Below are 57,671 nucleotides of genomic sequence, written 5' to 3' on the forward strand. Positions count from 1 at the left end.
TGCCCCCGCTCCGCTGCAGCCGCAGCACGCTCGACAGCAAAGTCTGCGTCGATCAGTTTTGCCTGTTGCAACGCCGCTATGATGCGAGAATACAACGCTTCATGCACTACCCGAGTTTGTTTTGCTTCAGCGGGTTGTGCAGTGATCTCCGGATATTGCTTCTCTGCTTCCCCGCGCTCGCTTTCTGTCCCTTTTGTCTGGTTTTGTGCAACTTTCTGATCGTCACTCCGGCGCGCCGGCAAGACTGAGTGTTCCGTGGCATCCGCATGTGGATTCCGTGCATAGACATCTTCCATGGTCAGTAATGCGTCATGCAGCAAGCTGCCGGTTTTCCCTGCTTTACGAAACTGCGCGGCAAATTGGCGGATTCTTTTCAGCAGGGAGAGCGATTCTCGCGCTTGCGGCGGCGCAATTTCCCGCACCAACCGGTCCAGCAAAGTCACCCAGCCATCGGCAGGCTGGCCGGGTTGCAGCAGCGTCGCCAAGAGCTTTTCCCAGGCGGCATTAACCGCCTGTGTTTGGGCGGATGGCATGGTATCCGTGTCTGACATTGCCCGTTGATATAGCCGCAGGAAATCCAGCAGCGGAAGCGCATGATCCGGCGTGATGCGGCTTAAAACATCCTCCAATGTATGTCGTGGAAACTGCGAAACCAAGCGGTTAATCACTACCATTCTTTCCGCCGGCGGCAAGCGTTTGAGCAAATGCACCCAAGCTGCGCTGGCGCTGTGCTCCAGCAGTATTTGCTGTAGCATTTTTTCGTGCGCATGCCGGTCCGCGGTGTCCATAGGCCAGGGCATCCGGCCCGTCAGCAAAAAATCCTGTATTTCTTCCAAATCCGTTTGGATCTTAATCAACCGCTGGACCGGCAATTGCGCTGGCAACGTCTTGATCGGCATCGATCCGGATTGCACAAAATTGCTTTGCATCGCGCGCAGCTGGTCACTCAATTCCTCCTGCACGCGCTGAATCAGTCCGGTATAAAAATCCGCACCGGTAATATCGCCCAGGTCAATTTCCACCCGATCCAAGCGCCAGACCGCATCGGTTTCATCGAATGCATCCAGGATTGAATCGATGGCGGGCAGCAGCTCCGCTGTCAGGAAAGCAGTCATTTCCGGCTCGTGCTCATTGGCTAACGAGAGAGAATCAAACGAACAGTCAAAAATAAATTCATCAATGCGGTGCGCTCTCGACATAGTATTAAAGCCAGCATTCACAATCCGCTTCTCCTCTGTTCTTCAGCAGAAAAGAGACTATTCGTTCCGATGCTCTGTTTAATGGCTTGAAATCATCCTGCTGATTGAGGTTCGCCTGCTGCAGACAAAACAACCAGGTTTTATAGCGTTGCTCGAAATCCTGCATAGGGACAAAGTCGAACCAGTAAAACTCGGGGAGAATATGCGCGGGAAGATTCTTGATCACCGTTTCCTCGGCAAATTTGCGGAATGCCGTATTTGCAAACCTTGCCGTCCAGGATGGAAAAATCACGCTCACGCGGAAATCAAAAAAATCTTCAGTGCCGGGGATACCGTTAGCAGCATCTCCCCCCCGGGGCCGCAGCAGCACATGCTCGATCATATGAAAACTCTCGCACGCGATATTCAACTGTGTAATCGCGCTGCAGAACTCATGCGCGTATCGCACCGCTTCATCTCGGTTGCGTTTGCGGCTCAACGGCCACAAGCGGGCATTTTGTCCGGACTTCAAACACACTGCGGTATATTCCCTGGTGCTGATCAGCCGGAAATTTTTTATCTCGACAGCATCCTTAAAAACACCGTAACCAAACGATGGGAGCTTTGCGGGAATGGCAATTTGTGCAAATTTTTCTGCCTCGAATACGACCGGAATCGCGCGGCCTTCGATTTCCTCCGGTAAGAATTGCACACTGTCCGCCAGAATCTGATCGGGAATCAGGCGGCTGCTTCTTCCGGTGAGAACATCGGTAATCAACGTAATGCGATCGAATGTCTTCAGTCCCAGCAGAATACTGATGCGTTTATGCGCACCGGCGAGATTTTCTTCCAGCTCACCATGGTGTGCGTGCCATACCGGCTTCAGGTAGTTAAAACCCTTCGCCCGGTCGCGCGTGATTTCCCTGATGCATTTCAGATAATTGATTTTGTTCTCGATCACCCACTTGCCTTGATCGGCGCGCCGGTAACAATCGAATTGCTGCAATGAGCGTTGCGGATATTGCTCGCCGTACATCGCCAATACCGTATCCAGCGCGCGATTCCTGCGTTCGGTAAAGCGATCGTAATGCGCCAGAATCTTGGACAGCGTAGTCCGGCTATGTTGATTGCCATCCGCATACAGCGATTCGATGCCGGAAATATTCCGGTTATCGAGAAATTGGGAAAAATAGGACTGCTGCAGCCCCGAATCGAGCGAAAATAAACGGGGCATTTCTTGCAGATGCTTCAAGTAATCCGCCATCAATTGCTCGTACGGAAACAGGTATGCTTTGAGCTGCTTTGCCTTTGCTTTCACTTCGGGCGATTCCGACTGCGGAATACCGTAGCGGTTAATTCCGTAAACGGCGGGGAAATGATTCTGAATCGAATAATAATCGGGCGAAACCCGCCGCTCCCCTTTGGGCAGCGGAATTAAATGCGCAAACGACGGGCGGTTATTTCTAAATGCGTGGTATGCAAAAATTAATTTTTTCAGTTCCAGACGCGTTTCTTCCAGCAATGCTTCGTCTTGCGCATTCTCGTAGGGTGTAAAGCCCTGCGCCTTGCCGTCATGATTCTTGCGGCTCACATCCTGGGGAAGCACCAGCCGCAATAATTGTTTCGGCTTGCCGGATTTAGGAAAACACAAATCGGGGAAAACGTAGCGCGATGAGTCATAGGAAATACTGGTGTACTTCTTGTTTTCCTGGTCAATCAGGTACAGATCGTGCACCTTGCTCACACCATCGATTTGACTGATCAAGGTAATCAAATCGACTACGCTGAGAATCTCCTCCGCGCCTTCAAAGCACCGGTCGCTGATAAAACCGTGCTTTGTCAGCGGGCCGGAAAAAACCTGCTCGTAATTGCCTGTCTGGCTCAGAATCGATTCATAGCGGTCAATCTGAATGCCGGAAGAAATGTAGTGGGCGCATTGCAGGAAAATTTCGGCATAAATTTTGGCGCTATTGTGGGCCGGTTGTATTTCGATCTCACCCGCCAGAAAATAGGGCACCGTATGGATAATCTCGACGCGATGAATATCTTCGCAAAGATTGCGATGCGCGGCAAAAACAGAGTGGATCTTTTGTATGACCGCCTTTTCATCGAGTTTCCCGGCACTTTGATCCGGCGTATCAATTTCCGAAAACAAGCCGTCGCCGATTCCCGCTAATATTTTATCCAGTCTGGATAACACACTCCCGAAGCGCGACAACGGAATGACCAGCTTTGTCAGCAACTCGCCGCCATTGGCTATCCAATCGTCCGGGTTTGATTCGATCGCAGCCAGAATATTTTTTAACGCATCGTTGAGTTTCGCGTAATGAAATACCGCATCCAGTTTGAATAACACTTCGTTCAACCGTACACTCAAATCCGTGCTGAGCGATGAGTCCATCATGACCGACCAGATCGAGCCGACCTTGCTCCAGATAGCGTCGACATTCGATAAACTCGAATCCAGCTGATGCAGAATACCGCTTATTTGCTCAGCCAATTGCTCGGATGCCGGTAACGGCAGATCAATATCCGCCGCGAAATCGTGCCCTCGTTTCAAGTTCTCGTGACAAGCATCCAGTTGATGGCCGAGTTGATCCAGAAGCGAGCGAACTTGCTCCGAGGCGGCATTGATCCGTTCCAGCTTACCGGACAGTTCGCTCAGACTCTCGCTTTGCTTGGATGTATCCGCCCGGCTTTGAATCAGCTCATCGTCAAGCTTCACAAATACGGTGTAAAGACCGTTGGCTAACGCATTCTCTTCCGTCGCGCCGGGTTCGAGCCAGACATAATCGATTTCCGGAATGGCGTCGTAGAGAATTTTTTGATAATCGATTCCGGTAACTGCGGCGCTGGGAAGAATTTCTTCCGGCGAGTAGAGTGCTTGCTGCTGATAATCGATCGTTCCTTTTTCACCGGTCAAATAATCCGGAACGGTAAATCCGGAACAGTAAGACAGATCGGTCAACCCATAGCAGAGCTGTTCCAGAATCGTGACGCCGGGATCATGCAGGTTATAGTCGGTCCAAATGTCACCGGATAATTCCTGCACCTTACCGATGGCTTCCTTGCGTAACGTTTCAAAATCCAATCCATCGGGATCGATCCGGATACGCGGTATTTGCTCAGAGGCCGGCATACTCTTGCGAAGCTGCGAATGAATGCGGGTTGCTCAGTTGAGCCTGGATTTGCTGATTTAAACCGGTCAACAATGCATGGACGCGATGATAAGGCAAATTCCCCAATGCCTTGATCGCCAGTGACAGTTCCGCTTCGGCAAACACAAAGCGCTGCGGTTCCTGCGGCGCGATACCCGGAGCAAACAATTCATTGGCTTGCTGATTTAACTTGCCGATCAGTTCGAATACGGATTTGAACGGCAGCTCGGCCAGCGCTTCCAGCAGCAGATTACCTTCCTGCAGATTCAAATGAATGACTAACATGCGCGCGGACATTTACTTGTCTTCCTGTCTTTTGCGTAGGACCTTGGGATACGCCGATTCCGGCTCTTTTTCGCTTTCATACATCACCGGGTCATACCATAACCGGGTAATGTAATAATTCACCCAGATCTTGTCACCGTATGACGATTCCACCCGAAGCTGCAGCGTGTATTCAAAGTTCTCGATATTCGCGCCGCGTTCCCAGCGTAATTCCAGGCGATTGCACTTGGCGCCATAGTGCGCCTGATGATAGGTGATGTGGCTCTTGTCGTTATAGGCGTTGAGCGCAAAAGCATGCATCAAGGCATACTTGCCGTCGGCATCCTTACCGCCGACACCGGCCATCACCTCAAACGCCTGACAGCCCGTCAGCGTTTCAGTGATATCGTGCCAGTTTCCATCGGCGGGTACCGGCAGTTCTCCGCGCCGTCCGACTCTGCCATGCGAAGCGATCGTACCGGCGACATCCAATTCAAAGCGGGGATTGTCGGTATTGATACCGACACCGGCTTTTACCGCATCGCCGGACTCGGCGCTGCTGCCATCGGTGCTTCGCAATGTCAGAATATGCGGGTTATTATTATTGCCGAAGCTCAAATTTCCCGTTGCTTTATCGATACCTGCAGACCATATGGCGCTGAGCGTCGCCATGTTCTGATAAAAACTCATCAGCTTGCCGTCGCCCAACTGAAAAATTTTCAACCCTTCTTCGGCTGTTTTCTCGAATCCATCATCAATCAGATTCAGCGTCGAATCGATTAAATCGGCAAATGCCACTTCAGAAGGCATCCTGCCATTCTTGAATTTGGCTTCTAGTGTTTTTCTATCTTTTCGCGCCATTTTTCGTCAGAAATTATAAAAGTACTGCCAATTTCGAGTTCGCCGATGCCAGTCATTTCCGGCTCGATTAAATCGTAGCGATCGTCCATCTCGATAAAATGCTGTTTGATTGCCGCCACGATACTCCAGGGGTATACCGGAATAATATCTTTCACTTCCGAATCCTCCGGTTTATCCGCGCTGTCAAACAGATCGAAATAGTCTTCGCCCGCCGGTGCAATGCGCAACATCGAAAGATTGGTGACACGATCGACATAATCGAGGCCCTGGATAAAAGACTGAATATCATGTTTACTGATCATCCAGCCAAAGTGACGTGTATACCCCACAGTCTCGTTCCACGGCGACAGAAAATCTGTTATCGCCTGATTCAATCGCTCCAGATACATACCGGCCAGTAAGGGATTTTTCAGTTTGACCGTGCAGCGCACCTGGATGACTTCGTACACCGGGTTGATGATATGCGCGGTCACAAAAGGCGGCACATACTGGTTGATAAAATCCTGTATTTCTTCAATCAGGTGACCATTCAGCAGCGGTTTCTGCGTGACGCTTTCATTCTGCGCAAGATAAGGCACCACTACAATCAGCACATGTCCGGGACTGAAGCGCTGCTTGATAACAAAATCAGGATTCATGCCGGGAAAACACTTCACCTTATAAATTTGCGGAAACTGCTCCAGTATCAGCAGCTCATAATCGGCCGGCAGCAATGCGCGCTTTTTATGCCTCAACCGCTCGCTGACACGAATGCGCAGATGAGCGCGGTCTTCCGCCAAACGGCCGCCAAAAGAGGGTTGAATTTGCTTGACGGCGCCTACGCCCGGAATTGATTTGCGCGCACGCAACACCGCACCGGCAGGCAAGCGGATGGAATTGCCCGGCACGGTATCCTGCTCCAGATGCCGGCTGGCTCTTAACGCCTGCGCATGAATCGAATACAAACTGCAAAATTTTTCCAGATCGTGATCGGACGACACCCGCAACCAGGATAATCCGGCCGGTAATACGGTATTGTCCTGGGAAACATCCGCCGGAATATTCAACGTGATGATTCCCGATCGCATGAACCGCTGCGTGGAGTCGGATACGATTTCTTTAGCGCTGAGCGGAAACCATTGGTTATCCGCCAGATAAAACCACTGCATTTCCTTCAGCGAATCAGCCTCTACCGGCAATGAGTTCTCACGCAAATAAAAATAAAGCGTAATCGCACCGCCGCCGGTCAACCCTTTCAAGCCAATCAGCAGATTCCCGGAATGGAGAAATTGCGGCAATAAATAATTGGCTAGATCGGCTCGCACAGTGACATTCTTCCACCCCAGCGGATGCAAATAAATCATTCTTTCCCGCAGCGCTGCAACGCAGTTGGCTTCTTCCTTGCCCATGATCATTTGCGCAGAAGCTTTATAGTTGACTGCGATGGATGTAATCATCGGTGTGTACGGCGGATTTGGCACGCGTTTAAGAAACTTGGCATGTTTCTGCTTAGCGTTGAAAGTCAGTACATTAGCCAATGCCGTGGGATAATCGCGATGACCGAATGCTTGCCCCGGCCCCGTCAGGGTGAATTTGAAGAAACCGCGATGGGTGGAGGGCGTGTAGCCGAATTCTGTCAAAGCATTGCGATATTCAAAAGGACTCCAATAGGAAATGACCGGTGCGCACGACAATTTACGGTACGCGCTAACTTCACTGCCGCCATCCAAACCGGCTTTAATTTGAAAAAGGGAACTGACAACCGCCGCTTTGGCATTCTCCGGCAGCCATTTGCCATTGGACAATACCGTTGTGCTGACGCGGAAGTCGGTATCGTCGAATGTTTCATAACCCTGGTAATGGGTTTTAAAACCGCCGATACCGGCAGGTAAACCGCCCCACTGGATCTCGACGTTGAAATCCGATAGTTGCTTTCCAGCTGCTTCCGGGCATCCCACGATCAGATACGAACCAACCTCCGGCAACGGGCCAAACGGCGCAAACGGCGCGAGCGGGGATAATTGTCCGATGTTATTGTGCAATTGCACCATGCGGCATCCTTCCACCGCAACATCGATGCGGATCCGGTCCAATTCGAGCTTGCTCAGAATCCCATAGGGATATAAGTAGCTCTTGGGATTCAAAACCAATCGCACCACAGGCAATCCGGTTTCATAACCTTCGCCGTGAATTTTGCAGTCGTAGGGAACGACCGCCGGAAAGTTTTCCGGCAGGAAAAAAGTAAGCGTCAGGCTGTTTTCTACTTGTTGCTGCTCAATACCTGAATAGGATGGCAGATATTCCGCGATCTCCCGCCACCCGTCTCCGGTCGACAAGCTAATGATGAAGATATCCCGGAATGTTTTAAAAAAAGCTTGCTGTTCGAGAATCGGCGTTATTTCACCGGCACTGCCGGACGGCTGCATGGTTGCCGCGATTTTCTGGATCCATTGTTCCAGGGTGATTGTATTATCATCTCCCTGTCCAGCGGCGTATTTCATGTGAATAGAGACCGTCCGGCGTCCTTCTTGCAGCCACAGCGCCTTGCTGGCCAGCGCGAATCCGATGCGGGCATGCTGCACCAGAGCGGTTTCTTCACCTTCTTTCGGCGCCCCGAATAAGGGGTATGCCGGGAGATTTTCGCCGTTGAGCACACTATCGCCGCTTAAAACCGGCACGTCATTTAACCAGCCGCCGGTAGGGATCTGCCGGGTGATCTCACCCGCTTGATCATTCAACACGACCGATTCGTTCAAACCATTCTCGGGAAAATTCAACGGATCGCGCTTAAAAAATAACGTATGAATAGCGCTCACCGAGGCATCGTTTATCAAGACATCGTCGTCAGCGGTATAAACAATGTCCTGCTTGTTTTCATCCTTGCCCGCGAGAAATTCCGTTCCTTTCGGTATCAATACGGTGTGATTCTTTTTGTTCGGAACGAGCGCCAAATAAACATGATCGGGTGTGAAACCGCGCGGCTGAACTTTGAGCACCTGGTCGTAATAAAAATCGACATAGTTCAAGGTGAAGCGATTAATTTTATTGTGCAGTTTCTGAAACAGCTGCAAGAAGGCAAGCAGCAACCCCGCAGCGGGTTCGTGATCCTTGCTGGTTAACGAAACGGACAATAATTTTTCCGCACTGCCTTGCACCATTTCAATGGCTTTGACGAACGCATAGAAACTGGACCGGATCGGAACGGCATCGGCCACATCGACCACCGCATTGGCGTGACTGAGCGTGGTTTCTTCCGTCACCTGCAACAATGCCATCAAATCGCGGGAGAAAATCATTTCGAGTGTGTGATGCGAAACATACTCAACCAAATACTGCCCAAGCACATCGATATCTTTCCTGAGTCCGGTAATTACGCTTTCCAGCACCTTGCGCAATTCGACACCAATAGAATTTTTTGTCCGCGCCAGCAATTGCAGCCACCGGTCCAGCAACCTGAGCGCGGTATAAGACGACATCATATGCTGGCCGATTTCTTTTGCGGATAATGCACGCAATGCCTTTGTCAATTCATCGTCAGCCGTAATGCTCTGAGCGGCAGCGCCGGTCATCAGCTTATCCAGATCGACAGCCAGAATGGTGGCAATCACAACCGTCTCGTCCAGCGAGAAAAAATGCGTCCAGGTTCCGTCTTCCCGATTATTCAGATTATAAAACTTCATCACTTGCGCATATTCAACCAGCAGCGCCAATAAGGTGTGAAAACGCATATCGGCGACGTTGAAATAATCCTTCTCCAACGCCGGCAATAATCTTTTTTCCTGATTCTTACCGTCGCTGATGTGCAAAAGATAATGTGTTGACCAATCGGTGCGCAGCTTCATTCACCCAGAAACTTTATAATTTAACATTCGTACCTTCAGTGAAATAAAACGGGTACACGATATTGTGACGGTTATTCGTGGTCCGCACGATGTAGGTAATATCGATCTTGATCAGACCATTCAAGATGTCTTCACTGTTACCGGAGTCCACCCGGATATTTTCCACCACAACCCGAGGTTCAAAAAAAAGGATGGCGCGCTTGATCAGATCGACCATGACGGTTACTGCGGTTTCGTTGATCTCCTCGAAGACCTGACTTTTCAAACCGCAGCCGTACGTGGGTTGCATCACGCGTTCACCGGGATTGGTCGACAAGAGAACATACAGGCTTTCATGGATATCCTCTTCAGCCGACACCGTACGCATCGATCCATAATGCCCGAACTCGGGCGGAAATCCCCAGCCGGTACCCAGAAAAGATTTATCGGTACTCATCGTCTCGTTTCCCTGTCAACCGCCGATCATCACCGTCGGAAAACCCAGCACGATGGTGCCGCCATGCGCCGTCGTGTCGCCGATTCTGGCAGCCGGACGGTTGCTGATCATGACCGTCGCCGAGCCTTTCACAATACTGTCGGGCGGCCCGACGCAAACGCACATATCGCCCACCACCGCTGCCGGCATGTTGCCGATCAGCACATTGGGCACGCAGGGCCCGCTAATGGGGCCGCCGACATGGGGAATGGGCGGAACACCCGGTGTTTGCATCGGACAAGTATGCATGTCGGTAATTCGTGCTGCCGGTGGCATGGCTAAACTCCTGTCAAAAAAAGATTAAAATTCTGAGTGTTCAGCGCCGCTTAATTGATCATCACAATAGCGCCTTTTACCGTGGTCTGGCCGCTGGCCGACAACTCGGCCGTGGCGTTGCCTTTGGCGCTGAAACCAACATTGGCTTGATGATTGATATTCAGTCCCTGATTCTTAATATCCGCTTGCGCCGTCAATTCGATATTGCTCACCGCATCGATGGTTACCTTGCCCTTGGCGCTGATCTTGATGTCTTTCGGGCTGTCGATAGTAATTCCGCTGGAATTGAGCTCGATCTTGTTGGAATTCTGGTCTTGCAGCAGAATCGATTTCTGGTCATCGCTGATGACGATCTTGTTATTGCCGGGTGTGGTCAGGGTAATGACCTTTTTGTCGTCGTCGTATTCGAGTTTCAGCTTACTGCGCGTCACCACGGCCTTGGTGAAATTATCGGCAGTCAATTCGTAAGGCATTTTCTGTTTGCTGCTGTACAAACTGCCGAGAATGACCGGATGCGAAGGATCGTCGTTGAAGTAACCCAGCACCACTTCGTCGCCGATTTCCGGAATAAAGAAAGCGCCGATGCCGTTGGAACCGTAAAAACTGGCCAACCGTGCCCAGACACCGTCGGTTTCCGCCTGCAAAACCGGAACGGATACCTGGATCTTGTATTGCCCTTCCGGATCGGCATCGAGCTTCTTCACTACGCCGACTTGTAAACCGTTCACTCCGGGCACAAAACCGGAAGTGAGCGGCGCTTCGGTTTTATACTGCTCGGTAAACCATTGCGACGGCATGCCGAACTCGATCTCCGTCACCCAATTGCCCTGTTTGATGTCCTGTTTTACTGCCGTGACCAGCACATTGCCGTTAAAGCGAGCGCCCACGCCTTTCAGTTCGACCAGATCGCCGATTTTCACCTTGGCGCTGCCCTGAAACGCCGCATAACCTCTAATGCGCGCCAAACCCGACTTTATTTGCTGCCCCTTGGCCCAATCCGTTAGCACGGCATTTTCCAGCGGTGCATCGGTTTGCAAGCGGAAATAATCCGGTGCGGCCACACTGGCCAAATCCGCAGCCTTGAGATTGCCTTGGCCGGTCAATTCTTCAGGACTCGCTTGCGCTTCGAGCACGGCCTGACTGGTTAGGTCCCAGGCAATCCCTTTGACCACAGAGAATTGCGAGGCTGCATCCAGATCCGCGCTAAACGCCATCAAGTCGATGCCATAGGTCAATGTCAAAACGGCGCTACTATCTGTTTGCGGCGCTTTGACGCTGACTTTGCCGCTGTCGACAGTCACCAGAAAACCATTAACCTCCGCGCGGCTCAGCAGGTAATCCCAGTCGGTACAGTAGTATTGCACCAGTTCCTTATAGCTGGTCGTTGTGGCGGTAACATCGGAACTCAGACCGCTGTATGCGCCGATCAGCTTGCTGATAATGTCGCTATCCTTCGAATCGACGAAATTGGCATTCTTGCGGCCGACAGTCATGGCAACCGCGCTGTCCTTACACTGCACGATCAAACGGGAAAAATTATCACCGTCTATTTTTATGCCATGCTTGATGACAACGCCTTTGAAAACGGCGCTCATTTGATTGGCATAACCGGCGTTGATGGTGATTACCGCGCCGGGTTTAAAATCATCGGCGTCGCTGACCGGAAAATTGTTGTCCGGCATATCCCCATCCAGCAAGACGATCCTGGCGCTGGGAATTTTATTGACCCCGTACATGATCTCCACCGAAACGACTTGAATGGTATCGGCTATGGCATTGCCATCACTCTGAATAGTCACCGATACGACACCGGTGCTGCCCGTTAAGGGGGAATCCGCCATGGTCAACCTTAGTTCAATGGAGGGAACCGAAGCTTGGTTCCCGGTTTTAGATTACGAAAATCCGTCAGATGATTAATCTTGGCAATGTCGAGATAGTAGTTACAATCCTGATAGATCCGGTAACACAGCAGCGGCAAAGTATCCCCCGCTTTCACTTCGAGCAAATGCGTCAAATCCGGGGATTCTTGCGCTGCTTCCTTGGATATCTCCTCTTTGCTTTGATATTCGACAAAGGTCAGTGTCACTTTGGCGCGCAATGGCACGCCACTAGGCTTGAACAAGGTGTAGTCGAATTTCAGTGATTCCACCCGCCCGTAGAAAAGCAACTCCCCCCACTTCACCTGCACAATCGGGGTTTCGTGTTTGGTACCCCGGTAGCGGTACACCACATCCTTCAATAATTCAATCTGATCCTTGACCGGAACAGGATCGCTGAGCACGGAGAGTGGATTGGCCGAGACAGCCCCGGTGGCATCCAGTACCAGCTCCTTGAGCACAAATTTTTCCGGATGGCTTGCGTCAAACTTGGTTTCGGTTCCCGGTTGCCCCAGCACCTTGTTTTTTGAGTAGCTCAACTTAAACGTTTGCTCATAACCGGCGGGATTGATCATGGCTTCAAATTTTTGCTGCGAGCTATCGACACTGATTTTGCCGTTATTCACGGCGCAGGGCGAAATCGTCAAAAGCGCCTTGGCGCCGCCCAGGGGCATTTAGCGTTCCCCCTGTTCGCGCAGCAAATCCGCGATCATGCGGCGGCATTCCTCCAGCACGTCTTCTTTCAACAACCGGTGCTCTTCGGATAAATCGAGATCCTCGTTCCCGGTGCGCTGCACGATATTGGACTTGATCAGCAGTTGTTTAATCTCTATCGCCATAGGGTGCTCTTACGCCTGCTAAATAATGCGCATGGAAACGGTATAACTCAGAATGATCTTTTCGATGGCGACTTCGTTTTTGGTGGAGCCGAAACTTTCCACTTCCCATTTCAATGGGTAAGCCGAATCGAAAGACCAGCCGCGAATCGGCAGTTTGTCTTCATTCATCAGATACACCAGAACAGGCAAGGGCTTAATCGCCAAATTAAAACCGGACTCGAGCGTCGATTTGCACCATACCACCAACGGTGAGGTCAGTGGCGCAATGCCGCGCTTCAAGGATAAATTGGGATGCTTGATGCCTTTCGGCAGTTGCCGCACGAACCGGTTTTCACCGCCTTCAACTACCGATTCCACTTCCATTTCCGTTTCGATTCCGGACACTTCCTGGAAAGAAGTATCCGCCGACAATCCGGCCGGTGGCCCGATCACTACCTTAAAATAGAAAGCAGAGGGTGGATAAACATTTCCGGATAATGAAATATTCATGAGTCACCCATCTGCTGGCAAGATTCAGCAAAACACTAGCTGTTGGCGATCGTCAAACCTTCATGCACGATCTCGATGGATTCTATCGCCACTTCATTGCCTTCCGATTTCAGATCGGTGCCGGTAATCTTGGTCGGCCAAGCGTTCGTGAGCGTCCACACCATCGTCGCCTTACCGCCTTCATCCAGCAAACTGATGGTGACCGGCAAGCGCTTGATCGTGTTCATCTTGATCTGTTTAAACCAATCCCAGAATTTGTTATCGCCCTTGAAAACGCCTTTCTTCATGGTGATATTGCCGACTTTTTTCATCCCGGGCATCTTGATCACGGAAAATTCCGGGCTATCGCCATGGCGGTATTTGATCTCTTCCGACTGAATATCCAGACCGCTGACTTCCTGAAACCGCATGACTTGAGAATCCCACTTAACCTGAAAATAAAACTTTGGCATCGGCCAAACTGTCGTCGACTGAGCTGATCCATCATCTGCCATAATGCACTCCCAATTTTATGATTAAGAAATATATATTGCCGCTAATTGCCTCGGTAACACGAACTATCCGCTTAAGATTTCTGCATTTGCTGCTGGAAGGTAATCTCAATAAACTCGGCCGGGCGGCTCAATGCAACCAGCACAGTCACTTTCAGCATACCGTCCAGAATATCCTGCGGCGTCATGGTTTCGCCCAAACCGACAAACACGCCGAATGCATCTTCCGGTGTCGCACCGGCCAAACCGCCACGTTTCCAGATACTGGTCAGGAAGTTACTGATCATACTTTTGATCGTTACCCAGGTGCTGGAGACATTGGGCTCGAATACATACGCCTTGGTCGCTAACTTAATGGATTCTTCCAGCATGATCATGGTGCGGCGCACATTGATATAGCGCCAGTCCAGGCTGTTGCCATCGAGCGTGCGGGCGCCCCAAACCAAGGTGCCTTCGCCGATGAACGTCCGGATCGCATTGATCGATTTACCCGCGGTGGTGACGTTCAGATCTTCCTGTTGCGCATTGGTGATCTCGACGGCAGGTGAAACGACCGCGTTCAGGCTGACATTGGCAGGTGCTTTCCACACCCCGCGTGAATTGTCGACCATGGTATAAACACCGGCCATGCCCGCGCTGGGTGGTAGCAGATTAAGCTTGAGTTTGATGCTTTCAATGATGCTTTTGTACAGCGGGCAAACGGCTGTCAAAATTTTGTGCAGATCTTCATCGGTCGACATGGTTGCTGTTTTGGGTGTCACACCGATTTCCGCAACCTTGCCGTTGATCTCGGTTTTTTTCTTATCTTCCAGCTCGCTGCCGTCGACTTCCGCTTTGAGTAATTCCTGCAATTTATCCGCATTGGCAATGTTAGCGAAGCTCAGATCACCGGTTTGCACGATGGAAGTATTGAGCCACGGATAATAGGCCGCGGCGAAATCCAGGCTGTTCGTGCCGAGATCGTTGCGGAATTTCTCGATGCACCCGCTATCTTGCGCTTCCTTGTAACCATCAAAAACATCCAGGATAGCAAAACGATTCTTCATCACTTGTCCGCAATGACTCAGGGCCGCCTGTTGCAACGCGATACAATCCGGCTCAGCCAGCGACATGGCATCAGGAATCACCACCATCGTAGGTTCCTGCTCTTTCAATAAAATGTCGATCCCCGCGCTCAGCTTCGGTTTATCGATACCACCATCGGCATAGCTGCCGACCGAAATCACATAGCAAGCGCCGCCGCCATTCTGGAAAAACAGCATCATGCTGTGATACAGAAAATAGCGGGCGCCTTGGAGCTCCAAAATATATTCCTTACTGCCGCTGGCAAAATCCGATTCGACAGCCGCCGCAGCCGGTGCAGTATCCGCCCCATCCTTTCCCTTCTTCGTAGTAGTAGCTGCTGCAGCGGCTTCGGAAATCTGATATTTGGTTTTAGGCGGTCCGCCAAAGAAGCTGATAAATTCCGACATGGATGAGATACGCCACGCCTTATTTAGTAGTGTTTTTCCTTTATTATTGGCTTTTTCCGTATAACCGATAAATGCCGGTACTGCGGTTGCCACTTCCACGACAGAATTCGGAAACGCACTCTTTTCAACAATGTAAACACCCGGTGTCTTATATTGCCCCATCATCAGCTCCTTTTAATTGGAAATGTAGCGTTCATCGGCCATTGTTACCATTCAACTTGATAAATCCAGCCTACAACCTTGTTTAGATTGAACATAGATGAGCTTAGCCGATGTAGTATTAATTCTCAAGCGTTATGTAAAAAATTCGCAAATTAACACCGTTGATTCCTACTTCCGCCAGAACACCCAGCCTTATGGCTATTCGGTGTGTTCCCGTAACCAAGCTTCAAGCTCTTTTGCCGGAGCGGGGCGGTGAAACAGGAAGCCTTGATAGTAATCACAACCATGCTGACGCAGGAAAGCCAACTGCTGCTCCGACTCGACGCCTTCCGCCAAGACGCTTAATTTCAGACCGCGCGCCATCGCGATAATGGTGGCGGCGATTTCACGGTCATTGGGATCGTGCGCCAGACCCCGCACGAAGCTTTGATCGATTTTGAGCTTATCGATGGGAAAGCGCTTCAAATAAGTCAATGACGAGTAGCCGGTGCCGAAATCGTCAATCGCCAGCTGGATTCCCGGCGCTTTCAATCTTTTCAGCGTATCGATCGAACGTTCCGCATGTTCCAAAAACATGCTCTCGGTCAATTCCAGTTCCAGGCACGCCGCCGGAAGTTTCGTTTCTTCCAGAACCCGCTGGATCACGTCAGCCAGATTCTCGGATTGAAACTGCCTTACCGACAAATTGACCGCCATCACGAGCGGCGCAAAACCGGCATCGATCCAGGCACGGCCCTGCGCACAGGCGGTCCGCAACACCCATTCCCCGAGCGGCACGATCAATCCGGTTTCTTCCGCAATCGGGATAAATTTTCCCGGCAGCACGATGGCTTCACCGGGCGGCTGCCATCGCACCAAAGCCTCAACCCCGATCGCCCGGCCGCTTTGCGCGTCGATCAACGGCTGATAGTGCAGGACGAACTCCTCGGCGGTGAGCGCATGGCGCAGGCGGGTTTCCATGACCAAGCGCTCATTGGCGGCAATGCTTAACGCTTCCGTATGGTAACGATAGGTGCTGCGGCCTTCTTTTTTCGCCAGATACATCGCCATGTCCGCGTGCTGGATCAACTCGGTGACGTTGCTGGCATCATCCGGGAAAAGGCTGATACCGATACTGGCATTAATAAAGATCTCATGCCCGCTGGGCAGTGCGAAAGGTGTGGCGAGCAAATCAATCAACGTCTGCGCGACAGAGGCGGATTCGCTCGGCTCTTTGATATCTTCCAGCACCAGCAAAAATTCATCGCCGCCCAGGCGCGCCAGTGTATCTTCCTCGCGCAAGCGCTTTTTCAGGCGCGCGGCCAGCATAATCAAAAGTTCATCCCCGATGGGATGACCCAGGCTGTCATTGACATTCTTGAAGCGATCCAGATCAACATACAGCGTCGCGATGCGCAGACTGTGCCGCTGCGCCCGTTCAATGGCATGATGCAGGCGCGATTGCACCAATAGCCGGTTCGGCAAGCCGGTCAACGGATCGTAGTGCGCCAAATGCGCCAGCCGTGCTTCGGATTGTTTCATCTGCGTAATGTCGGCAAACACGCCGACATAATTACAGGGCTCATTCCTGTCATTACACACCGTGCTGATCGTCAGCCATTGCGGATAAATCTCGCCATTTTTGCGGCGGTTCCAGATTTCCCCGCTCCAATGTCCCACGCTTTTCAGACTGGCCCACATCGCCTGGTAAAAGGGTTTTCCGTGATGCCCCGATTTGATGATCTTCGGGTTTTTACCCAGCACTTGCGCTTCACTGTAGCCGGTAATCTCAGTGTAAGCGCGGTTAATGGCCAGAATGCGCGGCTCCAGATCGGTGATGACGACGCCTTCCCGGCTGGACTCAAACACCGCCGCCGCCTGCTTTAATGTTTCCGCGGCGTAGACCTTCTGCACCGCCACCGCCGTAATCGAGGCAAACTCATTGATCAGCGTCAAATCGGCATGTGTTGGCTCGCGCGCGGTGCGATGATAAATGGCAAAAGTGCCGAGCACACTGCCCGCTTCATCTTTAAACGGTAACGACCAACAGGCATGCAGATTGGCTTTGCGCGTCAATTCCAGAAACGGCTGCCAAAACGGATGATGATCGATATCGGAAACAATCACCGCTTCACCGCGCCACGCGGCCGTGCCGCACGAGCCAATCCCATCTCCGATCATGATCTGACTGACCGCGGCGTTGTATTCATCCGGCAAACTGGGCGCTGCGCCGTGCTTAAGACGGCCCGCATGTTTATCCAGCAGCAGAATGGAAACCAGCATGCCGGGATTGATCACTTCGAGACGTTGCGCGATATCATTCAGAATTAAGGGCAGCGGTTGACTGGCAACGATCAGATTCAATGCGGACTGATGCGCCTGGCGTATCAGCTCGAGCCGCTTATGCTCACTGATATCCAGCCAGGCGCCGACAATTTCGGCAGGCTCGCCGCCGGCATCGCGCACCAATCGAAGCTCATCAAGTATCCAGACGATTCGCCCGGATCGGTGCAGGAAGCGGTAATCGTGCGTGAGCTGACCTTCGCTCAGCAACACCGATTGGCGCGCCAAAGCCGCTTCACGATCATCCGGATGGATATGCGAACGCCACCAATCCGCCGCCAATGCTTCCTCCTGCGTATAGCCCAGCAGACGTTCGATATTTTCACTCACCCAGCTGGGAAGCGGTATTTCTCCGGAAAATTGCAAGCTGTACAAAATGGTCGGGCTAGCGGCCAGCAGATACGAAAGGTGCAGACTGGTTCTTTTCAAGCTGATCCGTTCGCGGGTCAATTCCGCCTGGTGTTGCACTTTCTCCAAAGTGGCGACAATCTCGTACAGATAACCTTCGTGCTTCGACAAATAATCATCCACACCCAAGTGCAGCGCGCGCGCGGCCACTATCTCATTGCCCTGGCCAGTCACCAGGATGGCAGGAATATTCAGCTTGCGCTCATACCGTAACAATTGAAAAAACTCCAAGCCATCCATGCTGGGCAAGTGATAATCGATCAGCAATGCATCGAATTCCGCCGCCTGCTTTTCCGGATCGTCGGGCAGCAACGCGAGCGCATCTTGCACGCTGCTCACCGCGGTCATCTGGATATGCGGCGCATGCAACACGAAATGACGGCGCATCAAGTCGATATCAAATACATTATGCTCAAGATACAACACGCGCAGCAGCGGATAATTGCGCTCCATATTGGCGCGGAAATGCTCCTGTGCGCCACGCAATATCCGTGGCAAACGTTCCAGATAATCATCGCGTTTGATCAGATAATCATCCGCGCTGGCTTTGAGCGCGGCCACGGCGGAATCCTGATCGCCCGACCCGGTGAGAATGACTACCGCGATGGGCAAGCGCTGCTCCCGCACATGCGTCAATGCATCCAAACCGGAACCATCGGGCAGGGACAGATCAACCAGCAGCAAGTCATAACAATCCGGTCCGGCAAGCCGCTTGAATCCTTCAGCCAGGGTATTTACCACATCCAATTCGATATCCGGCGCTGTCCGGCGCAGGGTGCGCAGGGCCAGATCGGCATCGCTGGCGGAATCTTCGATATACAGAACGCACATCATGGTTATTGGGGATGCTCGTTGAGAACGCACCAATACAGTTCGATGTGCTGCGCTACGTCCATGAAGTTATCGAACCCCACCGGTTTTACAATATAGGAGTTGACGCCTAAATCGTAGGCCGCCTGGATATCGCGGTCTTCTTTCGAGGTGGTGAGAACGACAACCGGAATGCGGCACAGCACCGCATGTTCTTTCAAAGTCCGTAACACCGTCAGACCGTCAACACGCGGCAAATTCAGGTCCAGCAGAATGACGGCCGGCTGGATCTCGCCCGACTCCCAGCGCGGCACCCACGCCAAGGCTTCTTCGCCATCCCGCGCGACCAATACCGGATTAATAAGCTTGCGGCGCTGAAAAGCGCGTAGCGTCAGATCAACATCGAGAGGATTGTCTTCGACCAGGAGAATCGGTGGGTATAAGCTCATAGTTATTGACTCCGTCGTTATTTCAGATTTTCCGCTATCTCAGGCTTTCCGCCATTGCCGGCAGTTCCAAATAGAAGGTTGCGCCTTCACCCGGCGTGCTGTGCGCCCATACCCGCCCTCCCATGCGTTGCATAGCTTTCTTGACCAAAGCCAGACCGATCCCGGTACCCGGGTAATCTTCCAGCCGATGGAGCCGTTCGAAAATCTCGAAGATGCGCTGATTATACTTCATGTCAAAACCGATACCATTATCGCGAACCGACAAGATCACATGCTGATTATCCCGGTCAGCGCCAAACTCGATACGCGGATGAGCCGCGTGCTGGCTGAACTTGATCGCATTCTCCAGCAGATTGCGCAGCACCAGCGCCAAGCCGTCGCGATCGCCATTGACCATCAATAGCGGCAAATCGCAAATGACTTCGATCTGCCGCGCGGCAATCTCGCCGCCACACTCGGCAATCACCCGCTGAGTCAATGCCGTCAGATCGAGCACTTGCGATTCCAGTTTGCGCCGCTCCATGCGTGAATAAGCCAGTAAATCATCGATCAACTCATTCATGCGCGTGACGCCCGCGCGCAGGTTGGTGATGAATAAACGCCCTTCGTCATCCAATCGATCGGAATAATCCTCTTCCAGCAAACGGCTATAACCTTCGACACCGCGCAGCGGCGCTTTCAGATCATGCGAAACGGAATACACGAAGCTTTCCAGTGACTGATTCAGCGTATTTAATTCGGCGGTGCGCTCCGCAACCCGTTTTTCCAGATCTGCATTCAGTTGCTGCAATGCCGCTTCAGCCTGCTTCCGGTAAGTGATATCCTCGGTAAACATCGCAATTCCGCCGATTGCGCCACCGGCCTGATACCAGGGCCGCACTTCCCAACGCAGCCATTGCACACTGCCATCCGCCCGCACAAAACGATCCTCGTCGGCGCGGATGACTTCACCGGCCAGGCAACGACGATGGATAACTTTCCACTCCTCGCCGATCTCCGGAAACACATCGTAATGACATACCCCCAATAAATCACCATCACCCATGTTGTAATCGTTACGCCAGCGTTGACTGAAAGCCAGATAGCGCATGTCCCGGTCGAACATGGCCAATGAGGCTGGCGCGTGCTCAATGAACAACTTGAGCCGCTCTTTGTTTTCCTGCAACGCCATTTCGCCCAGCTTGCGCTCGGTAATATCCTGCACGGTGCCTTGCAGTGCCGCAATCCGGCCATCGGCATCCCGCACCGCTTCGCCGCGCGCGGTGATCCAGCAGCGACAACCGTCCGCACGGACCACTTCCGCATCGCATTCATAAGCAAGTCCCTCGGTCGAACATTTTTCCACCGCCGCCGCAAGATCGTTCCAGCTTTCCGCGGTGAAATACTGTGCAACTTCCTGGTAACTCGCCGGTGGCAGGTCAATGGCACGGCCGTAGATGCGGTAAATTTCTTCCGACCAAGTATTTTCGCCTGTGCCGACATCCCATTTCCAGTGGCCGAAATGCGCGATACGTTTGGCTTGCTTAAGACTGGCTTCAATTTCCTTGCGGCTCTGAATATCTTCAATGACGGCAATGAAGTAATCGGGAGCGCCATCCGGTTTGCGCACTAAAGATACATTGAGATTGATCCAGATCACGCGGCCGTCCTTGCGAATATAGCGTTTCTCCATTGCATACGCAGTGATCTCACCGCTCAGCGCGCGCCTTACGTTATCGATGTCCGCTTCCAGATCATCGGGATAGGTGACATCCTGAAATGTCAGCGCCATCAATTCATCCTGACTGTAACCCAAGATAGCGCAGAGCTTGTGATTGACACGCAACCAATTGCCTTCCAGCGAAACAATCGAAATCCCGGCAGCGGCTTGTTCAAAAGTAGCCTGAAATCGTGCTTCGCTCTGCCGCAGCTGCTCTCTGACACGCTGCCTTTCGAGCACCAGCTTATCGACACGCACCAGGAGCTGATTCACGGTAAAAGGCTTGTTCAGATAATCCTGCACGCCGGATTTCAGCAGATTGACGCAAAGATCGTCATCGGCTTTGGCGGTCAGCATAATGATGGGCACGCCCTCCAGTTCCGCATGCTGGCGTATTTGCCGCACCATGTGCTCGCCACCCATCACCGGCATCATCACGTCGGAAAGGATCAAATCGGGTATCAGCTTCAGCGCCTGCTCCAACCCTTCACGGCCATCGAAAGCGCTGGCTACGCGGTAGTGCGGCTGCAACATGTCGGCAATGAAACGATTCATATCCGCATTGTCTTCAACCACCAGAACCAATGGCAGATGGTTAGAGGTTACCGTTAGCGGCGACGGGGTTCGTTGCGCGCGGCTTTGTAGTTCATCCATGACTTCATGCACAATGATCTCGTCCAGGGAAACCGCTGCATCCCGAAGCGCCGAACCGGCTGGCGCGGCGCGCGGTAGCGTGATCCGGAATAATGCGCCGCCACCCGGCGATTCCTCGAGTTCGAGCTGGCCGTGCAGCAAATCGGCGAAATCCTTGACGATAGCCAGCCCCAAGCCGGTGCCGCCATGCTGCCGGGTTACGCTGTTTTCCACTTGGGTGAAGCGTTCAAACACGTGCGCACGCATTTCCGCCGGTATGCCGGGACCATTGTCCTGCACTTCGATCCGTGCGCACGCTTCAGTTATAACAAGCCGGACGGAAATACAACCTTTATCCTGCGTGAACTTGAATGCGTTTGATAGCAGATTGAGCAGGATGCGTTGCAGCTTTTCACTGTCGCTCTCGACCACGCAGGCCTCCGGAGAGATGACCTGGAACGCGATAGCGCGCTCCTGCGCCAGCAATTCAAAGTAACTTGCCGTAACTCGCACCAGCTCCGCCAAATCGAACCGCGCCCAAAAAACCGGCATGCGCCCTGCCTCAAGCTTAGCCGCATCGAGCAAATCGGTGACATGGCGGTAAAGAATGCGTGCGTTACGCAGCATCAATCCGGTTTCATGACGCTCTTCCGCTGAAGCATTGCTGCCGGTGAGCCAGCGCATGCGGCTTTCCAGCGGCGCGATAATCAGCGTAAGCGGTGTGCGCAGTTCATGGCTGATATTGGCAAAAAACTGCGATTTAAGGTGATCCAGTTCAGTCAGGCGCTGGTTCATCTGTTCCAATTCTTCCATCGCCGTCTTCAAGGCGCGATTCGCTTTCTTTACTTCAGCCGCGCGCTGCATGATCTCCGCTTCCATGCGCTGCGCACGCGCTTCTACTTTGTTCAAGTGCTGCGCATCGTCATTGTCATGGCGGACAACAAACTCGGTCACGTCTTCCGCATGATGCAGAATATAGGTAACCCGGCCCTCTGCATCCAACACCGGCGTATTGACCGGACTCCAGTATTTGACTTCGAAACCTCCACTGCCATCACGCAAGGGAATATCGTACTTTTGCACGCTCATGACATCCGCGCGTTTTTTACTGAGCACATGATTCAGCGAAGTGCGCAAATCTCTGACACTGGCGCAAGCAGGATCGTCCGGATTATCGGGAAAAATCTCAAACAAACCATGACCGACAATCGCATCACGTTCGGTACGCGTCATTTCTACGTACTTGTTGTTTACCGCGGCAATGGTAAAAGCGGAGTCCGCCCGGAGGAGCAAATAAGGATACGGGCTTACTTCAAATAACTGCTGATACGGTGGAATTTCAGGCATGGACATCTCACATTATTATTAAGTGATCAGCAATTATTGGAAGGCACACTATAAGGATATGATTTCTACTTAACAAGTCAGATTTTGCCAGTAGGATTTTTATTACGGAAAACTAAATCGATGGATGCAAGTTTCCCGGCTTAGGCACAGGATTTGTATAAAACAAACCCATCCTGTATGTTTAAGTCTTTCCCACGAATCTTATGCCAATCATCGTGTCACCTATGGAAAAAGCACGGCAAAACAGAAATCAGCAATCGACCAGCAAAGCCGCTGCCGGTCATGTCTCACAGCAAAAGAATGAAAACCGCGGCATGCCGGAATTTACCGACAACCGGCCCGAAGCGGCCGCGCAAAGACGGTTGATCGAAACGATAAACAATAGCCCGAAAGCACGAGCAGCGGCGCAGCTCAAGACGATCATGCGCAATTCATCCAATTCGAAACAAGCCGCGCAACGCGCTACAGCCATTAAACACGAAGCCGGTTCGATTAAGTTCGGCATGCCGCAGGAAGAACAATTGGTGGGGAAGAAAATGGAGGCGGAACTGGATGCTGCCGATCCGGTAATCGGCACCGCCACCGGAACGCAATGGACATGGACGCGGCGCATGCGCAATCTGTTTCGAGGAGCGGGTGTAGTCCGGGGGCACCTGCTCAATCATGATTTAGGCGGGCATGCCATCCCCGAAAACTTGTATCCGATTTCCACCAAAGCAAACTCCGATCACTCGGCGCACATTGAACAGCCTGTCAAGAAACTGCTCAATGAAGCAGCTGACGATATCAAGAAAAACAACAGTGGACATCTGATCAAAGACGTAAAAACGCATTACGTCAACTACTCTGTAACGGTGGCCGAGGACAAAACCGACGATCCGACCAAAGCAACTTTCAAATGCGCCTTTGGTGTCGGCAACAACCCGAAAACACAACAGGATGTCCGCTCCGAACTGGATGTTGACAAAGACCGGTATAGCGCATCGGCGGGGTTGATCCCCGGACAAAGCAAAGTGACACCCTTGGCTGGCTGGGCGCATACCGGCAAATTTCAACCGGGAAAAACAGCCATTGATACCACCAAAATCAGCGCCACAATTCCCGGTAAGTTGTCTAGTGTACCGAAACCGGAGTTGGTCAAAGGCAGTGCACCCAACTATCAACTGATGCTTGAATCTCTATTAGTCTGGGATTCCAAGATAGCAGAACGGACAGCGCACACCACCACATTCGCCACATACCGGGTAGACCAAGGCCCGGTCCAAAAACACTTGCTCGCACTCAAATCGTTTTGCGACGATCTTGAAGATATCGGCGCCGGTCTCAGCCAAGCGAATTTACCGGCCATTGAAAATATCTTAATGGACGCCACTAAAGCAGCTGCAAAAAGTATCTCGCCGCTTAAATTACCGCGCAGCGCAATGAGGCAGCCTTACAAAAAAATCGCAGCGAAGGCCAAAAACGATATGCATTTACTTTATGTTTATTACGCGATCAAAACTGCGCAACCCAATGTCAGCGTCAAAGATATCAAAGGAATCCTGCAAGCCAATTTCGCTTCAAGTACCAATAAAAAGGAAGTAGTACTTGCGCTGCGAAAATTAGAGGATCTTAAGTTGGTTCAACTTAAGAAGGGAAAAGGATGGAATACAGTGTAAGCAAACCGGTTCCAATCGGACCGAACGATCATTATCGTGGCGCGCTCATTAACTGATATAAATCTCCGAAACCTGCTCTATCTTTCCTGCCATCAAGTCACCGTGCACTTGCTCCACACTGGCATTCGGCAGGCGCTTGACCAGTATTCGATCTCCCATGCCGGTGGATTCCTTCAATTGCAGACGCTGATGAGGTTGTTCATGCAGCGGAATGGCTTTGGACGATAGCAATTGAACCGCTTCACGATTTCCAGGCAGCAGGGTGCTCCCCAAGTTTTCAAACTGCAGGGCATTGTCCAAATCCGCGATGAACACATTGCGCTTGGATAAATCGCCAAGTATGTAGTATTTCCAGTACGTCTGATTGGTGGTGAAACGGATATAGAACTTGCGTGCGGCGGCATCCAGGTTTTCCGAGCACAATCCTTCCGCTCCGGCAGTAATGCTGACTCGCACAATAAACACCGGCTTGACCAGATAGTCCTTGCGCTCCAGTATTTCCGGCAAGGGATCGGTTGTCAGCTTCAGCCAAGCATCCGCGGCGGCATGCGCATCCGGATGCAGCATTTGTTTATCCGCCGCATCCCGGGTGACTTGTTGCGTATCGAAAAAAAGAATCGCATCGTCGGGCGGCGCGCCGGGAGCGGTATAGCGGAAGAAGTTGTTGTCCTTGGAAAAAACCTTAAAAGTCAGCACCAAGTCGTCTTCCGCATGAAGACGCAGGATATTGATTTTTTCTTCGTCAAAATAAACGGCAATGCCACTTTCCGATGATTTGAGCAGCAGACCCGCTCTTCTCAATGACACCGCGCACGATTCGCTGGGAACGAATTCCAGGTTTTTGCACAGCTGCCCGGAGAAATAATCATGTTCAACAGTCACATTGACGAGTAAACGATAAGCACCCATATTCCGCTCAATCTATGGTTATTTTCCAGATCAACCCAACCCATTCCTGAAACACTATTGCACCGTCGGCTTCGGTTCGCCCACAACCGGGATACGGCCAACCACATCCTCGTTATCGAAGGCCACCATGCGCACCTTATACAGGATGGATGGCAAATACTTACCGCCCAATGAACCCCATAAGTTACTGAGATCCTGAATTGAAAGATTTTCGATGTCCAGGATCAGCTTTTCGATGCGGTCGTCCATCTCGGGCGCTGTCTGATGATTGATCACATGATTCTTCTGAAAAAAAATGATCGTGCTGGATAAAAATTTCAGCGCTTCGGGATAATTATTGCCGGTAAAATTCGCCGCCATCATCAGGTGCAAATTGAAATAGAGCGGCACGCTGCTCTGCACCCCCCGCTCGCCCACTTCATGCGCGCTGATTTGCCGGAACGGCACGGAATCTTTCTCGATGTTCACCAAGAAAACAACCAGCTTATTATTGACATTGACCGCCACCGTACCGTCTATCTCCAATAAATTGGAAACCACCACCACGTCTTCACCCAGATTGTAAGTACGGCGCAAATATTGATTCAGTTGTGTCGCAAGCAGTTGCACGGCCACGTTGATCATAATGGATATCGATAAACCTTGTTATGGGTGAATAAGGCGAGCTGTTACTGAACGAATCAACCGGCTGAAGGCGCATACAATACCTCCGCTTTTCAAGCACGAATGTACTGGAAGCCCGTTTCACTGTCAAACACACGCCCACCCGGCATTCCGTGCGGTTTACAGCGCTGCAACCGTCCATTCGGGAACTTCGGCGCCCTTCGATAGCAAGCGGAACGGCATTCCGCCGGGTTTGAGAAAGGGGGGCATTTGCGCATCCTTGCGGATACACCCGTTGCCCTCGCACTGCAAGACGATGTAAGCACAGCGATGCCCCCAATTGGCCTTGGGTTCAAGATCGACAAACACAATCTGCGCCTCCCAGGGAGTATCAATCAGCGCATCTCCGGCGTGAATTCTGGCTCCGGCATGCGCAATCTCGCGGCTCAGATAGACGATCGCGTTGGATAACGTTTCATCGTCAAAGACCGCTCTGACACGCTCGAAAATGCCCTGATCGGATGCTCTCATCTACCCAGCGTTTTTTTCACCACTTCGCCCAGCGTTGCCCGCAGCTCTTTCTCTTGCGCCGCGGACGCATTTTCCAGCTTGCTTTCAATTTCCCTCAACTGCGGCACCAGCTTGGCGTGGACCATATCGTAAAACTCAGGAATCGGTTTGCGCAGGTAATACGGTTGCAAAACTTCCACCAGCAAACGGCAGTAAATCGGCCAGACGTGCCAGTAGCGCTGCCCGAGGAAACAGTTACCAGCCGCTACCGAGGACCGGCTAAACACCGGCGTGTCATACGGATCGTGCACCGAATCGGCGTAGTCATGCGCCTCGCGCGCGGAAACCTTGCCGGATCCGTCCGTATCGGGATTGGATGCCAGCGCGCCGCCATACGGCGTATGCCCCGCCATTGCAGCAATCCAATCGCGTGCAAACGGATCGAATTGCGCGCCGCCGATCGAGTTATTCAGCTCTAAACAAGCGGACGAAACGCTGGTGTAAGTTGCAGTCGATTTCGCCAGAATCGGTGCATTGAAACCACCGGCATGGCACTGCTCCATCATCACCATCATGCAGTAATGTTTCGGCAGCGTTGCCAGCGTATCGGCAAAATCCGAAGCGAGATAATCAGCTCCGCTGTAGGTGCACAGATAAGATTGTGTGCCGTTGTGACCGCCGTGATTATTGGTATGGATCAACAGCAGATCGTCCGGTTTTAATTTTGCCTTGAGTGTATTGAAAACCGTATCCAGATCGGCTTTTGTACCCTTACCGTTGACCGGCATCCGATAGGCGGTCGTGTCTCCCGGCCAGCTGACCACCGGATGCGGATTGCCGCTATAGTTGATCGTACCGTCGTAGTTCAGCACGAAGATATTCGCGGCGGGAAAACCGTAAATATCGCGCAAGGTACGGTAGAGAAACTCCAGATCGTTGGTGTGCCGGTTGTTCGATGCACCCGAGAACAACACCGCATAACGCTGGCCTTTCGTCCAACGGATCGGACAACGCAGCCACGGTAGAACGGGATAGTAGATCTCAGGCTCAGCGATCTTGATCGGGGTATGAAACGGTTGAAAAGTCTTCGGAATATCCGCCGTCATGTAAGGCGGAAACTGAGCGCTCACCTCATTGTACAAATCCCCGGTTGCCGCATCGTGCAACAAGTAGCGGCACGGATGCGACCAGTTGAACAACGGTGCATCGTCCGCGAAAACCATGATGGAATCCCGCTCCAAGGCTATGCGCTGCTTGTACGCCAGAACAACTTCACCCTTTTTGAGCACTTGGTTTTCGATATGGAGATTGGTGTTACGCGCAGCTTGCCAAGACAGATTACTGACAATGCCGGATTTAATTTTGCTGATTAATGCAGAATCTTTTGCCATGATGTGCCTCCCGTGGATAGAAAAAATAGACCTACTTTTTCATCAGAAATAATGCACTCAGAGTTTGATTATCCGCTACGACTGATAAATCGAAACCCTGTTTCAGTGTGATCCAATCAGCACAAGAAAACAAGACATTTTGATGTGATCCACTACGGCACTCAACAATGAGTTGAGGTGTGAGAATCGGGAATTTAAGCCGATCAACGAAACACCACGGAAGGTACCCGGCACAATCTGAAACAGCAACGGATGCCAGAGCTACATACTTGTCATTAAAAACAGGGCTTCATCACCCCATCTCATCCGGCTGCTTGCGCATGACAATTGGAAACCAAACACATACCGCCAAAACCCTTCATTGCCGCGCCGAGTTCATTCAGCACTTTTTGCGCCCTGTCTTCTTTGCAAGCAAGAATTACCACAATGTTTTCAGCAGGTGTCAGAACATCATCGGGATTGCGGATACCCCGCGATCCGACACCGCCGACATTCTTGAAAACGGTATAGCCACGCACTTCGGATCTCTCCAGCAATTCCGTCAACTGATCGAGATACTCCGTTCCAATAACGATTTCGAATCTTTTCATTACTATTGAATCATCCATCAACTCTTCCCCAAAACACAGATCATTATTAACCCATTACTTGAAAATCAGACGCCCCCCGCAGGCATGTTTCAATGATTTTCCGGTCGCTATCACGGGGGCGCAATCCATACTGCATTTAACCCGAGCTGTTATCTCTTACAGCTTCAAGATAAACAGGATGACCGGTTTCCAGCTTGGCAACCTGATAAATCTTGTAGTGCTTCATCGTTGCGGACGGCTCCGTAACCGCAGCCAAGTAAAACGTAATCGTGTAAAGAAGGGTAATTGCATAAACTACAACCAGTTGTGGTGCTTTTAATAACTCTTTAATTTCCATTTTTTCCTCTTTTAGGACATTTGCCGGTTATTTATACAAATCAGAAAAAAACACATAGCTGACTCGAATAAATATCCAGGTTAATAATACGTTCTTTCAGGTTGACAATAAAACTACTCGCTTATCAACCAATCACCCTCAATTGCAGTGACCAAAGAACAAACAAAATAAGGCTTGATATATAATAGTCATTTAAATGCAATGATAAAAACCCTACTGACTTAAGATACAAATTAAATATCTCACCTTGGAATAGATAATATAGATTGAATGTCTCGATGATAAGTCCGATAAAGTGAAACATTTTGTTTCCTAATTAGATACAATAACACGATGCAAGATCTCAATCTTTTCGTTATTTTTGCGCGAGTGGTAGAAACGGGCAGTTTTGCCGAAGCGGCGCGGCGCATGGACATCTCTCGTTCAGCGGTTAGCAAAGCGGTCGCAAAGCTTGAGAAGGATCTCAGCACCCGCTTACTGCTCCGCAGCACGCGGCATCTCAGCCTGACGGAATCAGGCGTCGCGCTGTCGGAACATGTGAAACGCATTCTGGAAGAAGCCGAGCACGCCGAGCGGGCGATCAATAGCCTTCATGACGAGCCGCGCGGAACCCTGAAAGTGAGCACACCAAGCTCATTCGGAACGCGCCATATCGCTCCGGCGCTGCCTTGTTTTCTCGCGCGCTATCCTGAAATCAAAGTTGATTTGACGATTACCGATCATCCGGGCGATTTGATTGAAGAAGGGTACGACGTGCAAATCCGCGTGACCAATGAACCTGACCCTAATCTGGTGGCACGCAAGATTGCGCCTGTCCGCCGCATATTGTGCGCAACCCCGCAGTATTTCCAACAACGGGGCATACCCCAAACCCCGGCCGATCTGGTGAACCATAACTGTCTCGATTGCGCGCTGTCACCCGAACAGGGTTATTGGCGCTTCGACGGACCGGAAGGCAAAATCAAGGTTCCGATATCCGGAACCCTGCGGATCAACGATAACGATGCACTCGCGCAAGCAGTGCTGTATGGATTGGGCATTGCCCTGCTGCCTACGTATACGATTGGCATGGAATTACAAAAAGGGCGGCTGCAAACGGTGTTGCCGGACTACTTATCGGTAGAGCGCCATATTTACGCTTGCTATCCTCCCAGTCGGCATTTACCCATAAAAATACGCGCCTTTATTAATTTCCTAGCGGAACACGTCGGCGACATGCCTTATTGGGACCGGTCTTTAGTGAAATGAATATCGTGTCCAATCCAGAACCTGCCAGTTCCTTTCACTTGCGCTGTTTGCAACATTTATTTTCTTATTTATCTGGAAATATATGATGATTATTTTGACCACCGTCTTGCGACATTGCATAGAAGATTATTGGACAAAACGTTTTATAAATTACGATAGGTGATCAATGCCAAGACAGCCTTACCTACCTACATATTCAAGATTCAAATACACTATAGGCGCGCTTGTTGTAAAAGAAAGGCCTGAGTTATGTGCCGTTATCGGGAAGTGCATTTCTCTATGGTCGCATGTAGATAATGAGATGGGAAATTTGCTCGGGATATTACTAGGCACAGAAACCGAAGCAGCTCTAGAGGTCTTTCTTACACTTCGGAAAGCAAGCAACCAACGAGAAGCATTGAATGCTGCTGCAAAACACAAGCTTTCTGGTAAAGAAAAACAAGTTTTTGAGGCCATCTTACAGGTATATAGCTCATTAGAGAATCAGCGTAATGATCTTGCGCATGGCTGCTTTGGTATATGTCCAGACGACGCAGATATTCTTTTCTGGATTGAGCTTAAACATCACATCCATTTCCAAGTAGAGGTACTTGCAAACGAAGCAAATGGTAAATTTGAAAATGATCGTCACGCAAGACTCAAACCCCACCTTTTTGCCTATAGAAAATCAGATCTTGAGTCCCTGTATAGTCAAATGGAAGAATTCTGGCGGATCATATTTTACTTTAATGGTTACTTGCGAAACCCAAGCGACCTTGATCGGCAAGCCGAATATCATCGCCTTCAGGCCTTCCAACTAATAAAAAATGCCCTTAAAAAATAATGAAAAAAATCAGAATAAAAACTCACCGCGCATGAATCAATTGACTCGGCGCAGGTACGGTTGAAGTCATTCTCGGCGCAGTCCAGTGCGTGCTCCAGCGTACGAACGGCATATCGCGGTTCACCGCGGTATGCGTGGTTGCCGCATACAGGGTGCAATCCACGCTTCTGCCGGTAATTTCATTGGTCCACTCTGCGCGGATTTTCTCAGGCGCTAGCGTCGCGACGGTTAAGCGTTCGCATAGCTCGTAGTTGGCTGACCATTGGTTGCGCAATTGCCGCTGCGCAGGGTCGCCGCCGTAGATCGAATATGAAGTGCAACCGGCCAGCAGCAGGATGGGTACGACGAGCAGTGATTTCATGATGGTGTGCATAGGAATATAGTGATCCGTTTTTACCAAATCTTGGTGGCCGCAAAAGGCACACCATTTGGCAGTGAGCAGACATAATTGGGATTGATCGGGCGGCATGATTTCTGGGTCAGCGTTAATGTCGTCGGTGAAGTAAAAACGACATCGGTGACGGCATCGATATTATCATTGATTAAGCGAGTCAGCCGCACCGTGCCGTCCTTGATGTCACCCCACGACGCGCCCCAGCGTCTATTGCCGTCGAAATCGGGCGGATTGAGTCCGACAAAGATCAGTTTGCCGCTATTCTCCGAGGTCATTAAATAGCCCGCTTCCGGCAAGCCATCGATGGTCCAGATACCGTCGTAGGGACCGGCAGCCTGAGCAAGGCCGACATTCAGGTACAAGAACAACGCGCTGACGATTTTCTTCATGTTCCATTTCCCTCCTTAAGAGATGCTTTTGTTATCTTTTTTAGGATTAAAAACAAAGCCGCACTGACCAAGGAAGCTCTGAAAAAGGTAGCGAGCGATGCTCAGGCAAGGCGAAATCAAGTGAAAAAGCGCAATTTACAATGAGTAAATGAGCATTTTGAGCTTGATTTCAACGCAGCTTGAACGAGCGCAGTCATTTTTCAGAGCTTCCTTAACGCCGCTTCTGCCCCAATATCGACCCAAGCAAACCACGGGTAATTTCGCGTGCAATGGACGAACCCACCGAACGGGCGGCGCTTTTTGCAAAAGCATCAAGCACGCTTTCCCGCCGCCCGCCACGCTTACCGGTTGAACCCAGCAGCAAATCGCCCAGATCGGCCAGCACGCCCTCGCCCGCAGGTTTGCGCACACTTCCGGAGCCGCCCGTTTGCGCTGAATGACCCAGCGGTTTTTCAGCACCGCCGCGTGCTTGCAGCAATTCAAAAGCACTTTCGCGGTCGATTTCCTGCTCGTACACACCGGCTACAATCGACGACTGTATCAGTTCGTTGCGTTCGTCCGCCGTAATCGGGCCAATTTGGCTGACCGGCGGCAATATCATGGCGCGCTCGGTCACGCAGGGCGAACCGTCGGCATCGAGAAACGAAACCAACGCCTCGCCAACGGACAGCTCGAGAATGGCTTGTTTGACATTCAATTTCGGATTGGGCCGCATGGTTTCGGCAATCGCATTCACCGCTTTCTGATCGCGCGGGGTAAAGGCGCGTAACGCATGCTGCACGCGATTGCCGAGCTGGCTCAGCACTTTCTCGGGAATATCGAAAGGATTCTGCGTGACGAAATAAACGCCGACGCCTTTGGAGCGGATCAACCGCACGACTTGCTCGATTTTCTCCAGCAGCGCGGGCGACGCCATGCTGAACAACAAATGCGCTTCATCGAAAAAAAACACCAGCTTAGGCTTCTCGCGGTCGCCGGTTTCTGGCAGATTTTCGTACAGCTCGGAAAGCATCCACAGCAAAAAGGTGCTATACAGCCGCGGTGAGTTCAACAATTTATCGGCGGCCAGAATATTGACGACGCCTTTGCCGTCAATGGTTTGCATCAAGTCATCGATATTCAGCATCGGCTCGCCGAAGAATTTGCCGCCGCCCTGCTTTTCTATTTGCAGCAGACTGCGCTGGATAGCGCCGATCGAAGCGGGCGACACGTTGCCGTATTGGGTTTTGAACTGATCCGCATTGTCACCGACAAATTGCAGCAAGGCGCGCAAATCCTTCAGATCGAGCAGAAGCAGACCATTATCGTCGGCCACTTTAAATACCAAAGTGAGCACGCCTTCCTGCGTTTCATTCAGATTCAGCAAGCGCGACAGCAGCAGCGGCCCCATATCGGAAATCGTCGCGCGAATCGGGTGGCCGTTTTCCTGTAATACATCCCACAACGTCACCGGAAAGCCTTCCCATTGCGGCGCATCCAGATGCAGCATGTCCAAACGGGCTTGCATTTTCGCGAACAAGGTTCCGGGCTTGCAGATGCCGGTCAAGTCGCCTTTGATATCCGCCATGAATACCGGCACGCCGATGCTGGAAAAACTTTCCGCCAGCTTTTGCAGCGTCACCGTCTTGCCGGTGCCGGTCGCGCCGGTAATGCAGCCGTGCCGCGTGGCCATCGCGGGCAACAGCGCCAAATCGGATTGCTTGGTTTTAGCGATAATCAAGGGATCAATCATAATGTCTCTCAACTCTCAGTTGGCGTGCAAAAAATGTACTGAAACCACGATTGTAAGTCAAACGGCAGCAAAGGCAATCAAAACACGCGCGCGGCTGTATACTATCCGCTTGGCTTGTGTACAGGTTTCGAGGATTGATCGGCACGTGAACAAACAGCTCATCTACGGCGATATCGGCGGCACCAAAACCATTCTGCAAATGGCTGAAATTACCGCCGATGGCCAGATCCATGAGCGCTGCACGCAGCGCTACGACAGCACGGCTTTCGCGACTTTCTCCAGTATGCTCGAAGCATTCTTCAAGCAGACCGCCGCAGCCAATCCACCCGCAGCGGCCTGCTTTGCCATGGCGGGTCCCATTGCCGGTCAACAGGCCACTCTGACCAATTTACCCTGGCAGATCGGCAGTGCGGACATCGCGCATGCCTTCTCGATTCCATCGGTGAAACTGATCAATGATTTTGAAGCCGTTGCGCTGGCGGTTGAAAATTTACCCGGCAGTGATCTGATCACACTGCAAACCGGAAAGCCGCATGCGCAGGCGATGCGTGTCGTATTGGGCGCGGGTACTGGAATGGGGGTGGCATGGCTCACCCCGGTAAACAACCGCTACCTTGCATGGCCCACCGAGGCGGGTCATATCGATTTTGCGCCGGTCACTGCGTTGCAGATTGCCTTGTTGGAATCGCTGCAACAGCGATTCGGGCATGTGTCGGTGGAGCGTTTGTTATCCGGCGCGGGGCTCACGAATATTTTTAAATTTTTGCAACAGAACGCAGCGGCATCTTCAGATTTACCGCCCATCCCGCTGGAAGAAGATAGCGGCGGTACCATCGCTGCGTTGGCGCAAACGCAAAAACATCCGGTTGCGATCCAGGCGCTCGAATTATTTGCTGAGATTTATGGCGCGTATGCAGGTAATCTCGCACTGGCTGGTTTATGCCGCGGCGGTGTTTATATCGCGGGTGGCATCGCGCCGAAAATTATCGATATACTGAGCGGCGGCGGGTTTATGTATGCCTTTCACGCAAAAGGAAGATTCTCGGCATTGCTGCACGAAATTCCGGTGCATGTCGTCACCAACCCTGCCATCGGCTTACTGGGGGCACGGCAGGAAGCCCGCCGGTTGCTCGATAACGGCCCGTAAATTCCCTAAAATCCGCACCCAACGTACCGCGCTAGCGGATTCCCGCCTGCAAATCCAATCAATTAGCCGGTGCTGGGTGTATCATAGCAACGATCATTCTCAGCAAGGAGAGCCTGCATGTTTCCGCGTACCGCCTTCACCATCACCGTTAATCCTAAAATACCCCCGCGTCTGAAGCGCCTGGAAGAGTTGGCCAATAATCTCTGGTACAGCTGGGATCGCGCCACGCGCACGCTGTTTTCCCGGCTCGATCCGTATTTATGGGAAGCGGTAGGCCATAACCCGAAGGCGTTTCTGAAACGTGTGGACGAATCGGTGTTGCTGAAAGCGACCGAAGACCGGGTTTTTCTCGCCACCTACAATAGCATTCTGTCGACGTACGACTCCTACCATGATGCTTCGGCACTGCAAAACAGCAAGGGCGGATTGAACTCGCAAGATCAGGTGGCTTATTTCTGCTTTGAATTCGGTTTCCACGAAAGCCTGCCGATTTATTCCGGCGGTTTGGGCATTCTCGCCGGTGACCACTGCAAAGCCGCGAGCGATTTACATTTGCCTTTCGTCGCCATCGGCCTGCTGTACCGCCAAGGGTATTTCTTTCAAACCATCGATAGCAAGGGCAATCAGCAAGTCACCTATACCATTTCCGATTTCGAGGATCTGCCCGTCACGCCGGTACTACGTCCGGATGGTTCGGGCTTGCAGATCGAAGTGCCGTTGCTGCACCGGCAAGTGACCGCAAAAATCTGGCAAGCGAAAATCGGCCACGTCACGCTGTATCTGCTCGATACCGATTTGCCGGAGAATTCGCCGCAAGATCGATACATCACGCACAATCTATACGGCGGCGACAGAACCATGCGGATCGAGCAGGAAATCATTCTCGGCATGGGCGGTGTGCGCGCATTGCAGGCGCTCGGCATCCAACCGACGGTTTGGCATATCAACGAAGGACATGCTGCGTTCATGATTCTTGAACGGATTTACAACCGGGTGCAGCAAGGGCTGGATTTTGCCAGCGCCCTGGAAAGCGTCGCAGTCAATACCGTTTTTACCACGCACACCGCGGTGCCTGCCGGGCATGACTATTTCAACGCGGAAATGATGCAGACCTATTTTGACAATTTTTACCGTGGATTGAATATTACACGGGAAGAATTCATGGCACTCGGCCATGTGCCCGGCAGCCCGGATTTCAATATGACAGCGCTGGCGATTCACGGCTCGCGCACGCATAACGGCGTCAGCAAGATACACGGCGGCGTGTCGGCGAATATCTGCCGCGATTTGTGGCCGCAGATCGAGCCGGAAGAAAACCCGATGTCGTATATCACCAACGGCGTGCATGTGCCGACTTTCCTGGCGCAGGAATGGTCCGATCTGTTCGACCGTTATCTCGGTCATGAATGGCGCAACAAAATGTGCGACACCGAGTATTGGTCACGCATCGATACGATACCGGATCATTTGTTCTGGAGCGTGCGGCAATCGCTGAAATCGCAAATGTTTTACGGCATCCGTTCGCGCATCACCGAACAAAACGCCCGGAATCGCGGCTCCGAAGCGCATCTCGACCGGTTGCTGAAGTTTGTCGATCCGATCAACCCGAATGTGTTGACACTGGGCTTCGCGCGCCGCTTCGCCACCTATAAACGCGCAACGTTGTTATTTGAAAACCTCGACTGGCTGCGGAAAATCATCCTGGATCAGGAACGCCCGGTGCTGTTGCTGTTCGCCGGAAAAGCGCATCCCGCCGATGTGCCGGGTCAGGACTTAATCCGGCGCATCAGCCAGGTTGCCAACTTTCCCGAGTTTGAGGGACGGCTGCTGTTAGTTGAAGGGTACGACTTGCGCCTGGCCCGGCGGCTGGTCGCCGGTGTCGACGTCTGGCTGAACAATCCGATTTATCCATTGGAAGCCAGCGGCACCTCGGGCATGAAAGCGGGTATCAATGGCGCGATCAATCTGAGTGTGCTCGATGGCTGGTGGGGGGAAGGTTACGACGGCAAAAACGGCTGGGCGATCAAACCCGGCCCGGAAGATATGGAAGGCGTTGTGCGTGATCAGGAAGAAAGCCGCGCATTGTATGAAATCCTCCAAGATCAGGTGATTCCGTTGTATTACAACCACGGCAAGCTCGGCTATTCGCCGGGCTGGGTCAAAATGGCCAAGCATTCGATGATCTCGCTGCTGCCGCGCTATAACGCGACCCGTATGGTGGATGAATACGTAACCCAATTCTACCGCCCGGCCAGCACCAAAGGCGCGCTCTACTCCGCCAATCAATTCACGGAAGCAAAAAATATCGCCGCATGGAAAGCCAAAATCAAACAAGCATGGCACGGTGTCACGTTACGCCGGCTGGATGCGCCGTGCGAACGCATCGATTTTGACGAAGCGATGAATTTCAAGGTTGCGGCAAAACTGAACAATCTGGCGCCTGAGGATGTCGTCATTGAATTATTGATCTGCCGCCAGTTCAAGACCACACGGCTGTGCAATTTCAACCATTTCAAGTTTACCTTTACCGGCATCGAGGATTCGGACGAGCACTTGTTCGAACTCAAACTGACCCCGGAATTATGCGGCAAGCAGGAGTATTTCATCCGCATTTACCCACATCATCCGCTACTGACTCATCCGCTGGAGATGGGGTTGATGGTGTGGTTGTAACCGGCCGGAACCGGGATCTCGGAAATCACCCGGTGAATACGATAACCGCTACTCCGGTTGCCCCGGAGTAGCGGCCCGCAATGCAGCGTATTACCTCGTTCGCGGTATCTATTCACCATGAAACCGGTAAAATCAGTTATTATCCCGCCCGGTATTTTCAGGCCGTCGTAACTCATTAATGAACCTCTATTATCGCCAGTGAAAGATGAAATATTCAAAATGGCTGTTGCTTGCCGCGGCAAGCAGTATTTTTCAATTTGTTGCTTCCCCCGCTCCACTCCATGCCAGCAATTTAAGCAATCTAAAGAATTTCATTAAAGACAGCCGGGTGGAATTCGGCGGATGGGTGAATGGCGGTGCAACCTTTAATCCGAGTCAGTCAGACGGCTTTAATGGACCGGTTGCTTTCGCCGATCAGGCCAATCGTTTTCAGTTGAATCAATTCAACACGTTCATTCAACGTCAAGTGGTTTCCGAGACCAACAAATGGGATTTTGGCGGGCGATTCGATTTCCTGTTCGGAACCGATGCCGTTTTCACTCAAGCCTTTGGCGTACCCACTTTTGATGTTAATACCGGCGAAGCGCTCAAGCGCAGCAACTGGGATCTCGGCTTGTGTTGCGCTTCTACCAGAACCTACGGCATCGCGTTGCCGCAAGCTTATTTGGAAGCCCATGTGCCCATTGGCAGAAAAGGCATTAATATCAGGGCAGGTCATTTTTACTCCCCGACCGGTTTTGAAACAGTTCCGGCACCCGACAATTTCTTTTACACGCGCGCTTATTCTTTTAATGCCGGTGAACCTTTCACCCATACCGGTTTACAAGCCAGTTATATCATCGATAAAAATTGGTCGATTCTGGGCAGCGCCGTAACCGGCAGCGCCACCGGAGGCTGGGATGGCGGCTGGGACAAACAGCTGGGCAACTGGAGCGGAATTGCCGGTTTCACCTGGAAAAGTGACAACCAAGCCACATCGTTCAATGCCACTGGCACTTACGGCGAAACCTCAACACACAGCAGTGAATCGTGGGGAATGTTTAACCTCGTGCTGCAACACAAAATCAATCCCAAAACCTTACTGGTCTTGCATCATGTGCATGGGTTTGCGGATGGCATTCTATTGAACAATCTGAAATACGCCAATGTAGTCAAAGATACCCAGTGGATGGGATTGGTGACGCATCTGTACTACGATCTGACTGAAAATGTATCGATCGGATTTCGTGGCGAATGGTTTCGCGACAGAGACGGATTCCGCAATCCTTCGCCATTCCGGATCGCAGCGGCAACCAATATTGTCCATGGCGTGCCGGTAAGCTATGCGGGAAATATCAGCAACGTGACGGTTGCGCCTGCCGATTATTACGCGGCCACGGTGGGATTGAACTGGAAAGCGGCTAAAACGTTAAAACTTCGATGGGATCATCTGAAAAAGCTTACCATCCGGCCGAATATCCGCTATGACAGTGTGGATGCCTATCGTACTGTTGCGTACAAACCGTTCGCTGGCCATAAGGATCAGATTTTATTCACGCTGGATTTTGTGCTTCCCTTTTAAGAAGTAGCTTTAAATCAGGGTTTTGACTGGAAATCGATGTTGCAGGTTTTTTGTTGCAGGTCTTAAAGACCAACCACCGAAAAATTCGGTGGTTGTTCGTTACTTACTCAAAGGCCTTTGTTCACAGAACTCTCTGGACTCTTTGAAGTGAGGTCACGATCTTGATTAGCTTTCGCTTTATTTATTACTTCGCCCTTTTGCTCTAACGCCATTTTTCTATGGAAATCAGCATGTATCTGAATTTCCCGCAAAGCCTTTTCGTATTCACGAACGTTTGCTGATGCATGCGATTGAGCTTCTAGACCTTGTCTGCCAAAGTAATAAGGATGCGCTTCATACTCTCTGAGAACTTTTTTATTCTCCCGCAACCTTGCTTTGGTTTCTCTCCCTATATCCTCATAATACTTAACTAGAGCATCATGATCATTATTGGAAATTCCGACTGGCGCAGCGACGGAACTCATGTGTGCGCAAGCGGATAAAATGGAAATTGTTAAGAATAGTGAAAATACTTTCAGTGCTTTTTTGATCGATTTTTTCCAATCGTATATCAATAATGTCATTTTAATTCCTCCAAGGTTCAGTGTAGGTTGGGAAAGCTTTTGTGTATGACAGCAATGCCATTGCACTTGACATCATAGAAACCCTCCGCGCTCGGGCGTTTGTCGAAAAAATCACGACACTTGTGATCATATTTCTCTCCTTCATTAATTGTGAATCAGAAAAAAAACTATAGTTTTTTTGGCAAGGAAAATAGTGCGTTTTACCCATCAAAACCACAGTTCCTGTTGTAGTTATCATTAACCACAATCCATTCAAGGTCATGAAATATAAGACCTTTTTTCAATGGATAATAAATTTTATCATAATCAAAAATGAAAGCCAACAAAATATCTGACTTTTTTACTCGGGAATAGTTCGAGAGGGAAAAAACGGTATGAAAAACACCAAAATAACGCAGCCCACACATGCTTTGCACGCTGCTGGGTAAATGGTAATCTTGTTCAATGCCAGCCCGGTTGACTGGATATTTGGATGCTCTATTGTGCATCCAAGTCGAGGATGTTCAGGCCTTGGTTAAGATAAAAATCCGTTCGAAACAATAAACCCGCAAAGGAGAAATTCACATGAATAATAATCCCGTAGGATGGTTTGAAATTTACGTGCAGGATATGGATCGCGCCAAGCGTTTTTATGAATCGGTTTTCCAAACAAAGCTGGAGCGGCTGGAGAGTCCTGCGGGAATTCCGGTTGAGCTGTGGAGTTTTCCCATGATTAAAGGTCAAATGGGCGCATCGGGTGCGCTGGTGAAAATGGCGGACGGGCCATCCGGCGGAAATGCCGTACTGGTCTATTTCTCCTGTACGGACTGTGCCATTGAAGCGGCGCGCACCGCCTCTGCGGGAGGACATCTAATGCGCGAAAAAATGTCCATCGGCCCCTATGGCTTTATCGCTTTGATCCGCGACACCGAAGGCAACATGATCGGTTTGCATTCCATGCAATAGCGTTCTACTTTCAACCGCAATAAAAAACCCCGCTACACGGAGCGGGGCATCAAACCGGCCGGAATTGAATTATTTGTTACGCACCCCGGCGCGCTTTTGTTCAAGCACCTTGGCAACGGCTTTGATATCGGCTTCGCTGATACCGGCCAGCTCGGCTTGTTGACCGATGATTTGAATGAATTTTGTAATTGTTCTGTCCGGAATATTGCGCCCCTTGTGAATCTTAGGCATCGAACCGCGGCACTTATGGCCGGTATCGAGCACAGTGCCGTCATGCCGTGAAGAACCGCCCAAGTCATGATCCAGCATCATAGCCAGGCACTGCGAAATATCCACGGGGGTTTCCGTCAAATTGCCAAAGAACGATGCGATTTCACGATCGGACAATAAAGCAGGCACGGCATAGTTATGCAAAAACGCCAAAATGCCATAATACCCTCCCAACCTGGCCGCAACCGAATCGCTTCTGATCACGAGGCGCGGTTCGTCCGTGCTGTCACTGGCATCCGTTTGCTGAACGCCGGTCTTGATTTGATCGGCCATAACCGAACCGATGCCATCGATAGCAACGAGCGCGCAAATCAGAGCGATTGCGAGATATTTAACCCATTCCGGTGAAACTTGTCTTGATTGTGCAAACATCATGATTTCCTCTCCTGTTCATTCATTTCACGTTATTGTCTCCAGTGCGCGTTTCCGCTCTCACTGGCAGTCCGTGGAATCCCCGGAAAGTATTTTCCGGGTGCCTCCATTGCACAATACGCAGCCACGTGAAATTTGGATGCAAACCATCACAAGATTTTTGGAATTTCCGCATATTCAATCCATATACAGACACTTAAATCGCACTCGTGAGAGAAAGCCGGTTCACTCAATCATGCAGCAGTCATAGTCCGCTGCATCCAAACCGCAGATTCCTTCGTATAGGTTTGTAGAAGCGATCGCTTTCATATCGCTTGAGATAGCTCATCAACCGGAGGAGGGAAAATTTCATGCCGAAGCAAACTATCAAAGTCGTTGCGCACGTCATCGCGCACACAGACAAAATTCCGCAAGTACAAACGATTTTGCAAAAAATCGTCGCGCCCACACGCCAGGAAGCTGGGTGCTTGAGCTACCAGTTATTGCACCATCGTAATAACCCCGCTACATTTTTGTTCATCGAAGAATGGACAGACGAAAATGCCATCGCCGCACACTTCGGCACGCCGCATATTCAGCAAGCGCTGGCAGAAATAACACCCCTGCTGGCTCAGGCACCGGACATCCAGCGATACACCTTACTGGCCTGACATGTCTATTCAGCCAAATGACACTGAGGAGGAACCCGCAATGGCTGCAACCGGGAGATGTGCATATCCCCAGAAAACTGGCGCGCAGCCGGTTTACCACGCCGTATTATCAGCAATTTCTGGTGTGACGGTCATTCGCTGCTTGAACCAGGAAGCGAGGAAAAATCAAACGCGAACGCATCTGATGATATATTTCAGCACAAGAAATGAACACGGTTAATCATAATGATTAGGGTTTGATCAGCAGTGGCAACAAGCGCTACCAACCGCAGTGACTGTAATGCCGACGATGCGCAAATGCATGCGTGGGTCACCGCTATCGCCGGGCATGACGAACAAGCATTGGCGGAGCTATACGAAGCAACGCTGGCGCGCGTTTATGGCATCGCGCTGCGGATCACACGTAATCCGCAAGCGGCGGAAGAAGTGAGTGAGGATGTGTATTGGCAGTTGTGGCGCGAAGCGCCGCGTTTCGATGCGCAGCGCGGCAATGTCATCGCATGGCTGTTGACGATCGCGCGCAGCCGGGCATTGGATTACTTGCGCAAGGAAGATCATGCTGAACTTTGCGAGGAACCGGAGCTTCTATTAGCCCATGAGCCTTCGCACGACGGCGATCCGCAAGATTTGCTGGCGGCTACGCAGCATAATCTGAAATTAAATCAGGCGTTGCAGCAGCTCGAACCGGTACAGCGGCAATTGGTCGCGATGGCTTTCTTCCGCGGCTTGACGCACGAGGAGATCACCGTTTTCACGGGCATGGCGCTGGGCACGGTGAAGTCGCATATCCGCCGCGCCCTGAAACAGCTGCACGAGGTGCTGGAAGACGATTTAATCAAAGGCTTTGAACGATGAAAAAACCCTACTCATTAGACCCGGACAATCCGCAAGACGCGGAAAAAGTCGAATCGGCTTTGCTGGAGGGATTGGCGTCGTTGCAGCCGAGCACACAACAACGCGCAAAAATCCGCACACAGCTTTTTCAGCGCATTCATGCCAGCACGGCTGCGGAATCGTCGCGCATCACGGTGCGCAGCGATCAAGGCCAGTGGCGCAAGATCCGCCCCGGCGTGCGCGCCAAAACGCTGGATAAAAACAGCCGCGCTTTCCTGCTCGATCTCGAGCCCGGCGCCAGCCTGCCGATGCACCGCCATCATGAAGACGAAGAATGCGTAGTATTGCGCGGATCGGCCAGTCTCGGAGACCTCAGAGTGAGTACCGGCGATTATCATTTGGCCCGCGCGGGCAGCCGGCATGGCAAAATCTCATCGGAAAGCGGCGCGCTGCTGTACTTGCGCGGCATACCGGTAGGCCACACTGCGGAAGTCGCACGCGATCTGCTCACCGCGTTCCTGCCCGGCGAAGGCCGCGAATTGATCACCATCCGCGCCACCGAAGGCGAATGGTCGGACGTAGCGCCCGGCGTCTCCAGCAAACCGTTATACGACGATGGCCATACCCACTCGGCGCTGATCCGCATCGCCGCCGATGCGTGCTGGACCACACCGCAACCGTTACTCGCGCACGATGAAGAATGCCTGTTGCTCGAAGGCGATGCATTCTTCGGCGATACGTTGCTGCGCAGCGGCGATTGGCAACTCGCGCCGGTGGGCTGCGAATCCCGCCCGATCTCGACCGGCAAAGGCGCATTGATCTTCATGCGCGGCGCGTTGGACAACCGGCAATCGCTCTGAAGACTCCCGCGCAATAACTTGAAAAACAATCATTGAGATTTATGCATGCGTATCGGTATTGATCTGGGCGGTACAAAAATAGAAGGCGTGGTGCTCGACCGCAGCGGCAACGAGCTGCTGAGAAAGCGCGTGGACACACGGCAAGCGGAAGGTTATTCCGCCATCCTGCAAACCCTGCGGCAACTCGTCCGCGATCTGGAAGCGGAAGCCGGTACACGCTGCCCGGTCGGTATCGGCACGCCCGGCGCCATTTCGGCGGTAACCGGCAAGATGAAAAATTCCAATACCGTTTGCCTGAACGATCAACCGCTGCTGGAGGATTTGCAGAACATATTGGAACGCCCGTTGCGCATCGCCAACGACGCCAATTGCTTCGCCCTGAGTGAAGCGCTGGACGGCACAGGCAAAGGTTACGGCGTGGTGTTCGGCGTCATCATGGGCACCGGCGTGGGCGGCGGCATCGTGTTCAACGGGCAATTGCACCCAGGCCGCCAGCACATCGGCGGCGAATGGGGGCACAATATCCTGGAATGGAATGGGCCGGACTGCTACTGCGGCCAGAAAGGTTGCGTCGAGACCCTGATCTCCGGCCCCGGCCTGGCCGCCGATTATCACCGACACGGCGGCAATCGCGCATTCAAAGCCAACGATATCGTAACTTTAGCAGCCCAAGGCGATGCCTTGGCGGAAGCCGCCATGCAACGTTTCTTCGACCGCTTTGGCCGCGCCCTGGCGATGGTCATCAACATCCTCGACCCCGACGCCATCGTATTGGGCGGCGGACTTTCCAACATCGACCGGCTCTACAGCGAAGGCCGAAACCGCGTCGCGCATTACGTGTTCAACGACCAGCTCATCACGCCGATTCTGAAAAACATCCACGGCGACAGCTCCGGCGTACGCGGCGCGGCGCAATTGTGGCGGTGCGATGAGATTTAAACAATTATAGGGTGGATAAATATTGCTTCATCCACTATAACTAGAGAATCCGGTGGACACCATCCACCTATAAAACTGGCTTCTGGCAACACGTTTCAGCCGGTGTACGATCCCTCTCAAATTCAATAACCAAACTTGCATAGGTCTCTATGCGTAGCGCCATTATTCCAGCAGATTAAGATAACTCATTACCCATTAATCGGATTGACATCAGGTTTTTCCCCGACTATTCTGAAGTCTGACTTTGGATTAGCCGGAACATGGACAAAAATATCACACGCACTCTCGGTAAAGCGATTTTAGAAGCGAGTTCTCGCTTTAAAGTCATTTTACTAACCGGACCACGTCAGGTTGGCAAAACCACGCTATTGCAAGATATCCGGGAACCATCGCGCACTTATATCACGCTGGACGATCTCTCCCTGCGCATGGCCGCGCAGCAAGACCCGGCAAGCTTCATCGACAGACTGAATCTTCCGGTTCTGATTGATGAAGTACAGTACGCACCGGACCTGTTTCCTTACATCAAAATGACGGTTGATAAAACCAAACAAAATGGACTGTTTTGGCTCACAGGATCGCAACAATTCGACATGATGAAGAATGTCACGGAATCGCTGGCGGGACGCGTCGCGCTGCTGCAACTGCAAGGCATTTCATTAGCGGAAGAACAAGGCCGTAGCGACGATCCGCCATTTCTGCCCGATCTGGTATTACTCAAATCCCGCCAGAAAACCGCAAAACCGCTAACCGTGCCGGAAGCCTATCACAAAATATGGCGCGGCTCGTACCCGGACATGGTGGCGCAACGCAACGATCAGCACTGGGAACAATTCTACAGTTCCTATGTTTCCACGTATATCCAGCGGGATGTGCGGGAGTATCTGAATATCAACGACACAGCCGCTTTTCACAAATTCATGCAAATTGCCGCCGCGCGCACCGGCCAACTCATCAATTATGCGGATATGGCAAGGGATACCGGCGTCAGCGAAGTGACGATTAAAACATGGCTGAATGTTCTGCACGCCTCCGGGATTGTCTACTTACTCCAGCCCTATTTTAACAACCGCACCAAACGGCTGGTCAAAACACCCAAACTGTATTTCATGGATACCGGTCTTTGCGCTTATTTGACTGGCTGGTTGAATGCCGATGTTCTGGAGCGCGGCGCAATGTCAGGCGCGATATTGGAAACCTGGGTTATCACGGAAATCATCAAGTCCTACTTGCATCATAGCCGCAGCCCCCGGATCTATTTCTACCGCGACAAGGAAAAGCGGGAAATCGATCTGCTTATTGAGGAGAACGGAATACTCTACCCAGTCGAAATCAAAAAAACCGCTGCACTTCACAATATGAAATTTAAAGGATTTAGCATGCTCGAAAACCTCAACACGCCGGTTGGGCATGGCGGAGTGATCTGTTTTGCGAATACCCTGATACCGGTATCCGATAATGTGGATGCGATACCGATGGGGTATTTGTGATCAAAACTCCGGTCTATGGCGCTTTGCTTGATTCGCTCCACAGAACCGAAAAACCGGCAGGGGCTACGCCCCTGCACCCCGCAAAGGGCAAAAGCACAAAGAACAAAGATCAAAAAACCCTGGCGATACGAAAACCCAGGTAGTTGTACGTCCCATCGGTGCTGCCCCTGAAACGGAAAGCCGATCGCAGGTTCTGTGGAATGTCGAGCCACGAACCGCCCCGAACCACCCGGCGGCTGCAATCGCCACCGTCTTTCTCCAGCCAAACGGAGCCGTCATCCGGTGCATTGTGATAATTCTCATGCCAGCAATCCTGCATCCATTCCCAGACATTGCCGTGCATGTCGTATAAGCCGAACGCATTCGGCGCAAACGACCCAACCGGTAATGTTTTTTCATGTTTCTGGGCAAAATTGGCTTGATCGGGATTAATCGTTTCCCCGGTTTGGAATGGTGCTTGGGTTCCGGCGCGGCAAGCGTATTCCCATTCCGCTTCGCTCGGCAGACGATACAATTGACCAGTCTGTTCGCTCAACCAGGCACAGTACGCTTGCGCATCGTGCCAAGAAACGTTGATCACCGGGCGGTTTTCCCGCCCCCAATCATTATCAGCAGGTGGTTTTCTGCCGGTTGCTTCGCAAAAGCGATCGTATTCAGCAAAAGTGACCGCATAAACGCCGAGTGCAATAGGTTGTGCAATGGTTACTTCATGTTGCGGCCCTTCACGGGCTAATCGATTGGATTCACTACCGGGCGATCCCATCAAAAAACGGCCTGCGGGAATGACCGTCAGCAATGGCCCTTCGCCACCGGATTTGAGCTTATCGCGGAAAGTCTTGGAGCTAAAATGCAACCGCAATGAATCCAGAAGCTCGGTCAATCCAGGATATTTCGCTTGATTTTTCCATCCGGCAAGATCTGCGGCAGCTATTCGGCCAAACCCGTAGGGATATTCTACTGACTCAATCAATACCGGAAACAAAATGTCTTTGCGTTTGCCGTATTCCGCCTCTTCTAAAACAAAGTCGCTTTCCCTAGAAGCCGAAGACCACAGCACCACTACAGCACGCGCAGCATGCAGTGCACGTTCGATTTGCTTATGCCACTGCCTGCCTAATGCAGTTTGCCGATCCAGAAATACCGTCCATCCTTGTGCTTCCAATTTTCGTGCAAGCCGTTCCGCAACGGGAAAGTCTTGGCGGGCATAGGCGATAAAAATATCTATTGTCAGTGTCGAATCGTGTTGCCTCGAAGACATGGATGTAAGTGCTTCATCGTCTCCAGTAACGTCTAGCACACGCCGCAGCACGGGATAAATTTGCTCCTCATGCCAATTTTGCGGATCAAGAAAAATCGCATTAAAATCCGCCAGACGGGTTCTGGCAAATACATAATTTGCATCGGACAACACGATTGGAATAATCGTTTTTGGTTTAGCGCTTCTTAAGCTAAAGCGCAGTAATTGCTCGATCTCAAGCTGTTGCGCCGAGGTATTGTAGTAGGCCTGACCAATTACCACGATGTATGCATCCGCTGATTCAGCTTCGGACAAAAACGCCTTATCCAGATCGACCGAATCAGATTCTTTCGGAAATCCTAACACCTCAATATCTTTGCCACCCATCTTGCGCAGCGATTCGACAAGCTGCCGAACCGTATCCGCATATTCTTGTAGATAGGAGATATATACTTTTGCAACTTTTCCAGCCTTTTTTTGCAAATTCTTTGCAACGGAACGAGCGGCATGAATATATTCTTCCCGGCTGGAAACCAGTAAATCCACATTCGCAAATTTTTGCAGTATTAATGCTGCAATCGTCTCACACGCATAACCGGCCGCTTGACTGGATGTCCGTGTACCGCTGCTACCCGCCGCTTCGTGCACTGCTGCAAGGTCTTCGCCGAACGTCCAGCGCGGCACATAAGGAATCGTTAATAAATCGATCAGTTTCAATGGATCAATACCCTGTGGCATCCAATTTTCCAGAAAGGGCGTTAATTCTTTTTTGAAACGTTCCCGCCATTGTTGAGCACGATCGTATTCTTCGCGCTGTTCAAAGCGTGCCGGGATTGGCAAAGGTAAAAGCGCGGGACGATCCAGCGGCAGTTGTCTTCTTGCATTCATGGCTCGCGTAACAACATCGGCACAGCCTTTTAAACTTTGCTCGTTTGCTGTAAACATAAAAGCAAGAATGTCCGGCAGTTGCGCTGTTGTTAGGCCGCTAAAATCAGTCACGCCAGTACGGCTATCGACAAGCACCACATCAAACGACTCTAACCAGCTAGACCTCAGCGTTTCCAAGTGTTCACCAAGATTGTGGGCACTATACAATTCATCCCAATTGAGTTTCTGCACGATCGCCGTGTAATCGGCACCGTTTGACGATGCGGCTGGCATGATCTCTAAATGCCCGATAATATCGGGCAACTCTACCGCGCTTGTGTAAGCGCTCAGAGATTGCGGTTTATCCTGCCGGCAATCTTCCAGAAAATCCAGAACACCGGCTTTCATTTCTGCGGTGTACGGTGGTGCAAAGTAGTGATTCAAACCGGGCGCCTCGATATCCCAATCGACGACCAATACCCGAGCACCCCATTGCGCCAAAATAACAGCCACATTGGCCAGTGCAAAACTCCTGCCGACACCGCCTTTGTACGAATAAAAGGTAACAACATTCCCTGCCATCTCAGATCACCGGACGTTGCATCGTTGTGGGCTCCAGTACCGGCAGTTCAGCAATCGGAAAATCTGCACGCCAGGCTGGAATATCATTCAACCTCGCAACCAAATCCTCCGCCACTTGTTTTACCAAATCATCGAATTCCAAATATTTCGGAGTGTTTCTAAAGGCTTCGTCGGGATAGTTCAGCTGTGAAAAATCCTTCCGGTATTGCACGATTTTCGCTTCTGGATGGAAATAATCGCCATCCGAATAGCGAATTGGATAAACAAGTCCCTGAGTATGATCATCAGTAAAAAGACCAAGCTGCTTCTGTCGTTCGCGAAAGCTTACCCATTCGGCCATGCACCACGTGGATCGGAAATAATCGGCTGACCAGATACTCAGTAGCAAGCCCGAAGCTTTTATTTTATTTCTCAGCTCGGCAGGAAAGTTAACGCCGTCAGCCATTTTGAAATCACAGAAGACCTCAACATTTCTGGGTGCGATTTCATTTAATCTTAACTGGAGTCGCGGTACCAGATGATTTTTCACCCATCCCCCAATTGTTTCCGTTCTGCGATATGAAACAAAAATGTCAAATTTATAAGTCATCTTATATTGAGTGCGATTATTAGGACTAAATATAGCTTTAGTTGCTTCGAATCACCATATATTAAGTTTTAATGTATCTACTTTGGCCGGTAAGAATTGCGTTCACTGTTGCTGTAAAGAAAAAACAACCCCCGCCAGCGGCGGCAACGTAATCGCAATCGAATCAGCAAATCCCATCCAGGGCATTTGCACGCTGGCGATGCTGCCTAAATTGCCAACATTGCTGCCACCGTAATAGGCGGAGTCGCTGTTGAAAACTTCCTGATACGTACCGCTGGCGGGAACGCCGATGCGGTAGCCGTTGCGCGGAACGGGGGTGAAGTTGAGGATGACCAGCACGAATGTGCCGTCTTTGCCGCGCCGCAGGTAGCTGATGGTGGATTGATCGGCATCCTGGCAGTCGATCCATTGAAAGCCTTCGGCGGCGAAGTCGAGTTGATGCAAGGCCAGGGTGTTTTGATAGCAGCGATTCAAATCGCGCTGCGCGGCTTGCACGCCGGCATGCAAGGGTTGTTGCAGCAAACCCCAGTCCAGCTCGGCGCTTACACGCCATTCCTGCCGCTGCGCGAATTCGTTGCCCATGAAAGTGAGTTTTTTGCCCGGACAGGTCATTTGATAGGTCAATAACAGGCGCACATTGGCGAATTTCTGCCAATCGTCGCCAGGCATTTTGTTGAGTAGCGAGCCTTTGCCGTGCACGACTTCATCGTGCGAGAACGGCAGGACAAAGTTTTCGCTGTACGCATAGAGCTGGCTGAACGTGAGTTGATCCTGATGATAGCGCCGGTAAATGGGGTCTTGGCGCATATACGATAAGGTATCGTGCATCCAGCCCATGTTCCATTTCATCGAAAACCCCAGGCCGCCGACGTAGGTCGGGCGCGACACTGCCGGCCAGGCGGTGGATTCTTCCGCCAGTGTCAGCGCGCCGGGAAATTCGCCGTGTACCAGGACGTTCAGATCGCGCAGGAAATCGATCGCTTCCAGGTTCTCCCGGCCGCCGTATTTGTTCGGCAGCCATTCGCCTTCTTTGCGCGAGTAATCGAGGTACAGCATCGAAGCGACCGCGTCGACGCGCAATCCATCCAGATGAAATTCGGACAGCCAGTAATGTGCGCTGGACAGCAGAAACGACTTCACTTCGTTGCGCCCGTAATTGAAAATGTACGTGCCCCAGTCCTGGTGAAATCCCAGGCGCGGGTCTTCATGCTCGTACAACGCCGTGCCGTCGAAGCGCGCCAGCGCGAACGCATCCTGTGGAAAATGCGCGGGCACCCAGTCGAGCATCACGCCGATTCCCGCTTGATGGCAGGCATCGACAAAAAAGCGGAAATCATCCGGTGAGCCATAACGGCTGGTGACGGCAAAATAGCCGGTGGTCTGGTACCCCCACGATTCGTCCAGCGGATGTTCCGAAACTGGCATCAGTTCGATATGCGTGTAGCCCATGTCCACCACATAGGGCAGCAGATGCTGCGCCAGCTCGCGGTAGTTATAAAAACGCCCATCGGGATGACGCTTCCACGAACCGGCGTGCATCTCAAAAATATTCAGCGGCGCGTGCAGCCAGTCCCAGTTCTCGCGATGGGTCATCCATGCCGCATCGTGCCAGTCAAAACCGCTATCCGCAGGCGCCAATGCCGCCGTCTGGGGGCGCAGTTCAAAGCGCTGGGCATAAGGATCTGTTTTGATCAGGACTTCACCGCTGGCGCGGTTGCGAATCTCGAATTTATACAATGAACCGGGCGGCAATTCCGGAATGAACAATTCCCAGACACCGCTGGCGTGATGCACGCGCATGGGATGCATGCGCCCGTCCCAGCGATTGAAATCGCCGACCACGCTGACGCGCTCCGCATTCGGCGCCCACACCGCGAAACGCATGCCTTTCACCCCGGCATTGCTGACAGAATGCGCGCCAAGGGTGCGATACGTCTGCCATAACTTGCCTTCGTTGAACAAGTACAAATCGTGATCGGAAATTTGCGGTGCAAAAGCGTACGGATCGAATAACTCATAAACGATATGCCGCTCCCCTTTTTTCTCGATGCGCAAACGGTAAGGCATAGCAGGCGCAGTGTCTCCGCGCCACTCAAAAATCCCATCCGGATGGATGCGCTGCATCGGCTCAAAACCGGCCGCCGTCCTGATCCACACCTGTACGTCATAGGGACGGAACACCCGCACCAGTGTTTGACCCTGCTCACGGTGCAGCCCGAGGTAGGCATAAGGATCGTGCAAGCGCGCATCGAGCAACGCATTTTGCATGACATTGGTTTTTCTGACTGTAATCACATTAGTTGACCGGTTGGCTGATATCTCGTGAATTATAACGTGTCTGCTCTTTGACTTAAGACAATTGAACCGAAAGCTTGATGTGAGAAAGTGCCATAATACGATACTATATCGACATGCATTAGAAAGGGACATCGCGATGGACAATCATAATGAACCGCACTATGCCGGTGAATCCCAGGCGCAAAACAAAACCGGCAGTCACTTCCACAGCAATATTTCGCACGACACTCTGGCACTGATTCTGGCCGGAGGACGCGGCAGCCGCTTGCATCAACTGACCGATTGGCGCGCCAAACCGGCGGTTCCCTTTGGCGGCAAATTCCGCATCATCGATTTCCCGCTTTCCAATTGCGTCAACTCGGGTTTCCGGCGCATCGGCGTGGTCACGCAGTACAAGGCTCAGAGCCTGATCCGCCATATCCAGCACGGCTGGAGTTTTCTCGATGGCCGCTTCAAGGAATTTATCGAACTGTTACCCGCGCAGCAGCGCACAGCCGATGAAACCTGGTATCAGGGCACAGCCGATGCGATTTTTCAGAATATCGACATCATGCAGCGCCACGCGGCCAAATACGTAATGATTCTGGGCGGCGATCACATTTACAAAATGGATTACAGCAAACTGCTGGCCGAGCATATCCAAAAAGGCGCGGATATGACGGTGGCTTGCCTCGAAGTTCCGCTGGAAGAAGCCACCGCTTTCGGGGTGATGGGTGTCAATGCGGCCTGGCAGGTCACCAGCTTTACCGAAAAACCGGCACATCCGGCGCCGATACCGGGTCAACCGGAAAAAGCGCTGGCAAGCATGGGCATTTATGTGTTCAACGCCGCATTTCTCTACCAGCAATTGATCCGCGATCATCAAACTCAGGACTCATCGCACGATTTCGGCAAAGACCTGATTCCTTACCTGGTGCCACGCTACCGCGTCTTCGCGCACCGCTTCCAAAACAGTTGCGTCAACATGGCATCGGATACAGTGCCGTACTGGCGCGATGTGGGAACGATCGACGCGTATTGGGAAGCCAACGTCGATCTCGTCAGCGTCACCCCGCAGCTCAATTTATACGATGCCGACTGGCCCATCTGGACGCATCAGGAACAATTACCGCCCGCCAAGTTCGTTTTCGACGACGACGACCGCCGCGGCCAAGCCTTGGATTCTTCGGTATCGGGCGGTTGCATTATCAGTGGCGCGACGGTGCGCCGTTCCTTGCTGTTTTCCAATGTCAAAGTGAATAGTTTCAGCAGTGTGGAAGACTCGGTCATACTGCCCGATGTGGTGGTCGGCCGGCATGCGCGCTTGCGCCGTGTGGTGGTGGAAAAAAAATGCGTCATTCCCGAAGGATTGGTGGTGGGCTATGATCCCGATGAGGATCGCAAGCGGTTTTATGTCACCGACAGAGGTATTACCTTGATCACCCCCGAAATGCTGGGACATGAAATCCACAAGGCCTGCTGACCCGGTCTGACGAACGTAACCGATGAAACACCTCTCTAATAACAATAATTCAGCGGGTATCACCATTTTTAAATGAAGCAATTAAATCTAGTTTTACTGTGGCACATGCACCAGCCGGACTACCGGGATTATGTCACCAACGAATTTGTGTTGCCGTGGGTATATCTCCATGCCATCAAGGACTATACCGACATGGCGTATCATCTGGAAATGCACCCGCGCACCAAAGCGGTGATTAATTTTGTGCCGGTGCTGCTGGATCAATTGGAGGATTTCTCCACGCAATTCTCCACCGGGCAAATCCGTAGCCCTTTGCTGCGTTTGTTAGCAACGCCCGACTTGGAACACATTTCCATCCATGATCGCTTATACGTGTTCGACAGCTGTTTCCTCAGCAACCACACCACCATGCTGCAACCGTATCCGGCCTATAAGCGTTTGCACGAGCTCTACCAGATGTTCAACAAACGCAGCGAAAGCGAACTGACTTACTTCTCCGGGCAATATTTAGCCGATTTGCTGGTGTGGTATCACTTGGCGTGGATGGGCGAAAGCGTGCGCCGCAACAACGAGTTTGTGATGAAAATGATGGCGCAAAGCCAGGAATTCAGCTACGAAAACCGCTTGCAACTGTTCAATCTGATCGGTGAATTGATCCGCGAACTGATCCCGCGCTACCGCAAACTTGCCGAATCCGGCCAGATCGAGTTATCCACCACGCCGCATTATCATCCGCTCGCACCGCTACTGATCGATTTCGCTTCCGCCCGGGACAGTCAACCCGGCGTGACGCTACCGGAGCACCAACTGTATCCGGGCGGCCGCAGCCGTGTCGCGTTTCATCTTTCTTCGGCTATCTCCAGTCACACTCAGCGTTTCAATGAGCAACCCACCGGCATATGGCCGGCCGAAGGCGCTTTGTCGTCGGCGTTACTGAAAATCTTTGCCGAGCAAAATTGCCAATGGAGCGCCAGCGGCGAAGGCGTACTGGCCAATAGCTTGCACGCTTCTTATCCGGATGCGCCGTTACCGGACCGCAACGAGTATTTATACCGCCCCTACCAAGTCGATGGAGAATCCGGGCAAGTCACCTGCTTTTTCCGCGACGACCAGTTGTCCGATTTGATCGGCTTTGAATACGCCAAATGGTTTGGCCGCGATGCCGCGGAAAATTTTATCCAATCGCTGGAGCGGATCTACCATGGCACTGCCGCTGGCGAGAATCCGGTGGTCAGCGTGATTCTGGATGGAGAAAACGCCTGGGAGTCGTACCCTTATAATGGCTTTTATTTTCTCGACGATCTCTACGGTTTGCTCGAGAACCATCCGTTTATCCGCACCACGACGTACCGGAACTATATCGCCGATACGGAGAAAACCAATATTATTAGAATATTGCCAACGCTGGCGGCCGGTAGCTGGGTATATGGCACCTTCTCAACCTGGATCGGCGACAAGGAAAAGAATCATGCCTGGGATATGCTCTGCGCCGCCAAACAGAGTTTTGACCTGGTGATGCAAAGCGATCGTTTAAGCGATGAAAAGAAAATCGAAGCCAGCCGGCAATTGGCCTCCTGCGAAAGCTCGGACTGGTTCTGGTGGTTTGGCGATTACAATCCGGCGCATTCGGTCGCCAGTTTCGATCATCTGTTCCGGTTGAACCTGATGAATCTGTATCGCTTACTTAAACTGCCGGTACCGCCGGCATTACAGGAATCGATTAGCAAAGGCAATGAGCAAAACGAAGCAAGCAGCGCCATGCGGCGGTCTTCATAACATCTGATCAGCTCCAACTGCATCGCGCAGTTATGGAGCCGGGTGTGCGGTCGCGCTGGTTTTTAAAAACGACTACCAGGATCATTGAATGTCACAACGTGTATCGCTACTTTTCGGTGTGCATGCACACCAGCCCGTCGGTAATTTTCCCGAAGTGCTCGAAGACGCGCATCTGCGCTGTTACAAACCGTTTCTGCAGGTGCTGCACCGCTATCCGGATTTCCGTTTTTCCGTGCATTTCTCCGGCTGGCTGCTCGATTACCTGCTACAACGTTTTCCCGATGATGTGGCGTTACTGCACGACATGGTCGCGCGGCGGCAAGTGGAGTTATTCGGCGCTGGCGATACCGAGCCGGTACTGGCGGTCATTCCCAACCGCGACCGCACCGGGCAGATTGATGCCTTCTCCAATAAATTGGCGGCAAAATTCGGTCAACGCCCGCAAGGCGCATGGCTCACCGAACGCGTGTGGGAATCCACCGTCGTTCCGTCGCTGGCGGATTGCGGCATCCGCTATGTCACCGTGGACGACTACCATTTTCTCTGCGCAGGCAAAACACCGGAGGAATTAAACGGTTATTTCACCACCGAGGAAGATTCCCATAAGCTCGACTTATTCCCTATTTCCGAATCGCTGCGCTACAAAATTCCGTTTTCCCCGGTCGAGGAAACCATCGCCTATCTGGAATCGCTCGCCGGTCAGCATGCGCAAAACACCCGTGCGGCAGCGATTTATTTCGATGACATCGAAAAATTCGGTATCTGGCCGGAAACCTACCAGTGGGTATACGAAAAAGGCTGGCTCGAGCGTTTTATTCAAAGCGTGCTGGCTTCGGACAAAATCAGTACGCAGCACTACAGCGAATATCACGCCAGCGAAAAAACCCGCGGCATCGTCTACCTGCCCACGGTTTCATACATTGAAATGAACGAATGGACCTTGCCCGCGTCATCCGCCAATACTTACGCGGATCTGGTGCAGCAAGCCAAAACCAGTGGCTGGTACGAACACAAAAAAGCGTTTTTACGCGGCGGCATCTGGAAAAACTTCTTCTCGCGCTACCCGGAATCCAACTGGATGCATAAGCGCATGCTGAGCCTATCGGCACGGTTGAACGCGCTGCCGGAAAAACATCGCAGCGCACTGATGCAGCAAAAGCTTTACGAATCACAAGCCAACGATGCCTACTGGCACGGCCTGTTCGGCGGGCTGTACCTGCCACACCTGCGCCGCGCCGTGTACAACGCGCTGGTTGAACTGGAAGCGTTGCTCGATGCGTGCGCGCCGCGCGCGGCGTATTTCACCGAAGACACCGATCTGGACGGCGTGGAAGAAACTTATTTACACAATGGTGTTCTGCAAGCCGTGCTGAAACTGGATCAGTTTGCCAGTATTTGCGAGCTGGATGCCTATCCGCTCCGGCATAATTTTGGCGATACCTTGCGCTGCCAGGTCGAACACTATTATCAAAAAATTCTACCGGGCGCGGGCGCTCCATCCAGCCAAACAGCCAGCGGCATCGCCTCCGCGCATGACCGGATCAGCTACAAGCATGAAATCAGCGCCGAAGACATTGTGCCGGACGACCATCCGCGCAATCTGTTCGTCGACCGCCTGGATGGCATGTTCATCACCTACCGCTCTTTGGCCTCGGCGCTTGAAAACAACCATTTCCAGTCGGAAAACACCGCCTATCCGGTGCATAAACTGATTCTGCTGGACGGCAACCGGCTGCAAGTTACTTATCATTTCACCGCCAAGCTGGCGCACAGCTTCAGCACCGAAATCAACTTGGCGATGCCGAGCTGCGATGGTGTCGGCGGACGCTATATTTATCAGGGTAAAATTCCCGGCGGCTTTGGCCAGTGGCTCGAATTGACCGGGCTATCCGAACTTACGCTCGACGATGATACCTTGGGCGGCAGTGTCACACTGACGACATCTCACCCGGTTACATTACGCGCTCACCCGCATTTCTCGGTGTCGCAATCGGAAAGCGGGTTTGAAAAAATTATGCAGGCAACGACGCTTATCCTGGAATGGCCAGTCACCGCGCCGGAGCTGATCGTCACGTTGCAAATCAATACACGCAAACCGTAATCCATGAACCGGCAATCTGCAAAATCCATCATTCTCAGTAGCTAAAACATTATGCCATCCCTTACGCAATCACCCGCCTGGCTTGCTTTACAGGCACATCAATCCGTCATGGCGCAACAGCATTTGCGCAGCCTGTTCCAGCAAGATCCGCAGCGTTTTGAGAAATTCTCGCTGCTGTTCAACGATATTTTGCTCGATTTTTCAAAGCAACCGGTCAATCAGGAAACGGTCGATCTACTGCTGGCGCTGGCGCAGCAACAGAAACTGAGCGATTGGATCGGACGCATGTTTGCCGGGGAAAAAATCAACTCCACCGAGCAGCGCGCCGCATTGCATATCGCGTTGCGCAGCGATCAGCCGGTTCATGTGGATGGCATTGACGTATTGCCGGAAGTCAAACGCGTGTTGAAACAAATGGAGCGTTTTACCATCGCGGTGCACAGCGGCGCGCGCAAGGGTTATAGCGGGAAAATGTTCACCGACATCGTCAACATCGGCATTGGCGGCTCGGATCTCGGCCCGGTGATGGTGACCGAAGCGCTCAAACCTTACCAGCTCAGCAACATCACGCCACATTTCATTTCCAATATCGACGGGGCGCAATTATCCGCCACGTTGTGCCATCTCAATCCTGAAACAACCCTGTTCATCATCGCCTCGAAAACCTTCACCACGCAGGAAACACTCACCAACGCGCACACCGCGCGCACCTGGTTTCTGGCGCATGGTGGCAGCGAGCAAGACATCGCGCAGCACTTTGTCGCGGTATCGACCAATCGCGCCGCCGTGGAAAAATTCGGCATCGATCCGGACAACATGTTTGAATTCTGGGATTGGGTC

Annotated in this window: 47 protein-coding genes (1 of these 47 running past the window's edge); 16 read left to right on the plus strand and 31 right to left on the minus strand. The window is 51.8% G+C overall.

Annotation, left to right across the window (positions count from 1 at the left end):
* From ABD07_RS07160 to ABD07_RS07230, 16 genes are all read right to left on the minus strand, one after another.
* On the minus strand, nucleotides 1-1,199 hold a 1,199-nt coding region (locus ABD07_RS07160; protein ID WP_160817726.1), incomplete at its 3' end, for a contractile injection system tape measure protein.
* 4 nt (nucleotides 1,200-1,203) lie between these two features.
* Nucleotides 1,204-4,317 carry a hypothetical protein gene (locus ABD07_RS07165; RefSeq protein WP_160817727.1) on the minus strand — a complete coding sequence of 1,038 codons (3,114 nt, stop codon included), beginning with the start codon at nucleotides 4,315-4,317 and terminating at the stop codon, nucleotides 1,204-1,206.
* The gene (locus tag ABD07_RS14695) at nucleotides 4,304-4,633 is read right to left on the minus strand and encodes a hypothetical protein (RefSeq protein ID WP_164502783.1); all 330 of its coding nucleotides are present in this window, start codon (nucleotides 4,631-4,633) and stop codon (nucleotides 4,304-4,306) included. The genes ABD07_RS07165 and ABD07_RS14695 overlap by 14 nt, the downstream gene beginning before the upstream one ends.
* The gene (locus ABD07_RS07170) at nucleotides 4,634-5,461 is read right to left on the minus strand and encodes a hypothetical protein (RefSeq protein ID WP_160817728.1); all 828 of its coding nucleotides are present in this window, start codon (nucleotides 5,459-5,461) and stop codon (nucleotides 4,634-4,636) included.
* Nucleotides 5,434-9,282 carry a baseplate J/gp47 family protein gene (locus ABD07_RS07175; RefSeq protein ID WP_160817729.1) on the minus strand — a complete coding sequence of 1,283 codons (3,849 nt, stop codon included), beginning with the start codon at nucleotides 9,280-9,282 and terminating at the stop codon, nucleotides 5,434-5,436. The genes ABD07_RS07170 and ABD07_RS07175 overlap by 28 nt, the downstream gene beginning before the upstream one ends.
* Before the next feature lie 13 nt (nucleotides 9,283-9,295).
* Nucleotides 9,296-9,718, minus strand: a complete 423-nt coding sequence (locus ABD07_RS07180; protein WP_160817730.1) for a GPW/gp25 family protein — start codon at nucleotides 9,716-9,718, stop codon at nucleotides 9,296-9,298.
* Nucleotides 9,719-9,733: 15 nt separating this feature from the next.
* The gene (locus ABD07_RS07185) at nucleotides 9,734-10,033 is read right to left on the minus strand and encodes a PAAR domain-containing protein (protein WP_160817731.1); all 300 of its coding nucleotides are present in this window, start codon (nucleotides 10,031-10,033) and stop codon (nucleotides 9,734-9,736) included.
* A gap of 50 nt (nucleotides 10,034-10,083) precedes the next feature.
* Nucleotides 10,084-11,874: a type VI secretion system tip protein VgrG gene (vgrG, locus tag ABD07_RS07190; protein ID WP_160817732.1), complete on the minus strand. Its 1,791-nt coding sequence runs from the start codon at nucleotides 11,872-11,874 to the stop codon at nucleotides 10,084-10,086.
* A gap of 8 nt (nucleotides 11,875-11,882) precedes the next feature.
* Complete coding sequence (locus ABD07_RS07195) at nucleotides 11,883-12,584, minus strand: CIS tube protein (RefSeq protein ID WP_160817733.1); 702 nt, start codon at nucleotides 12,582-12,584, stop codon at nucleotides 11,883-11,885.
* Complete coding sequence (locus ABD07_RS07200; protein WP_160817734.1) at nucleotides 12,585-12,749, minus strand: DUF5908 family protein; 165 nt, start codon at nucleotides 12,747-12,749, stop codon at nucleotides 12,585-12,587.
* A gap of 18 nt (nucleotides 12,750-12,767) precedes the next feature.
* Nucleotides 12,768-13,238, minus strand: coding sequence for a phage tail protein (locus ABD07_RS07205; protein ID WP_108698973.1), 471 nt, complete (start codon nucleotides 13,236-13,238; stop codon nucleotides 12,768-12,770).
* 35 nt (nucleotides 13,239-13,273) lie between these two features.
* Nucleotides 13,274-13,732: a phage tail protein gene (locus ABD07_RS07210; RefSeq protein ID WP_090318288.1), complete on the minus strand. Its 459-nt coding sequence runs from the start codon at nucleotides 13,730-13,732 to the stop codon at nucleotides 13,274-13,276.
* Nucleotides 13,733-13,803: 71 nt separating this feature from the next.
* Nucleotides 13,804-15,363, minus strand: coding sequence for a phage tail sheath family protein (locus tag ABD07_RS07215; RefSeq protein WP_108698972.1), 1,560 nt, complete (start codon nucleotides 15,361-15,363; stop codon nucleotides 13,804-13,806).
* 198 nt (nucleotides 15,364-15,561) lie between these two features.
* Nucleotides 15,562-18,927 (minus strand): EAL domain-containing protein, encoded by a 3,366-nt coding sequence (locus ABD07_RS07220; protein WP_338040561.1) that lies wholly within the window; start codon nucleotides 18,925-18,927, stop codon nucleotides 15,562-15,564.
* Nucleotides 18,928-18,929: 2 nt separating this feature from the next.
* Nucleotides 18,930-19,352, minus strand: a complete 423-nt coding sequence (locus tag ABD07_RS07225) for a response regulator (protein ID WP_108698971.1) — start codon at nucleotides 19,350-19,352, stop codon at nucleotides 18,930-18,932.
* Nucleotides 19,353-19,386: 34 nt separating this feature from the next.
* Nucleotides 19,387-23,031, minus strand: coding sequence for a PAS domain S-box protein (locus ABD07_RS07230; protein ID WP_160817735.1), 3,645 nt, complete (start codon nucleotides 23,029-23,031; stop codon nucleotides 19,387-19,389).
* A gap of 203 nt (nucleotides 23,032-23,234) precedes the next feature.
* On the opposite strand from ABD07_RS07230, the gene ABD07_RS07235 reads away from it, so the two are divergent.
* Entirely contained in the window at nucleotides 23,235-24,689 is a 1,455-nt protein-coding gene (locus ABD07_RS07235) for a hypothetical protein (protein ID WP_160817736.1), read from the plus strand.
* Nucleotides 24,690-24,737: 48 nt separating this feature from the next.
* On the opposite strand, the gene ABD07_RS07240 is transcribed toward ABD07_RS07235, so the two are convergent.
* The 6 genes from ABD07_RS07240 to ABD07_RS07265 form a co-directional block, all read right to left on the minus strand.
* Complete coding sequence (locus ABD07_RS07240) at nucleotides 24,738-25,598, minus strand: hypothetical protein (RefSeq protein WP_160817737.1); 861 nt, start codon at nucleotides 25,596-25,598, stop codon at nucleotides 24,738-24,740.
* A gap of 54 nt (nucleotides 25,599-25,652) precedes the next feature.
* The gene (locus tag ABD07_RS07245) at nucleotides 25,653-26,222 is read right to left on the minus strand and encodes a Pvc16 family protein (RefSeq protein ID WP_160817738.1); all 570 of its coding nucleotides are present in this window, start codon (nucleotides 26,220-26,222) and stop codon (nucleotides 25,653-25,655) included.
* A 159-nt stretch (nucleotides 26,223-26,381) separates the two neighbouring features.
* Nucleotides 26,382-26,732 (minus strand): hypothetical protein, encoded by a 351-nt coding sequence (locus ABD07_RS07250; RefSeq protein WP_160817739.1) that lies wholly within the window; start codon nucleotides 26,730-26,732, stop codon nucleotides 26,382-26,384.
* Complete coding sequence (locus ABD07_RS07255; protein WP_160817740.1) at nucleotides 26,729-28,102, minus strand: C13 family peptidase; 1,374 nt, start codon at nucleotides 28,100-28,102, stop codon at nucleotides 26,729-26,731. The genes ABD07_RS07250 and ABD07_RS07255 overlap by 4 nt, the downstream gene beginning before the upstream one ends.
* 302 nt (nucleotides 28,103-28,404) lie before the next feature.
* Nucleotides 28,405-28,692, minus strand: coding sequence for a DUF190 domain-containing protein (locus tag ABD07_RS07260; RefSeq protein WP_240142468.1), 288 nt, complete (start codon nucleotides 28,690-28,692; stop codon nucleotides 28,405-28,407).
* Between the two features lie 136 nt (nucleotides 28,693-28,828).
* A complete protein-coding gene (locus ABD07_RS07265; protein WP_160817742.1) occupies nucleotides 28,829-29,029 on the minus strand; it encodes a hypothetical protein in 201 nt (66 codons plus the stop codon).
* Between the two features lie 333 nt (nucleotides 29,030-29,362).
* Between ABD07_RS07265 and ABD07_RS07270 the strand changes: the two genes are divergently transcribed.
* Nucleotides 29,363-30,277 (plus strand): LysR family transcriptional regulator, encoded by a 915-nt coding sequence (locus ABD07_RS07270; RefSeq protein ID WP_160817743.1) that lies wholly within the window; start codon nucleotides 29,363-29,365, stop codon nucleotides 30,275-30,277.
* A 166-nt stretch (nucleotides 30,278-30,443) separates the two neighbouring features.
* Nucleotides 30,444-31,100: a hypothetical protein gene (locus ABD07_RS07275; RefSeq protein WP_160817744.1), complete on the plus strand. Its 657-nt coding sequence runs from the start codon at nucleotides 30,444-30,446 to the stop codon at nucleotides 31,098-31,100.
* A 22-nt stretch (nucleotides 31,101-31,122) separates the two neighbouring features.
* Here the strand turns inward: ABD07_RS07275 and ABD07_RS07280 are convergent, their stop codons facing one another.
* The 3 genes from ABD07_RS07280 to ABD07_RS07290 form a co-directional block, all read right to left on the minus strand.
* On the minus strand, nucleotides 31,123-31,461 hold the full coding sequence (locus tag ABD07_RS07280) for a hypothetical protein (protein WP_160817745.1): 339 nt from the start codon (nucleotides 31,459-31,461) through the stop codon (nucleotides 31,123-31,125).
* A 32-nt stretch (nucleotides 31,462-31,493) separates the two neighbouring features.
* Nucleotides 31,494-31,883: a hypothetical protein gene (locus ABD07_RS07285; RefSeq protein WP_160817746.1), complete on the minus strand. Its 390-nt coding sequence runs from the start codon at nucleotides 31,881-31,883 to the stop codon at nucleotides 31,494-31,496.
* Between the two features lie 211 nt (nucleotides 31,884-32,094).
* A complete protein-coding gene (locus tag ABD07_RS07290; RefSeq protein WP_160817747.1) occupies nucleotides 32,095-33,615 on the minus strand; it encodes a helicase HerA-like domain-containing protein in 1,521 nt (506 codons plus the stop codon).
* A gap of 145 nt (nucleotides 33,616-33,760) precedes the next feature.
* Between ABD07_RS07290 and glk the strand changes: the two genes are divergently transcribed.
* Both glk and glgP read left to right on the plus strand, forming a co-directional pair.
* A complete protein-coding gene (gene glk / locus ABD07_RS07295; protein ID WP_338040563.1) occupies nucleotides 33,761-34,762 on the plus strand; it encodes a glucokinase in 1,002 nt (333 codons plus the stop codon).
* Nucleotides 34,763-34,879: 117 nt separating this feature from the next.
* Nucleotides 34,880-37,435: an alpha-glucan family phosphorylase gene (gene glgP, locus ABD07_RS07300; RefSeq protein ID WP_160817749.1), complete on the plus strand. Its 2,556-nt coding sequence runs from the start codon at nucleotides 34,880-34,882 to the stop codon at nucleotides 37,433-37,435.
* On the opposite strand, the gene ABD07_RS07305 is transcribed toward glgP, so the two are convergent.
* Nucleotides 37,399-37,611 carry a hypothetical protein gene (locus ABD07_RS07305; RefSeq protein ID WP_160817750.1) on the minus strand — a complete coding sequence of 71 codons (213 nt, stop codon included), beginning with the start codon at nucleotides 37,609-37,611 and terminating at the stop codon, nucleotides 37,399-37,401. The genes glgP and ABD07_RS07305 overlap by 37 nt on opposite strands.
* Before the next feature lie 29 nt (nucleotides 37,612-37,640).
* Between ABD07_RS07305 and ABD07_RS07310 the strand changes: the two genes are divergently transcribed.
* Nucleotides 37,641-38,996 (plus strand): porin, encoded by a 1,356-nt coding sequence (locus ABD07_RS07310; protein WP_160817751.1) that lies wholly within the window; start codon nucleotides 37,641-37,643, stop codon nucleotides 38,994-38,996.
* 107 nt (nucleotides 38,997-39,103) lie between these two features.
* Here ABD07_RS07310 and ABD07_RS07315 read toward each other — a convergent pair whose 3' ends face one another.
* Nucleotides 39,104-39,559 (minus strand): hypothetical protein, encoded by a 456-nt coding sequence (locus tag ABD07_RS07315; protein WP_240142469.1) that lies wholly within the window; start codon nucleotides 39,557-39,559, stop codon nucleotides 39,104-39,106.
* A 564-nt stretch (nucleotides 39,560-40,123) separates the two neighbouring features.
* Between ABD07_RS07315 and ABD07_RS07320 the strand changes: the two genes are divergently transcribed.
* On the plus strand, nucleotides 40,124-40,504 hold the full coding sequence (locus ABD07_RS07320; RefSeq protein ID WP_160817752.1) for a VOC family protein: 381 nt from the start codon (nucleotides 40,124-40,126) through the stop codon (nucleotides 40,502-40,504).
* A 69-nt stretch (nucleotides 40,505-40,573) separates the two neighbouring features.
* On the opposite strand, the gene ABD07_RS07325 is transcribed toward ABD07_RS07320, so the two are convergent.
* Nucleotides 40,574-41,149 (minus strand): hypothetical protein, encoded by a 576-nt coding sequence (locus ABD07_RS07325; RefSeq protein WP_160817753.1) that lies wholly within the window; start codon nucleotides 41,147-41,149, stop codon nucleotides 40,574-40,576.
* Between the two features lie 347 nt (nucleotides 41,150-41,496).
* Between ABD07_RS07325 and ABD07_RS07330 the strand changes: the two genes are divergently transcribed.
* From ABD07_RS07330 to ABD07_RS07350, 5 genes are all read left to right on the plus strand, one after another.
* On the plus strand, nucleotides 41,497-41,796 hold the full coding sequence (locus ABD07_RS07330) for a putative quinol monooxygenase (RefSeq protein WP_160817754.1): 300 nt from the start codon (nucleotides 41,497-41,499) through the stop codon (nucleotides 41,794-41,796).
* A gap of 246 nt (nucleotides 41,797-42,042) precedes the next feature.
* Entirely contained in the window at nucleotides 42,043-42,651 is a 609-nt protein-coding gene (locus ABD07_RS07335) for a sigma-70 family RNA polymerase sigma factor (protein ID WP_205010669.1), read from the plus strand.
* Nucleotides 42,648-43,490, plus strand: coding sequence for a cupin domain-containing protein (locus ABD07_RS07340; protein WP_160817755.1), 843 nt, complete (start codon nucleotides 42,648-42,650; stop codon nucleotides 43,488-43,490). The genes ABD07_RS07335 and ABD07_RS07340 overlap by 4 nt, the downstream gene beginning before the upstream one ends.
* Nucleotides 43,491-43,535: 45 nt before the next feature.
* Nucleotides 43,536-44,429: an ROK family protein gene (locus ABD07_RS07345; RefSeq protein WP_160817756.1), complete on the plus strand. Its 894-nt coding sequence runs from the start codon at nucleotides 43,536-43,538 to the stop codon at nucleotides 44,427-44,429.
* Nucleotides 44,430-44,689: 260 nt separating this feature from the next.
* Entirely contained in the window at nucleotides 44,690-45,919 is a 1,230-nt protein-coding gene (locus tag ABD07_RS07350; protein ID WP_160817757.1) for an ATP-binding protein, read from the plus strand.
* A gap of 109 nt (nucleotides 45,920-46,028) precedes the next feature.
* Here ABD07_RS07350 and ABD07_RS07355 read toward each other — a convergent pair whose 3' ends face one another.
* The 3 genes from ABD07_RS07355 to glgB all read right to left on the minus strand — a co-directional run bounded on the left by ABD07_RS07355 (nucleotide 46,029) and on the right by glgB (nucleotide 51,462).
* On the minus strand, nucleotides 46,029-48,605 hold the full coding sequence (locus ABD07_RS07355; RefSeq protein ID WP_160817758.1) for an SUMF1/EgtB/PvdO family nonheme iron enzyme: 2,577 nt from the start codon (nucleotides 48,603-48,605) through the stop codon (nucleotides 46,029-46,031).
* 1 nt (nucleotide 48,606) lies between these two features.
* The gene (locus ABD07_RS07360) at nucleotides 48,607-49,194 is read right to left on the minus strand and encodes a toll/interleukin-1 receptor domain-containing protein (RefSeq protein WP_160817759.1); all 588 of its coding nucleotides are present in this window, start codon (nucleotides 49,192-49,194) and stop codon (nucleotides 48,607-48,609) included.
* Between the two features lie 102 nt (nucleotides 49,195-49,296).
* A complete protein-coding gene (glgB, locus tag ABD07_RS07365; protein WP_160817804.1) occupies nucleotides 49,297-51,462 on the minus strand; it encodes a 1,4-alpha-glucan branching protein GlgB in 2,166 nt (721 codons plus the stop codon).
* 166 nt (nucleotides 51,463-51,628) lie between these two features.
* On the opposite strand from glgB, the gene glgC reads away from it, so the two are divergent.
* The 4 genes from glgC to pgi form a co-directional block, all read left to right on the plus strand.
* Nucleotides 51,629-52,954, plus strand: a complete 1,326-nt coding sequence (gene glgC / locus ABD07_RS07370) for a glucose-1-phosphate adenylyltransferase (protein WP_160817760.1) — start codon at nucleotides 51,629-51,631, stop codon at nucleotides 52,952-52,954.
* A gap of 72 nt (nucleotides 52,955-53,026) precedes the next feature.
* Nucleotides 53,027-54,730 (plus strand): glycoside hydrolase family 57 protein, encoded by a 1,704-nt coding sequence (locus ABD07_RS07375; protein ID WP_160817761.1) that lies wholly within the window; start codon nucleotides 53,027-53,029, stop codon nucleotides 54,728-54,730.
* A gap of 88 nt (nucleotides 54,731-54,818) precedes the next feature.
* Nucleotides 54,819-56,831, plus strand: coding sequence for an alpha-amylase/4-alpha-glucanotransferase domain-containing protein (locus tag ABD07_RS07380; protein ID WP_160817762.1), 2,013 nt, complete (start codon nucleotides 54,819-54,821; stop codon nucleotides 56,829-56,831).
* A 51-nt stretch (nucleotides 56,832-56,882) separates the two neighbouring features.
* On the plus strand, nucleotides 56,883-57,671 hold the beginning of the coding sequence (gene pgi, locus ABD07_RS07385) for a glucose-6-phosphate isomerase (RefSeq protein WP_160817763.1). The gene runs 846 nt beyond the window's last position; the window shows 789 of its 1,635 coding nt (coding positions 1-789); it begins with the start codon at nucleotides 56,883-56,885; its stop codon lies beyond the right edge, outside the window.

Origin of the sequence: Nitrosomonas oligotropha (genome assembly GCF_009833085.1) — a bacterium.
Classification (GTDB): domain Bacteria; phylum Pseudomonadota; class Gammaproteobacteria; order Burkholderiales; family Nitrosomonadaceae; genus Nitrosomonas; species Nitrosomonas oligotropha.

Bases quoted from the DNA above. Each gene is read 5' to 3' on its own strand.
- ABD07_RS07165 (WP_160817727.1), bottom strand. From the start codon at position 4,317: ATGCCGGCCTCTGAGCAAATACCGCGTATCCGGATCGATCCCGATGGA.
- ABD07_RS14695 (WP_164502783.1), bottom strand. From the start codon at position 4,633: ATGTCCGCGCGCATGTTAGTCATTCATTTGAATCTGCAGGAAGGTAAT.
- ABD07_RS07170 (WP_160817728.1), bottom strand. From the start codon at position 5,461: ATGGCGCGAAAAGATAGAAAAACACTAGAAGCCAAATTCAAGAATGGC.
- ABD07_RS07175 (WP_160817729.1), bottom strand. From the start codon at position 9,282: ATGAAGCTGCGCACCGATTGGTCAACACATTATCTTTTGCACATCAGC.
- ABD07_RS07180 (WP_160817730.1), bottom strand. From the start codon at position 9,718: ATGAGTACCGATAAATCTTTTCTGGGTACCGGCTGGGGATTTCCGCCC.
- ABD07_RS07185 (WP_160817731.1), bottom strand. From the start codon at position 10,033: ATGCCACCGGCAGCACGAATTACCGACATGCATACTTGTCCGATGCAA.
- vgrG (WP_160817732.1), bottom strand. From the start codon at position 11,874: ATGGCGGATTCCCCCTTAACGGGCAGCACCGGTGTCGTATCGGTGACT.
- ABD07_RS07195 (WP_160817733.1), bottom strand. From the start codon at position 12,584: ATGCCCCTGGGCGGCGCCAAGGCGCTTTTGACGATTTCGCCCTGCGCC.
- ABD07_RS07200 (WP_160817734.1), bottom strand. From the start codon at position 12,749: ATGGCGATAGAGATTAAACAACTGCTGATCAAGTCCAATATCGTGCAG.
- ABD07_RS07205 (WP_108698973.1), bottom strand. From the start codon at position 13,238: ATGAATATTTCATTATCCGGAAATGTTTATCCACCCTCTGCTTTCTAT.
- ABD07_RS07210 (WP_090318288.1), bottom strand. From the start codon at position 13,732: ATGGCAGATGATGGATCAGCTCAGTCGACGACAGTTTGGCCGATGCCA.
- ABD07_RS07215 (WP_108698972.1), bottom strand. From the start codon at position 15,363: ATGGGGCAATATAAGACACCGGGTGTTTACATTGTTGAAAAGAGTGCG.
- ABD07_RS07220 (WP_338040561.1), bottom strand. From the start codon at position 18,927: ATGATGTGCGTTCTGTATATCGAAGATTCCGCCAGCGATGCCGATCTG.
- ABD07_RS07225 (WP_108698971.1), bottom strand. From the start codon at position 19,352: ATGAGCTTATACCCACCGATTCTCCTGGTCGAAGACAATCCTCTCGAT.
- ABD07_RS07230 (WP_160817735.1), bottom strand. From the start codon at position 23,031: ATGCCTGAAATTCCACCGTATCAGCAGTTATTTGAAGTAAGCCCGTAT.
- ABD07_RS07235 (WP_160817736.1), top strand. From the start codon at position 23,235: ATGCCAATCATCGTGTCACCTATGGAAAAAGCACGGCAAAACAGAAAT.
- ABD07_RS07240 (WP_160817737.1), bottom strand. From the start codon at position 25,598: ATGGGTGCTTATCGTTTACTCGTCAATGTGACTGTTGAACATGATTAT.
- ABD07_RS07245 (WP_160817738.1), bottom strand. From the start codon at position 26,222: ATGATCAACGTGGCCGTGCAACTGCTTGCGACACAACTGAATCAATAT.
- ABD07_RS07250 (WP_160817739.1), bottom strand. From the start codon at position 26,732: ATGAGAGCATCCGATCAGGGCATTTTCGAGCGTGTCAGAGCGGTCTTT.
- ABD07_RS07255 (WP_160817740.1), bottom strand. From the start codon at position 28,102: ATGGCAAAAGATTCTGCATTAATCAGCAAAATTAAATCCGGCATTGTC.
- ABD07_RS07260 (WP_240142468.1), bottom strand. From the start codon at position 28,692: ATGAAAAGATTCGAAATCGTTATTGGAACGGAGTATCTCGATCAGTTG.
- ABD07_RS07265 (WP_160817742.1), bottom strand. From the start codon at position 29,029: ATGGAAATTAAAGAGTTATTAAAAGCACCACAACTGGTTGTAGTTTAT.
- ABD07_RS07270 (WP_160817743.1), top strand. From the start codon at position 29,363: ATGCAAGATCTCAATCTTTTCGTTATTTTTGCGCGAGTGGTAGAAACG.
- ABD07_RS07275 (WP_160817744.1), top strand. From the start codon at position 30,444: ATGCCAAGACAGCCTTACCTACCTACATATTCAAGATTCAAATACACT.
- ABD07_RS07280 (WP_160817745.1), bottom strand. From the start codon at position 31,461: ATGAAATCACTGCTCGTCGTACCCATCCTGCTGCTGGCCGGTTGCACT.
- ABD07_RS07285 (WP_160817746.1), bottom strand. From the start codon at position 31,883: ATGAAGAAAATCGTCAGCGCGTTGTTCTTGTACCTGAATGTCGGCCTT.
- ABD07_RS07290 (WP_160817747.1), bottom strand. From the start codon at position 33,615: ATGATTGATCCCTTGATTATCGCTAAAACCAAGCAATCCGATTTGGCG.
- glgP (WP_160817749.1), top strand. From the start codon at position 34,880: ATGTTTCCGCGTACCGCCTTCACCATCACCGTTAATCCTAAAATACCC.
- ABD07_RS07305 (WP_160817750.1), bottom strand. From the start codon at position 37,611: ATGAGTTACGACGGCCTGAAAATACCGGGCGGGATAATAACTGATTTT.
- ABD07_RS07310 (WP_160817751.1), top strand. From the start codon at position 37,641: ATGAAATATTCAAAATGGCTGTTGCTTGCCGCGGCAAGCAGTATTTTT.
- ABD07_RS07315 (WP_240142469.1), bottom strand. From the start codon at position 39,559: ATGACATTATTGATATACGATTGGAAAAAATCGATCAAAAAAGCACTG.
- ABD07_RS07320 (WP_160817752.1), top strand. From the start codon at position 40,124: ATGAATAATAATCCCGTAGGATGGTTTGAAATTTACGTGCAGGATATG.
- ABD07_RS07325 (WP_160817753.1), bottom strand. From the start codon at position 41,149: ATGATGTTTGCACAATCAAGACAAGTTTCACCGGAATGGGTTAAATAT.
- ABD07_RS07330 (WP_160817754.1), top strand. From the start codon at position 41,497: ATGCCGAAGCAAACTATCAAAGTCGTTGCGCACGTCATCGCGCACACA.
- ABD07_RS07340 (WP_160817755.1), top strand. From the start codon at position 42,648: ATGAAAAAACCCTACTCATTAGACCCGGACAATCCGCAAGACGCGGAA.
- ABD07_RS07345 (WP_160817756.1), top strand. From the start codon at position 43,536: ATGCGTATCGGTATTGATCTGGGCGGTACAAAAATAGAAGGCGTGGTG.
- ABD07_RS07350 (WP_160817757.1), top strand. From the start codon at position 44,690: ATGGACAAAAATATCACACGCACTCTCGGTAAAGCGATTTTAGAAGCG.
- ABD07_RS07355 (WP_160817758.1), bottom strand. From the start codon at position 48,605: ATGGCAGGGAATGTTGTTACCTTTTATTCGTACAAAGGCGGTGTCGGC.
- ABD07_RS07360 (WP_160817759.1), bottom strand. From the start codon at position 49,194: ATGACTTATAAATTTGACATTTTTGTTTCATATCGCAGAACGGAAACA.
- glgB (WP_160817804.1), bottom strand. From the start codon at position 51,462: ATGCAAAATGCGTTGCTCGATGCGCGCTTGCACGATCCTTATGCCTAC.
- glgC (WP_160817760.1), top strand. From the start codon at position 51,629: ATGGACAATCATAATGAACCGCACTATGCCGGTGAATCCCAGGCGCAA.
- ABD07_RS07375 (WP_160817761.1), top strand. From the start codon at position 53,027: ATGAAGCAATTAAATCTAGTTTTACTGTGGCACATGCACCAGCCGGAC.
- ABD07_RS07380 (WP_160817762.1), top strand. From the start codon at position 54,819: ATGTCACAACGTGTATCGCTACTTTTCGGTGTGCATGCACACCAGCCC.